This window comes from Sorangium sp. So ce296 (assembly GCF_051529605.1).
GTDB classification, from domain to species: Bacteria; Myxococcota_A; Polyangia; order Polyangiales; family Polyangiaceae; genus Sorangium; species Sorangium cellulosum_D.
Genome location: NZ_CP150325.1, coordinates 8,122,339 through 8,180,009 on the forward strand (window position 1 = coordinate 8,122,339; position 57,671 = coordinate 8,180,009).

34 protein-coding genes (2 of these 34 only partly in view) are annotated in these 57,671 nt (G+C 73.5%); 22 read left to right on the top strand and 12 right to left on the bottom strand.

Annotation, left to right across the window (positions count from 1 at the left end; genetic code table 11):
- Nucleotides 1-2,278: the 5' portion of an ATP-binding protein gene (locus tag WME98_RS30060; RefSeq protein WP_437945165.1), read on the bottom strand. 323 nt of this gene lie to the left of the window's left edge; 2,278 of the gene's 2,601 nt are visible here — the first part of the coding sequence; it begins with the start codon at nucleotides 2,276-2,278; its stop codon lies off the left edge, out of view.
- A 341-nt stretch (nucleotides 2,279-2,619) separates the two neighbouring features.
- On the opposite strand from WME98_RS30060, the gene WME98_RS30065 reads away from it, so the two are divergent.
- The 4 genes from WME98_RS30065 to WME98_RS30080 all read left to right on the top strand — a co-directional run bounded on the left by WME98_RS30065 (nucleotide 2,620) and on the right by WME98_RS30080 (nucleotide 21,540).
- Nucleotides 2,620-3,390 carry an SDR family NAD(P)-dependent oxidoreductase gene (locus WME98_RS30065; protein WP_437945166.1) on the top strand — a complete coding sequence of 257 codons (771 nt, stop codon included), beginning with the start codon at nucleotides 2,620-2,622 and terminating at the stop codon, nucleotides 3,388-3,390.
- A 766-nt stretch (nucleotides 3,391-4,156) separates the two neighbouring features.
- Nucleotides 4,157-5,806, top strand: a complete 1,650-nt coding sequence (locus WME98_RS30070; RefSeq protein ID WP_437336266.1) for a PfaD family polyunsaturated fatty acid/polyketide biosynthesis protein — start codon at nucleotides 4,157-4,159, stop codon at nucleotides 5,804-5,806.
- Between the two features lie 27 nt (nucleotides 5,807-5,833).
- Complete coding sequence (locus tag WME98_RS30075) at nucleotides 5,834-13,642, top strand: SDR family NAD(P)-dependent oxidoreductase (protein ID WP_437945167.1); 7,809 nt, start codon at nucleotides 5,834-5,836, stop codon at nucleotides 13,640-13,642.
- 11 nt (nucleotides 13,643-13,653) lie between these two features.
- The gene (locus WME98_RS30080; RefSeq protein ID WP_437945168.1) at nucleotides 13,654-21,540 is read left to right on the top strand and encodes a beta-ketoacyl synthase N-terminal-like domain-containing protein; all 7,887 of its coding nucleotides are present in this window, start codon (nucleotides 13,654-13,656) and stop codon (nucleotides 21,538-21,540) included.
- A 678-nt stretch (nucleotides 21,541-22,218) separates the two neighbouring features.
- Here WME98_RS30080 and WME98_RS30085 read toward each other — a convergent pair.
- The 3 genes from WME98_RS30085 to WME98_RS30095 all read right to left on the bottom strand — a co-directional run bounded on the left by WME98_RS30085 (nucleotide 22,219) and on the right by WME98_RS30095 (nucleotide 25,868).
- The gene (locus WME98_RS30085; protein ID WP_437945169.1) at nucleotides 22,219-23,637 is read right to left on the bottom strand and encodes an AAA family ATPase; all 1,419 of its coding nucleotides are present in this window, start codon (nucleotides 23,635-23,637) and stop codon (nucleotides 22,219-22,221) included.
- A gap of 231 nt (nucleotides 23,638-23,868) precedes the next feature.
- Nucleotides 23,869-24,900, bottom strand: coding sequence for a PEGA domain-containing protein (locus WME98_RS30090; RefSeq protein ID WP_437945170.1), 1,032 nt, complete (start codon nucleotides 24,898-24,900; stop codon nucleotides 23,869-23,871).
- 26 nt (nucleotides 24,901-24,926) lie between these two features.
- Nucleotides 24,927-25,868, bottom strand: a complete 942-nt coding sequence (locus WME98_RS30095; RefSeq protein ID WP_437945171.1) for a hypothetical protein — start codon at nucleotides 25,866-25,868, stop codon at nucleotides 24,927-24,929.
- A 227-nt stretch (nucleotides 25,869-26,095) separates the two neighbouring features.
- Between WME98_RS30095 and WME98_RS30100 the strand changes: the two genes are divergently transcribed.
- The 5 genes from WME98_RS30100 (at nucleotide 26,096) to WME98_RS30120 (ending at nucleotide 32,332) form a co-directional block, all read left to right on the top strand.
- Nucleotides 26,096-27,508 carry a formylglycine-generating enzyme family protein gene (locus WME98_RS30100; protein ID WP_437954036.1) on the top strand — a complete coding sequence of 471 codons (1,413 nt, stop codon included), beginning with the start codon at nucleotides 26,096-26,098 and terminating at the stop codon, nucleotides 27,506-27,508.
- A complete protein-coding gene (locus WME98_RS30105) occupies nucleotides 27,505-28,893 on the top strand; it encodes a formylglycine-generating enzyme family protein (protein WP_437945172.1) in 1,389 nt (462 codons plus the stop codon). Before WME98_RS30100 ends, WME98_RS30105 begins: the two co-directional genes overlap by 4 nt.
- Nucleotides 28,894-28,988: 95 nt before the next feature.
- Nucleotides 28,989-30,401 carry a serine/threonine-protein kinase gene (locus tag WME98_RS30110; protein WP_437945173.1) on the top strand — a complete coding sequence of 471 codons (1,413 nt, stop codon included), beginning with the start codon at nucleotides 28,989-28,991 and terminating at the stop codon, nucleotides 30,399-30,401.
- Nucleotides 30,402-30,440: 39 nt separating this feature from the next.
- On the top strand, nucleotides 30,441-31,664 hold the full coding sequence (locus WME98_RS30115; RefSeq protein ID WP_437945174.1) for a serine/threonine-protein kinase: 1,224 nt from the start codon (nucleotides 30,441-30,443) through the stop codon (nucleotides 31,662-31,664).
- A 155-nt stretch (nucleotides 31,665-31,819) separates the two neighbouring features.
- The gene (locus WME98_RS30120; protein WP_437945175.1) at nucleotides 31,820-32,332 is read left to right on the top strand and encodes a hypothetical protein; all 513 of its coding nucleotides are present in this window, start codon (nucleotides 31,820-31,822) and stop codon (nucleotides 32,330-32,332) included.
- A gap of 307 nt (nucleotides 32,333-32,639) precedes the next feature.
- On the opposite strand, the gene WME98_RS30125 is transcribed toward WME98_RS30120, so the two are convergent.
- Entirely contained in the window at nucleotides 32,640-32,861 is a 222-nt protein-coding gene (locus WME98_RS30125) for a YdcH family protein (RefSeq protein WP_020733166.1), read from the bottom strand.
- Nucleotides 32,862-33,196: 335 nt separating this feature from the next.
- On the opposite strand from WME98_RS30125, the gene WME98_RS30130 reads away from it, so the two are divergent.
- Nucleotides 33,197-34,369: a tetratricopeptide repeat protein gene (locus WME98_RS30130; protein ID WP_437945176.1), complete on the top strand. Its 1,173-nt coding sequence runs from the start codon at nucleotides 33,197-33,199 to the stop codon at nucleotides 34,367-34,369.
- Between the two features lie 84 nt (nucleotides 34,370-34,453).
- Here the strand turns inward: WME98_RS30130 and WME98_RS30135 are convergent, their stop codons facing one another.
- A complete protein-coding gene (locus tag WME98_RS30135; protein ID WP_437945177.1) occupies nucleotides 34,454-35,587 on the bottom strand; it encodes a vWA domain-containing protein in 1,134 nt (377 codons plus the stop codon).
- A 453-nt stretch (nucleotides 35,588-36,040) separates the two neighbouring features.
- Here WME98_RS30135 and WME98_RS30140 point away from each other — a divergent pair, with 453 nt between their 5' ends.
- On the top strand, nucleotides 36,041-37,594 hold the full coding sequence (locus WME98_RS30140) for a hypothetical protein (RefSeq protein WP_437945178.1): 1,554 nt from the start codon (nucleotides 36,041-36,043) through the stop codon (nucleotides 37,592-37,594).
- 109 nt (nucleotides 37,595-37,703) lie between these two features.
- On the opposite strand, the gene tmk is transcribed toward WME98_RS30140, so the two are convergent.
- Complete coding sequence (gene tmk, locus WME98_RS30145) at nucleotides 37,704-38,408, bottom strand: dTMP kinase (RefSeq protein ID WP_437945179.1); 705 nt, start codon at nucleotides 38,406-38,408, stop codon at nucleotides 37,704-37,706.
- Nucleotides 38,409-39,293: a pantoate--beta-alanine ligase gene (gene panC, locus WME98_RS30150; RefSeq protein ID WP_437945180.1), complete on the bottom strand. Its 885-nt coding sequence runs from the start codon at nucleotides 39,291-39,293 to the stop codon at nucleotides 38,409-38,411.
- A gap of 43 nt (nucleotides 39,294-39,336) precedes the next feature.
- Here panC and ppk1 point away from each other — a divergent pair, with 43 nt between their 5' ends.
- Nucleotides 39,337-41,700, top strand: coding sequence for a polyphosphate kinase 1 (gene ppk1, locus WME98_RS30155; protein WP_437945181.1), 2,364 nt, complete (start codon nucleotides 39,337-39,339; stop codon nucleotides 41,698-41,700).
- A 241-nt stretch (nucleotides 41,701-41,941) separates the two neighbouring features.
- Here ppk1 and WME98_RS30160 read toward each other — a convergent pair whose 3' ends face one another.
- The gene (locus WME98_RS30160) at nucleotides 41,942-42,877 is read right to left on the bottom strand and encodes a hypothetical protein (RefSeq protein WP_437945182.1); all 936 of its coding nucleotides are present in this window, start codon (nucleotides 42,875-42,877) and stop codon (nucleotides 41,942-41,944) included.
- A gap of 98 nt (nucleotides 42,878-42,975) precedes the next feature.
- Between WME98_RS30160 and WME98_RS30165 the strand changes: the two genes are divergently transcribed.
- The 10 genes from WME98_RS30165 to rpsS all read left to right on the top strand — a co-directional run bounded on the left by WME98_RS30165 (nucleotide 42,976) and on the right by rpsS (nucleotide 51,208).
- A complete protein-coding gene (locus tag WME98_RS30165) occupies nucleotides 42,976-43,821 on the top strand; it encodes a hypothetical protein (protein ID WP_437945183.1) in 846 nt (281 codons plus the stop codon).
- Nucleotides 43,822-44,274: 453 nt separating this feature from the next.
- Nucleotides 44,275-44,673: a 30S ribosomal protein S12 gene (gene rpsL / locus WME98_RS30170; RefSeq protein ID WP_012233473.1), complete on the top strand. Its 399-nt coding sequence runs from the start codon at nucleotides 44,275-44,277 to the stop codon at nucleotides 44,671-44,673.
- A 29-nt stretch (nucleotides 44,674-44,702) separates the two neighbouring features.
- On the top strand, nucleotides 44,703-45,173 hold the full coding sequence (rpsG, locus tag WME98_RS30175) for a 30S ribosomal protein S7 (protein ID WP_012233474.1): 471 nt from the start codon (nucleotides 44,703-44,705) through the stop codon (nucleotides 45,171-45,173).
- Nucleotides 45,174-45,490: 317 nt separating this feature from the next.
- The gene (gene fusA, locus WME98_RS30180) at nucleotides 45,491-47,605 is read left to right on the top strand and encodes an elongation factor G (RefSeq protein ID WP_437945184.1); all 2,115 of its coding nucleotides are present in this window, start codon (nucleotides 45,491-45,493) and stop codon (nucleotides 47,603-47,605) included.
- Nucleotides 47,606-47,614: 9 nt separating this feature from the next.
- Nucleotides 47,615-48,805 carry an elongation factor Tu gene (gene tuf, locus WME98_RS30185; RefSeq protein ID WP_437945185.1) on the top strand — a complete coding sequence of 397 codons (1,191 nt, stop codon included), beginning with the start codon at nucleotides 47,615-47,617 and terminating at the stop codon, nucleotides 48,803-48,805.
- Between the two features lie 10 nt (nucleotides 48,806-48,815).
- Complete coding sequence (gene rpsJ / locus WME98_RS30190) at nucleotides 48,816-49,127, top strand: 30S ribosomal protein S10 (protein WP_012233476.1); 312 nt, start codon at nucleotides 48,816-48,818, stop codon at nucleotides 49,125-49,127.
- Nucleotides 49,128-49,140: 13 nt separating this feature from the next.
- Entirely contained in the window at nucleotides 49,141-49,764 is a 624-nt protein-coding gene (rplD, locus tag WME98_RS30195; RefSeq protein WP_061621681.1) for a 50S ribosomal protein L4, read from the top strand.
- A gap of 15 nt (nucleotides 49,765-49,779) precedes the next feature.
- The gene (locus tag WME98_RS30200) at nucleotides 49,780-50,076 is read left to right on the top strand and encodes a 50S ribosomal protein L23 (protein WP_020733177.1); all 297 of its coding nucleotides are present in this window, start codon (nucleotides 49,780-49,782) and stop codon (nucleotides 50,074-50,076) included.
- A 2-nt stretch (nucleotides 50,077-50,078) separates the two neighbouring features.
- Nucleotides 50,079-50,909 carry a 50S ribosomal protein L2 gene (gene rplB / locus WME98_RS30205; protein WP_129573399.1) on the top strand — a complete coding sequence of 277 codons (831 nt, stop codon included), beginning with the start codon at nucleotides 50,079-50,081 and terminating at the stop codon, nucleotides 50,907-50,909.
- Nucleotides 50,910-50,911: 2 nt separating this feature from the next.
- Nucleotides 50,912-51,208 (top strand): 30S ribosomal protein S19, encoded by a 297-nt coding sequence (gene rpsS / locus WME98_RS30210; RefSeq protein ID WP_061621683.1) that lies wholly within the window; start codon nucleotides 50,912-50,914, stop codon nucleotides 51,206-51,208.
- A 96-nt stretch (nucleotides 51,209-51,304) separates the two neighbouring features.
- Here rpsS and WME98_RS30215 read toward each other — a convergent pair whose 3' ends face one another.
- The 3 genes from WME98_RS30215 to WME98_RS30225 form a co-directional block, all read right to left on the bottom strand.
- Entirely contained in the window at nucleotides 51,305-52,348 is a 1,044-nt protein-coding gene (locus tag WME98_RS30215) for a tetratricopeptide repeat protein (protein WP_437945186.1), read from the bottom strand.
- A 5-nt stretch (nucleotides 52,349-52,353) separates the two neighbouring features.
- Nucleotides 52,354-56,628 carry a protein kinase domain-containing protein gene (locus WME98_RS30220; RefSeq protein WP_437945187.1) on the bottom strand — a complete coding sequence of 1,425 codons (4,275 nt, stop codon included), beginning with the start codon at nucleotides 56,626-56,628 and terminating at the stop codon, nucleotides 52,354-52,356.
- A gap of 492 nt (nucleotides 56,629-57,120) precedes the next feature.
- Nucleotides 57,121-57,671: the 3' portion of a tetratricopeptide repeat protein gene (locus WME98_RS30225; protein WP_437945188.1), read on the bottom strand. It continues 70 nt past the right edge of the window; the window shows 551 of its 621 coding nt (coding positions 71-621); its start codon lies off the right edge, out of view; it ends in the stop codon at nucleotides 57,121-57,123.

Below are 57,671 nucleotides of genomic sequence, written 5' to 3' on the forward strand. Positions count from 1 at the left end.
TGAGCAGGGCCGACTCGAGCTGCGACGTGTTGACGAGCACCGGGGGCAGCGCCGACGCGGCGCTGTTCGCCTGGAGGTGGACCCGCCGCTCGCGCGCCCGCGGCGCGGAGAGGTCGACCACGCGGCGGAGCGCCTCGCGCACGTCGCACGCCTGCCGGCCGACCGGCTTGCCGCGCGCGTACTCGAGCAGCGCGGTCACGAGGTCCGAGCAGCGGTTCGCCTGCCGCTCGATGGTGCCGAGCGCCTTCACGATCGCGGCCTCGTCGGGCAGGCCGTGCCCCTTGCGGTGCCGCCGGAGCAGGAGCTGCGCGGTCATCACGATGACCGAGACCGGGTTGTTCATCTCGTGCGACAGCCCCGCGACCAGCGTGCCTATCGCCGCCATCTTGCCCGCCTGGAGGAGCTCCTCCTGCGTCTCCGAGAGCCGCTTGAGCGCGTCCGCGAGCTCGCGGTTCTTCGCCGCGAGCTCCAGGTAGGCGCGGTGCAGCCGCTCGGCCGCGCGGACCCGCGCCTTGAGCTCCAGCGGGTCGAACGGCTTGCTCAGGTACTCGTCGGCGCCGACCTCGAGCCCGCCGACGGCCTCGGCGCGGCTCGCCCTGGCCGTGAGCAGGAGGATCGGGATGTCCCGGAGCCCGGCATCCCCCTTGAGCCGCCGGACCAGCTCGAAGCCGTCCATCTCGGGCATCATCACGTCCGACACGATGACGTCGGGCCTCGTCGCCCCGACCGCCTCGAGCGCCTCCCGGCCGTTCGTCGCGCGCAGGACCTGGTGCTCGGCGGCCAGGATGCCCTCCAGGTAAGACGCCATGTCCGGGTTGTCCTCCACGACGAGCACGCGCGACGCGGGCGCCTCTGCGCGGCCGTCTCCGCGGACCGTCGGCGCGGCCCGAGGCGCGGGCGCCGCGAGGTGGTCCGCGACGCGCGGCCTGGACGCCGCGGGGTCGTCCGCGCCGCCGGGCGGCCCCGACGACCTCGGCGGCTCCGGCGCGCGAGGCGCCCGCGACGCCATCACGCCGTCCGCCGCGCGCGGGAGCCGCACGAAGAAGCGGGAGCCGACCCCGGGCTCGCTCTCCACGCCGACCGTGCCCCCCATGAGCTCCGCGAACTCCTTGGCCAGCGACAGCCCGACCCCGGTCCCCTCGTGCTTGCGCGTGGCCGACGCGTCGATCTGCTGGAACCGCTGGAAGAGCAGGTGTCTCTGGTCCGGCGGGATGCCAGGACCGGTGTCCTCGATCGAGAGCTCGAAGAGCCCGTCCGCCGCCCGCAGCCCGACGTCGACCCGGCCGCCCGCCGGGGTGAACTTCAGCGCGTTGCCCAGCAGGTTGAGCGCGATCTTCTCGAATTTGCGCCGATCGAGGGGGACCGTCCCGAGCGCCGGATCCGCCTCGAGCGACAGCCTCACGCCGCCGCGCTCCGCCGCGGGGCGAGCCTCTTCGACCATGTCCGCGACGAGCTCTGTCACGTCGACCGCCTCCCAGTCGACGTGCATCTTGCCGGCCTCGATCTTCTGGTAGTCGAGGACGTCGTCGACGAGCCGGCGGAGCCGCCGCCCGCTGCGCTGGATGCGCTCGAGATCGGCCTGCACCCGCGCCGAGAGCGGCTCGTCCTGGCTCGACAGGAGCGATTGGAGCGGACCGAGGATGAGCGAGAGCGGCGTCCGGAGCTCGTGGCTCATCACCGTGAGGAACTCCCCCTTGGCGCGGGCGGCGGCATCGGCGGCCTCCTTGGCCTTCTGGAGCTCGACCTCCATCCGCTTGCGCTCGGTGATGTCGGCGTAGATCCCGAGGAGCCCGATGATGTCGCCGCGCTCGTCGCGGATGGGCACCTTGCTGGTGAGCAGGACCCGCCGCTCGCCGTCCGGGCGGAGCAGCGGCTCCTCGATGTCGAGCATCGGTGTGCCGCGCTCGATGACCTCCCGGTCGACGCGCACGAACGACTCAGCGTCTTGCTTCCCCCACACATCGAAGTCGGTCTTGCCGACGAGATTCTCGAGGACCCTCGTGTTCGTGTCGTTGAGGAAGTTCTGATTTCCTCCGAGAAACCGGCCCTCACGATCTTTCCAGAAGATGGCGTGGGGGACGTTGGCGATGACGTACTTGAGGACCGCCTGCTGTCGCTCGAGGCTCGCCTGAGCCTGCTGCTGCGCGGCGATGTCGGCGGCGTGCACCCGCGCCTCGGCCGGTGACGCCGCCCTGGACGCCCGTGACTTTTCGGCGCGCGCTCGACGGGCCTGGAGGAGCTTGCTGACCCTGGCAGAGAGCCGGTAGGGGCGTCGCATCGTTGGCTCGTCGCGACAGCATAAAACGAGCGCGAGCGACCTCAAAGCATCACCGCACCGGAACGTAGCCGAGCACGGGCGACCGGCGGGGAGATCCGGCGAACGAGCGCGGCGGTTCTCGTGTTGCGCCGGCCGGGTGTGCCCTCCATGGAACCGTTCCGTCGCGGTTGGCGAGCCCTGGTTTGCGGCGCGCCCGGCTGCGTCCGCGTGCGTCCGTGTGGAAAGACACCTGGCTCATGGCGGGCGGTGCCGGCGAGAGCGCGTCTCCTCTCTCCGATCCACCCGCCGCGGGACGGAGCGGGTGCACACGGCGGCTTCGCTGTGGTAGAGGGGCTGCGCCTATGTCAGGTCGAGTCGCGCTCGTCACCGGGGCGGCGTCGGGGATCGGCGCGGCCACCGCACGCAGGATTTCGCAAACCGTGGGTGGCCTGGTCCTCGTCGACCGGAACCGCGCGGCGCTCGACGCGCTCGCGGCGGAGCTCCGTGGGCCGGAGCTCTTGGTGCGCGACGGCGACGTGGGGACCGAGGCCCCGTGGGCCGAGATCGAGGAGGCCGTCGAGCGTCGGTTCGGGAGGCTCGACCATGTCGTGGCGAACGCCGGTATCGCCCACGGGGCGCCGCTCGCGGAGACCTCGTTCGAGGACTGGCGGCGCGTGCTCTCGGTGAACCTCGATGGCGCCTTTCTGACGCTGCGGACGGGCCTTCGCCTGCTCAGGAAGTCGGGCGGGGGCGGGACGGCCGTCGTCGTTTCCTCGGTCGCGGCCGTCAAGGCCGAGCCGGGCATCGCCGCGTACGCGGCCTCGAAGGCGGGCGCGGCGCAGCTGGTCCGCGTGGCGGCGAAGGAGGGCGCGCGCGACAAGATCCGCGTGAACGGCGTCCTGCCCGGGGGCGTCGAGACGCCGATCTGGACGCAGACGCCGTTCTTCCAGGAGCTCGTCGCGACCGCCGGGAGCGAGCGCGCCGCGTTCGATCAAATGGCGGCGATGGCCACGCCCCTCGGTCGGTATGCGAGCGCCGACGAGATCGCGGGGCTCATCGCCTTCCTGCTCTCGGACGCGTCGGGCACCATGACGGGGGCGCTCCTCGTCAGCGACGGCGGGTACTCGCTCTAGAGCGGCGGTCACCCGCTTCGGAGACGGGCCCATCTCGACGTTTTCGGTGCTCAGCGCACTGGAGTGCGCTTCCGCGCCGAAAACGCCGAGCTGGACCCGTCTCCTGTGCGGGTGACCGCCGCTCTGTAACGCATGTACCAGAGACGGGCGAAAACCGCTCTAGGACACGGAACGGTCTGAAACCTCGAGGAAATGAACCACAGAGGGCACAGAGGGGAGAGAAATAAAATCCTATTTCTTCTGTGCCCTCTGTGCCTCTGTGGTTCGAATTCTTTTACGGGGACGTAGTTGGGCGAGAGCAAACCGCCTTCCAGAGGGAGAGGGGTTGAACCGCCTGGACGTGAAGAGCGTGAGGAGAACCAGGGAGCACGCCTGTTCTCTTCTCCTGGCGTCCTTGGCGCCTTGGCGGTTCAGTCTCTCTCTCTCTGAGGGCGCGCCGCGCTGGCCGGTAAGGGGTTCATGACGAGACGCTGACAATGCGCGCCGGCCCGCGGCCGGGGCGCCGCGCAGCGCTCGACCCAGCGCCGCGGGGGCGCAAGAAAAAGCAAGCGATTTCGAACCTTTCGGCCCAGGGATCGCCAGGGAAACGGAGGCGCGACGCGTCATGAGGCGCGGGCGCGAACGCGCCGAGGGAAAGCGCTTTCATGGCCCGATCCGGGGGACGGCGCGATCGGGGCGTGCCGTCGTTCCGTGACCGAACCATTACCGCGGGCCGGAGACCACGGATGTTATAGACCGCGAGCTTGTCATTGGGAGGCAGCTCAGCATGATAAAGGAACCGCAGGCCCTCCGCAGCGCCGGCCTCCAGCCGATCGGGATCTGGCGCAGCGGACCGTGGCTCCCCGCGTTCACGTCGACCGATCTGCGGGAGGCCATCTCCTGCGTGCGCGAGCCGGTGCACGTGGTGCGCGAGACGCCGGAGGGGCGCGTCGGCGTCTCGCGCGGCGGCGCCGTCATCCGCGAAGACCAGGTCAACGGGGTCCCCACCTTCCCGCTCCTCGGCACGCTGCCGGCGCTGTATCCGGAGTGGCTCGGGGACCGCTCCTTCCTCGAGGTCCACCGCCTGCGCTTCCCCTACGTGGCCGGCGCGATGGCGAACGGTATCCACACCACGCGGCTCACCATCGAGATGGCCAGGGCGGGGATGATGGGGTTCTTCGGCGCCGCCGGCCTCGGGCTCCACCGGATCGAGCAGGCGGTCGACGAGATCGTCGCCGCGCTCGGCACGGAAGGCCCCACCTGGGGCTGCAACCTCATCCACGCTCCGAACCAGCCGCGGCTGGAGAGCGACACGGTGGAGCTCTACCTGAGAAAGGGAGTGAGGCGGGCCGAGGCCGCGGCCTACATGGGCCTGAACCCGATGGTCGTGCGGTTCGCCTACAGCGGCATCAGGCGCCTGCCCGACGGCCGCATCGACCGGCAGAACCACCTGTTCGCGAAGATCTCGCGCCCGGAGGTCGCCGCGCGCTTCCTGTCGCCCGCGCCGGCCGAGATCCTCGATACGTGCGTTCGCAACGGGTGGCTCACCCGGGAAGAGGCGGAGCTCGCGCGGTCCCTGCCGGTGGCCGAGGACATCACGGTGGAGGCCGACTCCGGCGGGCACACCGACAACCAGCCGCTCGTCGCGCTGTTCCCGGTCATCCTCGGCGTCCGCGACGAGCTCGCGGCCAAGCACGGGTATCAGCGCCCGATCCGCGTCGGCGCCGCCGGCGGCCTCTCCACGCCGTCCACGGTCGCCGCGGCCTTCGCGCTCGGGGCCGCGTACGTGCTCACGGGCTCGGTCAACCAGGCATGCGTCGAGTCGGGCCTGTCCGAGGAGGGCAAGAAGATGCTGGCCCAGGCCGACCTGCCGGACGTGACCATGACGCCGGCCGCCGACATGTTCGAGCTCGGCGTGCAGGTCCAGGTGCTCAAGCGCGGCACGATGTTCGGCGTCCGCGCGCAGCGGCTCTACGACCTGTACGTCGCCCACGCTTCCATCGAGTCGCTGCCCGCCGACGTGCGCGCGCGCGTCGAGCGGGAGCAGTTCCAGATGTCGTGCGACGAGGTGTGGGCCGGCTGCGAGCGGTTCTTCGCCGAGCGCGACCCGGCCGAGCTCGAGCGCGCCGCCCGCGATCCGAAGCACAAGATGGCGCTGATCTTCCGGTGGTATCTCGGCATGTCCAGCAAGTGGGCGATCGCCGGGGACCCGAAGCGCCGCGCCGATTATCAGATCTGGTGTGGCCCGGCCATGGGCGCCTTCAACCGCTGGGTCAAGGGGTCGTTCCTCGAGGACCCCGCGAACCGCACCGTGGTCCAGGTCGCGCGCAACCTGCTCGAGGGCGCGGCCGTCGTCACGCGCGCGCAGCAGCTGCGGACCTACGGCGTCCCGGTGCCGAGCGCCGCCTTCCACTTCACCCCTCGCCCGCTCGCCTGAGCGCCCGAACACCTGCTGAGGTCCGTCATGCACCCTTCGTCCCCGCGTACTCCGGCCATCGCCGTCGTCGGCGTGAGCGCCATCTTCCCCGGCTCGCTCGACGCTCACGGCTTCTGGCGCGACATCCTCGCTGGAACCGACCTCATCACCGACGTTCCGAGCACCCACTGGCTCGTGGAGGACTACTACGATCCCGATCCGTCCGCTCCGGACAAGACGTACGCGAAGCGCGGCGCCTTCCTGAGGGACGTGCCGTTCGATCCGCTGGAGTGGGGCGTCCCGCCGTCGATCGTGCCGGCGACGGACACGACGCAGCTGCTCGCGCTGATCGTGGCGAAGCGCGTGCTGGAGGACGCGGCGCAGGGGCAGTTCGAGGCGATGAACCGCGAGCGGATCAGCGTGATCCTCGGCGTCACCTCGGCGCAGGAGCTCCTCGCCTCGATGGTGAGCCGGATCCAGCGGCCGGTCTGGGCCAACGCGCTCCGGGACCTCGGGTATCCGGAGGACGAGGTGAAGCGCGCCTGCGACCGGATCGCGGGCAGCTACGTGCCCTGGCAGGAGTCGAGCTTCCCGGGCCTGCTCGGCAACGTGGTGGCCGGGCGCATCGCGAACCGGCTCGACCTCGGCGGGACCAACTGCGTGACCGACGCGGCGTGCGCGTCGTCGCTGTCGGCGATGTCGATGGCGATCAACGAGCTCGCGCTCGGCCAGTCCGACCTCGTGATCGCGGGCGGCTGCGACACGATGAACGACGCCTTCATGTACATGTGCTTCAGCAAGACGCCGGCCCTGTCGCGGTCGGGCGACTGCCGCCCGTTCTCGGACAAGGCCGACGGCACGCTGCTCGGCGAGGGCATCGCGATGGTGGCGCTCAAGCGGCTCGACGACGCCGAGCGCGACGGAGACCGGGTGTACGCGGTGATCCGCGGGATCGGGTCGTCGTCGGACGGGCGGAGCAAGAGCGTGTACGCGCCGGTGCCGGAAGGGCAGGCCAAGGCGCTGCGCCGGACCTACGCCGCCGCCGGGTACGGCGCGGAGACCGTGGAGCTGATGGAGGCCCACGGCACCGGGACCAAGGCCGGCGACGCGGCCGAGTTCGAGGGCCTGCGCGCGATGTTCGACGAGTCGGGGCGGCAGGACCGGCAGTGGTGCGCGCTCGGCAGCGTGAAGTCGCAGATCGGCCACACCAAGGCGGCCGCGGGCGCGGCGGGCCTGTTCAAGGCGATCATGGCGCTGCACCACAAGGTGCTGCCGCCGACCATCAAGGTCGACAAGCCGAACCCCAAGCTCGAGATCGAGAAGACCGCGTTCTACCTCAACACCGAGGCGCGGCCGTGGATCCGGCCGGCGGGCCACCCGCGGCGGGCGTCGGTGAGCTCGTTCGGCTTCGGCGGCTCGAACTTCCACGTGGCGCTGGAGGAGTACACGGGCCCGGCGCCGCGGGCGCACCGGGTGCGGTCGGTCCCGGCGGAGCTCGTCCTCCTGTCGGCGGACACGCCGGCGGCGCTGGCGGACCGCGTCCGGGCGACGGCGAAGGCGGCGGAGACCCCGGAGAGCCTGCGCTTCCTCGCGCGGGAGTCGGTGCTCTCGTTCGACGGGTCGCGGCCCGCGCGGCTCGGGCTGTGCGCCACGGACGAGGCGGATCTCCGGAAGAAGCTCGAGCAGGTCGCGGCGCACCTCGGGTCGAAGCCCGAGCAGGCGCTCGCCGCGCCGCTCGTGCATTACGCGAACGGGGAGGCGCCGGGGCAGGTGGCGTTCCTGTTCCCGGGGCAGGGGAGCCAGTACCTCGCGATGGGCGCCGACGTGCTGATGACGTTCGACGCGGCCCGCGAGGCGTGGGACGCGGCGGCGAGCGTCCCGCTCGCGGACGCGGCGCTGCACGAGGTGGTGTTCCCGCGGCCGGTGTTCTCGGACGAGGACCGCGCGGCGCAGGACGCGCGGCTCCGCGAGACGCGGTGGGCGCAGCCGGCGATCGGCGCGACGAGCCTCGCGCACCTCGCGCTGCTCGGGGCGCTCGGGGTGCGGGCCGACGCGTTCGCGGGCCACAGCTTCGGCGAGATCGCGGCGCTGCACGCGGCGGGCGCGCTGTCCGCGGCGGACCTCCTGCGCGTGGCCCGGCGGCGCGGCGAGCTGATGGGCGCGGCGTCGTCCGAGCGGGGCGCGATGATCGCGGTCCCGCGGGCGATCGAGGAGGTGCGGGGGCTCGGGCTCGGCGACGTGGTGGTCGCGAACCACAACGGCCCGAAGCAGGTGGTCCTGTCCGGGTCGGTCGCGGCGATCGAGGCGGCGGAGAAGCGGCTCGCGGGCATGGGGATCCAGGCGCGGCGCCTCGACGTGGCGGCGGCGTTCCACTCGCCGCTCGTGGCGGAGGCGAGCGCGCCGTTCCGCGAGTTCCTGGGGGGCATCGCGGTGCAGGCGCCGGGGGCGCCGGTGTACAGCAACGCGGAGGTCGAGCCGTACCCGGGCGGCGGCGACGCGGTGCGCGACCGGCTGGCGCGCCAGCTGGCCGAGCCGGTGCGGTTCGTGGAGGAGATCGAGCGGATGTACGCGGCCGGGGTGCGCACGTTCGTGGAGGTCGGGCCGGGCTCGGTGCTCACGAACCTGGTCGGCGACATCCTGAGCGGGCGGCCGCACCGCGCCGTGGCGCTCGACCGCAAGGGCAAGCACGGGGTGACGAGCCTGTTCGAGGCGGTGGCGCGGCTCGCCGTGGCGGGGGTCCCGCTCGACGCGCGGGTGCTCTGGGACGGGGTCGCGGCGCCGGCAGATCCGCGGGCGCTGCCGAAGCCGAAGCTGTCGCTGGCGATCAACGGGAGCAATTACGGCAAGCCGTACCCGCCGAAGGGCGGGGCGAAGGAGCTGCCGAAGGCGAGCGCGGCGAGGCCGGCGCCCGAGGCGGCGGCGGCGGTGAGCGCGGCGAGGCCGGTTGCGAGCGCGTCGGCAGGGAGCGCGTCGGCGCCGGTTGCGAGGGCGTCTGCGCCGGCAGGGAGCGCGCCGGCACCCGTGGTGCGCGCGCCAGCGCCGGCAGTGAGCGCGCCAGCGCCGGCAGTGAGCGCGCCAGCGCCGGCAGTGAGCGCGTCTGCGCCGGCAGTGAGCGCGTCTGCGCCGGCCGTGCGCGCGTCTGCGCCGGCCGTGAGCGCATCGTCGGGGGCCGTGAGCGCATCGTCGGGGGCCGTGAGCGCATCGTCGGGGACCGTGAGCGCATCGTCGCCGGTGGTGCGCGCGTCGTCGCCGGCCGTGAGCGCGTCGTCGCCGGCCGTGAGCGCGTCATCGCCGGCGGTGCGCCCGTCGGCGCCGGCAGCGAGCGCGTCGTGGCTCGCTGCCTACCAGGAGGCGCAGCGCGCGACCGCGGAAGCCCACAGCGTGTACCAGCGCACCATGGCCGAGACCCACATCGCCTTCCTGCAGGCGGCCGAGGCCTCGTTCGCAGGGCTCGCAGCGCTCGCGACCGGCGCTCCGTACCCGATCGCTACCGCGGCGATGCCCGAGGCGCGGCCCGGGCTCGCGCTCCTCTCGCCAGTGCATCGAGGGCCGGTCTCGGAGGCGTCGCTGCGGTCCGCAGGGGCGCCGGCGCTGCTCCTCGGCGGCGACAGGAGCAACGCCATCCAGGACGGCCTGAACGGCGCGGGCGGGGAGCCTCACGCGGCGTTCGCAGCGGCGTCTGCGGCGCCTGTCGCGGCAGCGAAGGCGGCGGTCGCGCCGCCCGTGCCGGCGGCGCCCGCCGCGGCAGCGAAGGCCGCGGCGCCGGCGGCTGCGGCGCCCGTCGCGGCAAAGGCCGCGGCGCCGGCGGCTGCGGCGCCCGTCGCGGCAGCGAAGGCGGCGGTCGCACCGCCGCCCACCGCCCCCACCGCGGCAGCGAAGCCGGCCGTCGCGCCGCCTTCGCCCGCCGCGGCAACGCAGGCGGCAGGCGCCGCCGCGCCGGGGGTCGATCTCGAGCGGATGGTCCTCGAGGTGGTCGCGGACAAGACCGGATACCCCGTCCCCATGCTCGGGCTGCAGATGGAGCTGGAGAGCGATCTCGGGATCGACAGCATCAAGCGGGTGGAGATCCTCTCCTCGGTCCGGGATCGGACGCCCGGGCTGTCGGAGGTGGACGCCTCGGCGTTGGCGCAGCTGCGCACGCTCGGCCAGGTGGTCGACCACCTCCGCGCCTCGATGCCCGCCGCCGCGCCGTCGGCCGGCGCAAGGACGGCCGTCGCCGCCCCCGCCGCCGCAGCGGTGCCCGCAGCAGCAGCGCCGGCAAGCGCAGCCGCGGCGGCGCCCGCCGCATCCGCGGAGGTCGAGCGGATCGTGATGGCGGTGGTGGCCGAGACGACGGGGTACCCGGCCGAGATGCTCGGGCTGCAGATGGAGCTGGAGAGCGATCTCGGGATCGACAGCATCAAGCGGGTGGAGATCCTGTCGGCGGTGCGGGACCGGACGCCCGGGCTGTCGGAGGTGGACGCCTCGGCGCTGGCGCAGCTGCGCACGCTCGGCCAGGTGGTCGATCACCTCCGCGCCTCGCTGCCCGCCGCGCCCGCGGCCGCCGTCAGGCCGGCTGCCGCCCCGCCCGCCGCAGCGACGGCGCCCGCCGCTCCTGCTGCGGCCGCACCGGCCGCCGCGGCGGCGTCGCCCGCGGCAGCCGACGTCGAGCGGATCGTGATGGCGGTGGTGGCCGAGACGACGGGCTACCCGGCCGAGATGCTCGGGCTGCAGATGGAGCTGGAGAGCGATCTCGGGATCGACAGCATCAAGCGGGTGGAGATCCTGTCGGCGGTGCGGGACCGGACGCCCGGGCTGTCGGAGGTGGACGCCTCGGCGCTGGCGCAGCTGCGCACGCTCGGCCAGGTGGTCGATCACCTCCGCGCCTCGCTGCCCGCCGCCGCGCCCGCGGCCGCCGTCAGGCCGGCTGCCGCCCCCTCCGCCGCGACGGCGTCCGCCGCGGCCACGCCGGCCGCTCCGGCCGCGCCGGCCGCCGCTCCCGCGGCGGCGTCGCCCGCGGCGTCCGACGTCGAGCGGGTGGTGATGGCCGTGGTGGCCGAGACGACGGGCTACCCGGCCGAGATGCTCGGGTTGCAGATGGAGCTGGAGAGCGACCTCGGGATCGACAGCATCAAGCGGGTGGAGATCCTGTCGGCGGTGCGGGACCGGACGCCCGGGCTGTCGGAGGTGGACGCCTCGGCGCTGGCGCAGCTGCGCACGCTCGGCCAGGTGGTCGACCACCTCCGCGCCTCGCTGCCCGCCCCCGCGCCCGCAAGCGCATCCGCGGCGACGCCCGGCGCCGCCGAGGTCGAGCGGGTGGTGATGGCGGTGGTGGCCGAGACGACGGGGTACCCGGCCGAGATGCTCGGGCTGCAGATGGAGCTGGAGAGCGACCTCGGGATCGACAGCATCAAGCGGGTGGAGATCCTGTCGGCGGTGCGGGACCGGACGCCCGGGCTGTCGGAGGTGGACGCCTCGGCGCTGGCGCAGCTGCGCACGCTCGGCCAGGTGGTCGACCACCTCCGCGCGCGCCTCGGGTCCGCCGCCGGCGACGACGCCCCCGCGAAGCCCGCCGAGGACCCCGCCGCCGCGCACCTCGGCCGGTGGACGCTCGTCGAGGTGCCGGCGCCCGCCGCCGGCATGGCGATGCCCGGCCTCTTCGACGCCGGCGCCGTGGTGGTCACCGGCGACGACGCGGTCGGCCCCGCGCTCGCCGCCGCCCTCGCGGCGCGCGGGATCGCCGCCGAGTACGCCGCCGCCGTGCCCCGCGGGGCCCGCGGCGCCGTGTTCCTCGGCGGCCTGCGCGGCGCCGCCACGGCCGACGAGGCGCTCGCCGTCCACCGCGAGGCGTTCCTCGCGGCCCAGGCGATCGCGGCGCAGCCGGCGCTGTTCGTCACGGTCCAGGACACGGGCGGCGACTTCGGCCTCGCCGGCTCGGACCGCGCCTGGGTGGGCGGGCTGCCGGGCCTCGTGAAGACCGCGGCCCTGGAGTGGGCCGAGGCGTCGTGCCGCGCGATCGACCTCGAGCGGAGCGGCCGGCCCGCCGCCGAGCTCGCCGAGGCCATCGCCGCGGAGCTCCTGTCCGGCGGGGTCGAGCTCGAGATCGGCCTGCGCGCGGACGGCCGCCGCACCACGCTGCGCAGCGTCCGGCAGGACGCGCAGCCCGGGCCGCTCCCCCTCGGGCCGTCCGACGTGGTCGTGGCGAGCGGCGGCGCCCGCGGCGTGACCGCGGCGACGCTGATCGCGCTCGCAAAGGCCAGCCGCGCGAGGTTCGCGCTGCTCGGCCGCTCCGCGCTCGAGGAGGATCCGGCCGCGTGCCGCGGCGTCGGCGGCGAGGCCGCGCTCAAGGCGGCGCTCGTCAAGGCCGCGGCCTCCGCGGGCCACAAGGCGACGCCGGCGGAGATCGGCCGCCAGGTCGCGAAGATCCTCGCGAGCCGCGAGGTCCGCGCGACGCTCGACGCGATCCGCGCGGCCGGCGGCGAGGCCCTCTACGTGCCGGTCGACGTGAACGATCCGCGCGCCGTGGCCGCGGCGCTCGACCAGGTGCGCGGCGCCTTCGGCCCCGTCACCGCGATCGTCCACGGCGCGGGCGTGCTCGCCGACAAGCTCATCGCCGAGAAGACGGTCGAGCAGCTCGAGCGCGTGTTCCGCACGAAGGTCGACGGCCTCCGGGCCCTGCTCGGCGCGACCGAGGGCGACCCGCTCAAGGCGATCGTGCTCTTCAGCTCGATCGCGGCGCGCAGCGGCAACAAGGGGCAGTGCGACTACGCGATGGCGAACGAGGTCCTGAACAAGGTCGCCGCCGCCGAGGCCGCCCGGCGCCCGGGCTGCCGCGTGAGGTCGCTCGGCTGGGGGCCCTGGCAGGGCGGCATGGTGAACGCGGCGCTCGAGGCGCACTTCGCGCAGCTCGGCGTGCCGCTCATCCCGCTCGACGTGGGCGCGAGGATGCTGCTCGACGAGCTCTGCGACGGCTCGGGCGACCGCGGCGCGGGCTCCGCCGCGCCCGGCGCGGTCGAGCTCGTGCTCGGCGCCGAGCCGACGACGCTCGCCGCCCAGGGCCACGGCCGCCGGGTCGCGCTGGCCGTCCGCGCGGACCGCGCGACGCACCCCTACCTCGGCGATCACGCGATCAACGGCGTGCCCGTGGTGCCGGTGGTGATCGCCCTCGAGTGGTTCGCCCGGGCCGCGCGCGCCTGCCGGCCGGATCTCGTCGTGACCGAGCTCCGCGACGTGCGGGTGCTGCGCGGGATCAAGCTCGCGGCGTACGAGTCGGGCGGCGAGGTGTTCCGCGTGGACTGCCGCGAGGTGAGCAACGGCCACGGCGCGGTGCTCGCGGCCGAGCTGCGCGGGCCCCAGGGGGCGCTGCACTACGCGGCGACCATCGAGATGGCGCAGCCCGAGGGGCGCGCGGCCCCGAAGGGCCCGGCCGTGCCGTCGCTGGGCCCGTGGCCCTCCGGCGGCGACCTGTACGACGGCCGCACGCTGTTCCACGGCCGCGACTTCCAGGTGATCCGGCAGCTCGACGGCGTGAGCCGCGACGGGATCGCGGGGACGGTCGTGGGCCTGCGCGAGGCCGGCTGGGTGGCGCAGCCGTGGAAGACCGACCCGGCGGCGCTCGACGGCGGGCTGCAGCTCGCGACGTTGTGGACGCAGCACGTGCTCGGCGGCGCGGCGCTCCCGATGTCCGTGGGCGCGCTGCACACCTTCGCCGAGGGGCCGTCCGACGGCCCGCTGCGCGCGGTGGTGCGCGGGCAGATCGTGGCCCGCGACCGCACGAAGGCGGACATCGCGTTCGTCGACCAGACGGGCGCGCTGGTCGCCGAGCTGCGCGACGTGCAGTACGTGCTCCGCCCCGACACGGCGCGCGGCCAGGCGTGATCGAGGCCAGCGTGTTCGAGCCCATCGCCATCGTCGGCCGCGGGTGCGTCCTGCCCGGCGCGCTCCACCCCGCGGCCCTCTGGGACAACGTGCTCGCGGGCAGGGACCTCCTGTCCGCCGCCCCCGACGGCCGCTGGCGCCTGTCGCGCGAGCGCGCGCTCGCCTCCGGCCAGGGCGACGGGCGCGGCGCGCGCGACGTGCGCGACGCGAAGGACCGCGCGTGGAGCGACCGCGGCGGCTACGTCGCCGGGTTCGACGAGCACTTCCGCCGCGTGCTCGCCCGGGACCCGTTCCCCAAGAGGAGCGGCCCGCCCGAGTCGCTGCTCGCGCTCGACCCGCTCTTCCAGTGGGTGCTCTACGCGGGCCGCGAGGCGCTGCGCGAGGCCGGCCACGAGGGCCGGTCCGACCGCGCGGGCGCGGTGCTCGGCAACCTCTCGTTCCCCTCGTCGGCGATGTCGGCGTGGGCCGAGGCGACGTGGCTCGGCGATCTCGCCGGCGTCGCGCGGCCCGATCCGCGCAACCGGTTCATGTCGGGCCTGCCCGCCCACCTGCTCGCCGACGCGCTCGGCCTCGGGGCCGGGGCGTTCGCGCTCGACGCCGCGTGCGCGTCGTCGCTCTACGCGATCGCGCTCGCCTGCGAGCGCCTGCAGGACCGCGAGGTCGACCGGATGCTCGCCGGCGCGGTGTGCCGGTCGGACGACCTCTTCATGCACATCGGGTTCTGCGCGCTGTCGGCCCTGAGCCGCACCGGGCGCAGCCGCCCGTTCTCGTCGGCGGCCGACGGCCTGGTCCCGGCCGAGGGCGCGGCGTTCGTGGTCCTCGAGCGCCTGTCCGATGCGGAGGCCGCGCAGAGGCCCATCCTCGGCGTGATCCGCGGGATCGGCCTGTCGAACGACGGCCGCGGCCGCGGCCTGCTCGCGCCGGCGGTCGAGGGCCAGCTGCGCGCGATGCGGTCCGCGTACGCCATGGCCGGCGTCGATCCCGGCGAGGTGTCGCTCCTCGAGTGCCACGCGACGGGCACGCCCCTCGGCGACGCGACCGAGATCGCGACCCTCACCGAGGTGTTCGGCCGCCGCGAGGTCCCGCTCGGCTCGCTCAAGTCGAACCTCGGCCACCTCGTCACGACGGCCGGCGCGGCCGGGCTCCTCAAGCTGCTCGGCGCCATGGCGGCGGGGATCCGCCCGCCCACGTTGCACGCCGATCCGCTGAGCGACGCGGTGGCGGCGAGCCCGTTCCAGGTGCTCCAGCGGGCCGAGCCCTGGGAGGGCCGGCGGCTCGCGGGCCTGTCGGCGTTCGGGTTCGGCGGGAACAACGCGCACCTGCTCGTGGAGGCGTACGAGCCCGCCGCGCCGAAGGGCCGCGCCGCGCCCGCCGCGCCGGCCGCCCCGGCGGCGCGCCCCGCCCCGGCGGGCCACCTGGCCGTGGTGGCGATGGGCGTGTGCGTCGGTGAGCTCAGCGGCGTCCGCGCCTTCGCCGAGCCGCTCCTCTCGGGCGGCGGCGCGGATCCCCGCCGCGCGACCGTGGCGCTGCCCGCGGATCGCCTCCGGTTCCCGCCGCGCGATCTGGAGCAGGCGCTCGCCCAGCAGACGCTGCTGCTCGAGGCGGCGATCGAGGCCACCGAGGGGCTCGCGCTGCCGCGCGATCGCACCGCCGTGCTCATCGGCATGGGCGCCGACACCGAGGTGTGCCGGTACATGGCGCGCTGGCGGCTCGCCGAGTCGGCGCCGGCGCGGCTCGGCCCGTCGGTCGACGTCGACGCGCTCAAGGACGCGATCATCGCGCCCCTCCGGGCGGCGGGCGTCGTCGGGAACATGCCCAACATCCCGGCGAACCGGCTGAACAGCCACCTCGACGTCGGCGGGCCGTCGTTCACGATCGCGGCCGAGGAGCTCTCCGGGCCCTGGGCGCTGCGCGTCGCGTCCCGCGCCCTGCGCGCGGGCGCCGTGGACGCGGCGATCGTCGGCGCCGTGGACCTCTCGTGCGAGCCCGCCCACGCGGCCGCGCTCGAGGCGCTCGGCGTCCACCTGCCCCCCGGCGACGCCGCGGTCGTGCTCGTGCTCGAGCGGCTCGACGACGCCGTCCGGGAGCGGCACCCGGTCCTGGCCGTGGTCGTGGACGAGCCGACCGAGCCGGGCCTCGTGCTGTCGGCCACGGACCTCGCGCCGCGGTTCGGCCATGCGCACGCCGCCTCCGGCCTGCTGCACGTCGCCGCCGCGGTGCTCGCCTGCCGTCATGCCCGGAAGCCCGACGGAGCGCCGTGGACCGACGACGTCCGCGTCGCCGAGGTCCGCTGCGCCGGCCTCGGCGGGGGCTCGCTGTCGGTCCGCATCGGGGCCGGCGGTCCGGCCGCGCCGCTCCCGCCGCCGCGACCTTCGGCGGGGCCGGCGCTCACGCTCCCCGCCCACCCGCCGGCGATCGTCGTGCCCGGCGCGGCCCCCCGCTCATCCCCTGGAGACTCGATGGAACCTGCGCCGCCTCTGCCGTCCGCCCTCGACGACCTGCCGCCGCTGTACCCCGGGCCCACGGGGTTCTCTGCCGCCGACGCGGCCTCGCCGCCGTCCTGGGACGAGCCGCCGCCGCTGGCGCCGGCGCTCGTCGAGGCCGCGGCCGAGGGCATCGCGGTCGAGCCGCTGCAGGTCGCGTCGGCGCTCGTCGAGGCCGCGGCGGACACCGCGGTCGAGCCGCCGCCGATGGCGCCGGCGTTCGTCGAGACCGCGGCCGTGGACATCCCCGGCGACGTGATCGCCGGCGCCGCGGCGTTCACCGTGCAGATGGCGCAGATCCACAAGGCGTGGGCGGAGCAGCAGGCCCAGGTCCACCGCCGGTTCCTGCAGATGCGGCAGCGCGCGCTGGACGCGCTCGTCGGGGCGTCGTCCGGCGCGGCTGCGGCGGTGCACGCGGCGCCTTCGGCGCAGGTCGTCCCCGTCGCGCCGTTCCGCGCCGAGTCGCCGCGGCCGTTCGAGGCGCCGCGCCAGATCCGAGCCGAGTCGCCGCGGCCGTTCGAGGCGCCGCGCCCTGTCGAGCCGCCGCGCCCGCCCCGCGCCGAGTCGCCGCGCCCCGTCGAGCCGCCGCGCCCGCCCCGCGCCGAGTCGCCGCGCCCCGTCGAGCCGCCGCGGTCGATCGATCCGCCGCGCCCCCCCGCCGCGTCGCCGCCCCCGCCGCGCGCCTCCGCCGCGGCGCCGCCGCCTCCACCGCGCCCTGCCGCGGCGCCGGACCTCCCCGCGGCGGCTGCCCTCGCGCCGCGCGGTCCCCGGTTCAGCCGCGAGCAGCTCGAGCACCTCGCCTCGGGCCGGATCTCCGACGTGTTCGGCCCGCTCTTCGCCCGGCAGGACGGCTACCGCCGCCAGGTGCGCATGCCCATGCCGCCGCTGCTGCTCGCCGACCGCGTCACCGGGATCGACGCCGAGCCCGGCTCGATGAAGCTCGGCACGATGTGGACCGAGACCGACGTGCGGTGGGACTCCTGGTACCTGCACGACGGCGCGATGCCGGCCGGCATCATGATCGAGAGCGGCCAGGCCGATCTCCTGCTCATCAGCTGGCTCGGCGCGGATTTCGAGAACAAGGGCGAGCGCGTCTACCGGCTGCTCGGCTGCGAGCTCACCTTCTACGGCGGGCTGCCGCGCCCGGGCGACACGCTCGTCTACGACATCCACGTCGACGGGCACGCGAAGCACGGCGACGTCCGCCTCTTCTTCTTCCACTACGACTGCCGCATCGGCGGCGAGCTGCGCCTGAAGACGCGCAAGGGCCAGGCCGGCTTCTTCACCGACGAGGAGCTCGCGAACTCGGGCGGCGTCCTCTGGGACGCGGACACCGCCGAGCACGCGGCGACCGCCCGCCTCGATCCGCCGCGCATCGCCTGCCAGAAATCCGCCTTCGACCGCGCCGATCTCCTCGCGTTCGCGGCCGGCGACGGCGCGGCGGCGTTCGGCCCCGGCTTCGAGCGCCTGAGCACCCACGTCCGGACGCCGCGGATCAGCGCGCCGCCCATGCTGTTCTTCGAGCGCGTCGACGTGTTCGACCCGGCGGGCGGCCCGTGGAAGCGCGGCTACCTCAGGGCCACGCTGCCGATCACGAAGGACGGCTGGTACTTCGAGGGCCACTTCAAGGACGACCCGTGCATGCCGGGCACGCTCATGTTCGAGGGCTGCTTCCAGGCGCTCGCGTTCTACATGGCGGCCATGGGCTTCACGGTGGACGCGGACGGCTTCCGCTTCGAGCCCGTGCCCGAGATCCCCTACCTGCTCCGCTGCCGCGGCCAGGTGGTCCCGCAGAGCCGGCTGCTCACGTACGAGGTCTTCGTCGAGGAGGTCCACGACGGCCCCCAGCCGACCGTGTTCGCCGACTTCCTGTGCACGGTCGACGGCCTCAAGGCGTTCCACGCCCGCCGCGTCGGCCTGCGCCTCCGTCCGGACTGGCCGCTCTCGAGCGCCCCCGAGCTGCTCGACGGCCACGTCGAGCCGAAGCCGGTCGCGCGGGTCCCCTGGTCCGAGCTCGGCGCGCCGCCCGCCGGCGGCGCCGCGGACGCCGGCGGCTTCCCGTTCGACTACAAGAGCCTGCTCTCGTGCGCCTGGGGCAGGCCGTCGGACGCGTTCGGCCCGCTCTACCGCAGGTTCGACGAGGGTCGGCACGTCGCGCGGCTCCCGGGCCCGCCGTACCACTTCATGAGCCGGGTCCTGTCGGTCTCGAGCCCCATGGCGGCGATGAAGGCCGGCGCGAAGGTCGAGGTCGAGTACGACGTCCCGGCGGACGCCTGGTACTTCGACGAGAACGCGAGCCTCACCATGCCGTTCGCGGTGGTGCTCGAGGCCGCGCTCCAGACGTGCGGCTGGCTCGCGAGCTACGCCGGCTGCGCGCTCTCGAGCGAGGGCGCGCTGTACTTCCGCAACCTCGACGGCAAGGGCACGGTGCGCGCCGAGGTGCTGCCGGACGCGGGCGCGCTGCGCACGACGTCGCAGCTCACGAACATCTCGCGGTCGGGCGGCATGATCATCCTGGCGTTCCGGGTCGAGTGCAGCGTCGGCGCCACCCGGGTGTACGACCTCGACACGGTGTTCGGCTTCTTCCCGAAGGCCGCGCTCGCGACGCAGATCGGCATTCCGCCGAAGCCCGAGGAGGTCGCCGCGCTGGACGCGTCGTCCGAGTTCGAGGTCGATCTCCGCGCGCGCCCCGAGCGGTACTGCGGGGGCACGCTCGGGCTCGCGCGGCCGTCGCTGCTGATGATCGACCGCATCGACGGCCTGTGGCAGGGCGGCGGCCGCAAGGGGCTCGGCCGGCTGCGCGCGCGGCGGGACGTCCAGCCGTCGGAGTGGTTCTTCAAGGCCCATTTCCTGGGCGATCCGGTGCAACCCGGCTCGCTCGGCATCGAGGCGATGCTGCAGACGATCCAGTTCTGGATGCTGCACCACGACCTCCACGCGGGCCTCCGCGACCCGCGGTTCGAGCCGGTGATGACGGGGCACGAGCACAGCTGGCGCTACCGCGGCCAGGTGCTGCCGAGCAGCCGGCGGGTGACGGTCGAGACCGACATCCTCGAGGTCGGCCGCGACGATCGCGGGCCGTACGTCGTCGCCGAGTCCTACCTCTGGGTGGACGGCCTCCGCATCTACGGCGCGACGCTCGGCGTGCGCATCGTCGACGGCGCCTCGCCGCCCCGCGCGCGCCGCGACGTCGGCTTCGACCCGCGCGGCGGCGCGCGCCACCTCGCCTCGCTGCCGGGCGCCGTGCTCCGGAGCCAGGGATCCCGCCCGAACGAGCCGGCCGCGGGGCGCGCCGCGCCGCCGGAGGCCGAGGGCGCCGAGGAGGCGCTGGATCCGGGCGGCTGGGTGGCGGACCACTGCCCCACCTGGACGGTCCCGGCGCTCCCGGGGATGAGCATGGTCGACCGGCTGGCCGGCGCCGCCTTGCGGGCGCGCCCGGGGAGCGTGGTCGTGGCCGTGGAGGACGTGGTGGTGCTCCGCTGGCTGACCGTGCCGGGGCCGGTGCGCATCAAGGCCGAGGCCACCGGCACGGGCGATGTCCTCGACGTGCGGCTCCTCGCGTGGCGCGAGGCCTCGAACCCGGCGCTCTCGCGGTTCGAGCCCGTGTGCACCGGCCGCGTGCGCGTGGCCGGCGCGTACCCGCCCGCGCCCGCGCCGGAGCCGGCGCTCGACGCGCCCGAGGCCGACGATCCCTACGCGGCGGGCACGCTGTTCCACGGCCCCGCGTTCCAGTACCTGACCTCGCTCCGGCTCGGCGCGCGCGGCTCCTCGGCGGTGCTCGATCCCGGCAAGGGCTCGGTGCCTCCCGGGACGCTGCACCAGGGCATGCTCGACGCGCTGACCCACACCATCCCGCACGACCGGCTGTTCCTGTGGGATCCGGCGAGCCCGCCTGCGCACATCGCGTTCCCGTCGCGCATCCCGTCGCTGCGCCTCTACGGGCCGATCCCCGAGGCGCCGGTGCGCGTCGAGGTGCGCTACGAGGGCCGCGACGATCGCTTCGTCTCGTTCCGGGTGCAGGCCATCGCGGGCGGCGGGGCGGAGGCCGCCGGCGAGCGCGTCTGGCTGGAGCTCCGCCTCGTCGAGGTGCTGCTCCCGCAGGGGTCGGTGGGCGGCGCGCCGCCCGGGATCCGCCGGGCGTTCCTGCGCGACCGCGCGCCGGTCGACCTCGCCGTCTCGCGGGTCGACGCGGCGTCGGGCGCGGCGCGCTGCAGCCCGGCCGACGTGCGCACGATGGACTGGATGCCGGGCACGGTGGCGCACCTGTACGACGCGTCGGGCGATCTCGTCGAGGCGGTGGCCGTGAAGGATCACGTCGCGCGGCGCGCCGGCGTGCACCCGTCGACGGTCTCGCTCGCCGGGGTCTCCTCGGCGCAGCCGCTGACGCGCTGGCCGTTCGCGGTGGCGCGCGAGGGCTCCGAGGTCGTGGTCCGCGACGCGGGCCCGCCCGCGATCGACATCGCGCCGGTGCGCCGCTACTGGGGCGCGGCCATGGGCCTCGGCCGGTGGCCCGCGGAGGACCTGTATTTCGGCCTCATCGAGCGGTTCATCCGCCGGGTGCACGTCGCCGATCCCGCCGCGTTCCGCGCGGTGAAGGGCCGGAGCCTGCTCTACCTGGGCAACCACCAGGTCGGCGTCGAGTCGCTCTTGTTCGGCATCGCCGTCTCCGGGCTCACGGAGGTCTCCACGGTGACGCTGGCCAAGGCCGAGCACCGGGCGACGTGGCTCGGCACGATGCTCGCGCACTGCTTCGCGTACCCGGGCGCGCGCGATCCGAAGGTGATCACGTACTTCGATCGCGAGGACAAGGCGTCGCTCGGGGGCATCATCGCGGAGCTCGGGGCGGAGATGCAGGGCTCGGGCAAGGGGGTGATGGTGCACGTCGAGGGCACGAGGTCGCTCGAGTGCCGCACGCCGGTGCGGAAGATGAGCGGCGCGTTCATCGACATGGCGCTCGCGGTGGGCGTCCCGGTGGTGCCGGTGCGCTTCGCCGGCGCGCTGCCGCCGGAGCCGCTCGAGAAGCGGCTCGAGTTCCCGCTGGGCATGGGCGTGCAGGACATCTGGATCGGCCGCCCGCTGCTGCCCGAGGAGCTCGCGGGGCTGACCTACAAGGAGCGCAAGGACCTCGTGATCGCCGGCATCAACGGGCTCGGGCCGAGCAACGAGGTCGAGCAGCCGTTCCCCGGCGACCCTGCGTTCGCGGCGTCGGTGGACGCCTGGGTGGCGGAGGCGGGGGTCGGGCACGAGGACGCGACGGTCTTCCGGGTGCTGGAGGCGTGCGCCGACCCGACGCCCGAGACGGCCGCGATCGTGGAGGCCGCGCGCACGGGGCGGCTCGCGCCGCCCGACGCGCGGCGGGCCGACTGGCTGCGGAAGCTGGCGGCGCGGCTCCTGGGGAGGCGGCTCGTGGGGTGAGCCGGGCGGGGATCTATCCCTGCGATCGGATCATCCCGGCCACCCCTGCGCGCGTGCGACGGCGCGGATCGCCTCGACGAGCTCCGTCTCGAAGATCTGGAATGCCGGCAGCGTCCGCAGCGCCGCCAGGCTGACCTCTTCGCCGAACAGGCGGTAGAGGCGCTCGGGCCTTCGTCATCATTCCCCCATCTCTTAAGAGTCGCCCTAGCGTCAGCTTGGGATCGGCCTCGCGTTCCGGCTCGGCGGGGAGCGCTGGCTGCGCTCCGCTCCCGAGCAAGGTCCGGAAGACCTCGACGTCGACCAGCATCCATGCCTCCGTCTCGCGCACTGGAACGCACGGGACCGCCACGACGTTCGGGGACGTGCACCGAGCGGCGTCGACGCCGGGGTCGATACAATGCTGTCGCGCAGATCTCGGATCGCTTGCACCGTCGGCGTGGATGACGAACAGCGTGCATTCCGCCCAGCGGTCGGCGATGGCGGCCGCAATTCTCCCGGCACGCTCGCCTTGCGCCGGGGGCGGCGCGTCGATCCCCAGGCTGTCCTCGACATCGCAAGCGCCGGGAAATAGCGACAAGGCGAGTGAGGACAGCAGACGATCCAGGAGCGGCAAGAGAAAGTCGTAGTCCCTCGGCCCTTCCGCGTAGAGGCCTGCGCGGAGGTAGAGCCGCCGTCTGGTCATTCGGCGGCCTCGCTGGCCGCGGCCTGGAGGAGCGCGTCGACCTCGCGCAGCGATACGATGTGCGCGCCGTCGCCTGGCGCCTTCAGCTCACCCACTGCACGCGCGCGCGTCACCAGCTGGCCGTCACGGCGCACGAGATCCATGAAGCGCAGGTGCTCGGGCCGGTCCCGGAACGCAGCGAGGACGACAGGGGAGTGGCTGGTAAGGAGGAGCTGCGTGGCCGGTTGAGCCGAGCCTGGAGAGGTTTCGTCTTCTGAAGCCGCTGTCTCGCGCAGCAGCGAGAGCAGCGTGCGCAGGCGACCCGGGTAGATGCCGTTCTCCGGCTCCTCGACGCCGACGATGGATGGACGAGGCTCGACGCGGAGCGCTGTGAGCAATGCTAGGCCGCGCAGCGTGCCATCAGAGGCGAGGCGAGCTGGGAGGCGCTCGCCACCGGAGAGCTTGAACTCGATGCGGAAGCTGTCCTCGTCAGGGACGATATCGAAGCCGGCGAGCCCTGGGATGAGCGAAACCAGGTCAGCGCGGATCTCGCCGAGGACCTGCCCGGGTAGATCCGCCAGGATGGTCGGCAGGTTCGAGGCGTCAGGCGCGAGCGCGCCGGATGCGGTGCGCTCGCTCGACTCCCGAAGACGCGCAACATCTAGCTGGAAGGGGCGGAAGTGGGAGAGATCATCGGCGATCGAGGTGATGGCAGCGGACCACCCTTTCACCCGCACGCTCGGTTCGTCGAGCCCGAGCAATTTCGAACCGACCTCGAATGCCCGTTTCGCCGTGGCCTCCCTGTTCGGTAGACCCAGGCGCTCCTTGAACGCGTCGAGCAGCGCGTCGAGCTCCAGCTTGAGATAATATTTCTCGATCCCTGCTCTGTGTGCGGCGAGCCCCGAGTGTGTCCATGGACATGAGAGCTCCTTCTCTTCGTCGGAGTTGAAGTCAGACGCCTGAACCAGGCGTCGATCCTGCTTTGTGGCTCTCACCTGCCGAAAGACGAAGTGCTGCCTGGCCGAGCCGTCGCTCTCCAACATTGGGCGCAGACATTCGTCGGTGACCGCCAGCGTCTCGGCGCCGGACGGGCGTGCCTGTCGCTCGATGACAAGCTCGTACCGATAACGGACCGGCAGCGGTGGCTCACCGTCTTGAAACGGCGCCGGCGCGCTTCGCAGCAACACCTCGACGGCGAACCGGATCGTCCTCCCCGCCTCACCCCCAGAACGGTTGAACTGATCGACAACCCGCCCCCGCCCGAGCTTGAACGCCTCCTCCAGCGACATGGATGCGAGCCGCCCCAGCAGTCCGATCGCCTCCAGCAGGTTCGACTTTCCCGCCCCGTTCGGCCCGACGAACACTGTCAGCGGCTCCAGATCGACCGCGAAATCCCGCAGCGATTTGAAGCCATCGACCTCGAACCGCGTGATCATCGCTCGAGCCTACCATGCCCGCGCTGCCCCGCGGCTTGCCCACCTCCTTGCTCCTCGTGTCTCGGCAGGATCGACCGCGCTGCTCCGCCGCGGGCGGTCGATCGGCGGCGAGGCCCATCAGGAGGCGGCTCGCGGCTTGACCCGCGCTGCTCGGTCGCATGCACGCGACGGCACTCGCGCCGCACGGCGGCCCTACCGGCCCCGCGCCGCGCGGCCGCGAGGCTCTCCTCATCACCGGATCGCCGTCGGCTCCGCGACCCAGTTCAGGCTCCCCCCGTCGTAGGGCGGCGGCGGTCGCGTCAGCGCGTACGTCAGCGCCGCGCCCCCCGCCAGCACGGCCGCCGCGCCCGTCCAGAACCACCACGTCTTCAGCACCGATGGCCGCACCGGGACCAGCTTGGCCGTCAGATCCGCCCGCTGCCCCGCGTGCAGATCGAGCGTCGCCGCGTACGTCTCGAACCCGTCGCGCACCACCTCGATCCGGTACTTCCCCGGCGGCCGCTCGATGTCGATGGGCGCGAGCCCGGCCTCGCGGCCGTCCACGCGGACGAGCGCGTGCGCCGGCTCGGCGCGCACCGCGACGCGCGCGGGCAGGAGGTCCAGCCGGAGGTCGAGCGTGGCCCTCTCCCCGGGCCGGTAGGTCTTCTGGACGAACGCATCCTGGCGCCCCGGCCGCGCCGCCCGGAAGAGGTGGATGCCGGGATCGAGCTCCACCGTGAACGCCTTCTCCGCCGGCGCCTCCGCGCGCCCCGCCGGCGCCGGGAGCGCGACGAAGACCCTGGTTCCGCCTTCGGTGTCCAGGCGGAGCGGGCGCCCGTCCACGGTCAGCGGCGTCCCCGCGGGATCCAGCGTCACCGCCACGCGGACGACGAGCTCGTCCAGCTCGGCGACGAACGCCCTGGCGTCGTCGAGCTGCGCGGGCGCGAGGCCGCCCGCGCTCGCGAGCACGCGGCGGAAGGTGCGGCGCGCCGCGACGTAGCGGCCCAGCGCGCGCTCGCAGAAGCCGATGTTGTACTGCACGATCGGCGCGTCCCGCGCCGCCGCCGCCTCCTCGAAGGCGGCGAGCGCCTCGCCCCACTGCGCGTCCTTCGACCGCTGCACGCCGAGCAGGAACGCCGCCCTGCCGCGCGCGGTGCGCTCGTCCGCCGCCGGCGCCTCCGCCGGAGCCGCGGGCCCGCTCGGCCCCTCGGCGCTCGCGCGCCCCTCGGCCAAGAGCGCGAACCCCGCCACGACCAGGCCACCCAGGATCCATCGCGTCCGCATCGCGCCGCTCTCCGCCGACGGCCTCGTCATTCGGTCCCGCCGCAGGAGGGCAAGCAGTGGGCGAGCGCGCAGCCGAGGCGAGCGTTGTGCGTCTCCACCGCGGTCGGGAACATCTCCTCGCACGCCGTGAGGCAGGCCTGGTCCGCGGATTCGCACTGGACCTGGCAGCTCTCCAGCAACGCGCACTGGAGATCGTGATGGCAAGCCGCCATCTCGTCGGCGCAGTGCGAGATCTGGCATTCGACACAAGGGTGGAGCGGCTCCTCGCCGCAGGCGTCGTCGTCGAAGCAGAAGTGCTCCATGCAGGCGACCCGGTGACCGTAGCGCTCGTAGCCGGCGGCGTGATCCTGGTAGCACTGGCCCTCACAGGGCGGGTAGTCCGCGCCCCCGGGACAAGCCTTGATGCACGCGACGAGATCCTGGCAGTCCTGGTCGTCTTTGCACGCCTGGTAGGTCTCGCAGCAGCGCTCGTCTTCGCACTTGTAACACTCGTTCTCTTCCATCGACGGCGGGCACGTCTGGTTGAAGTCCGGGTCGGTCGCGGCGGGGACCTGGCCGCAGCCGGCGCACCGCGCGCCCGGACCCGAGGCGCGGCAGTCGATGAAGGCCTGCTGCGCGCTCTGGCCAGCGGAGCCGGAGACGGGCGGACATGCCCTCTCGCACGCGACGTCCGCGTCCCCGTTCGGTCCCAGCGGGCACGCGTCGAGGCAGTCGAGGTAGGCGGCGCAGCCCGGATCGGCCGCGCAGGCGTTCACCTGGGACACGCACGCTGTCTCCACGACGCACGCGCCGCACGCGCTCGTCCGGTAGGTGACCTGGCCCCCGCCGGCGCCTCCGCCGGTCCCGGATCCCGTGCTCGCCGACGTCCCCGAGCTCGCGGGTAGGGGGCCCCCGTCGCACGCCGGGGAGAGCGCCGCCGCGAGGGAGAGAGAGAGCACGGCGAGCACGGGCCGGGGTACCCACGACATACAATCTCCTCGCGAGCGGTAGCAGCGTTTGGCGTTCGTCGGTCGGCGAGAGCGGCAATCGATCTTCGTACTCGAGCTTCGTACTCGATCTTCCTTCGATCTTTCTTGGCTCTGCCTCTCCTGGGTGGTAGCAGTGAATGCTACCCCTGGCGCTGGTCGAACGGCAACGAGAAAGGCGGAACGTGGTGGAACCGAGGCGCGCGCTCTCGAGTCTCGCCGTGATCAGCATGGCTGTGCACTCGGGCGCCTGCGGCGGGCGAGAGCGACCGCAGCTCCTCGTCGTCGTGGACACCGACGCGCCGGTCGCCGCGCAGCTCCTCGCCGATCCGTCGATCTCTCCGGAGGCGGTCGTCGATACGGTGCGTATCGACAGGTTCGACGACGCGTGGCGCCCGAGCTGCATCGACGACGTCGACTGCACGGCCAACTTCGTGTTGCCGGATCCGTCGTCCTGGCCGTTCTCCTTCGGGGTGGCCACGCCCGAGGCGGGCAGCGCCGTGCTCCGCCTGCGCATCCGGGCGTTCCGCGGCGCCGTCGCCACGAGAGGCAAGGACGCTGTCGAGGGCAGGGCGTTCTCGACCATCGATCCTCCGCCCGAGGCCGCGATCGACCGGCTGCTCGAGGTCGCGCTCCCCGCGTCCGGCGTGGAGACAGCCGAGCTCGTGCTCTCCGCCGACTGCCTCGGCGTGCCCGTGTCGCTGCGCGATCCGCCGCGCACGTGCCTCGACGGCTCCCGGCGCGCGGCGGTCCCCGCCGAGGGCCTCGTCGTCGGCGCGGCCTCCGCGACGCGGGCCGGCACGTGGCCCCGCGCGCGCGAGGTGCCCTGCGGGGCCGCGCCGCCGGGCGCCGACGCCGTCTGCATCCCGGGCGGGCTCGGCTTCCTCGGCCAGGCCGAGCTCGCCGACGTCGACGAGCAGAGCGACGCCGCCGCCGCGCCCCCGCGGCCGGTCTACGTGAGCCCCTTCTTCATGGATCGAACGGAGTTCACGGTCGGCCGCTTCCGCGATCTGCTGAACGACGGCCTCCTCGGCGCGGCGGGCGAGCTCCCCAGCGGGCCCGATCCGGACAGGGGCGCGCTCGCGGGCTGCCGCTGGCTCGGCGCCGCGGACGGCGCGAACGACGATCACCCCCTCAACTGCCTCTCGTGGAAGCTGGCGCGGGAGGCGTGCAGGGCGAGCGGCGGCGAGCTGCCGACCGAGGCGCAGTGGGAGCACGCCGCGCGAGGTCGAGGGCAGGGGCGCGTCTATCCCTGGGGCGACGCGTCGCCCGCGTGCTGCACGGCGAGCGCTGGGCGCGGGACGCTGTGCCCCGGCGGGACGGGGCCGGAGGAGGTCGGCGCCCATCCGCCGTCGGCGGCGTGCGGCGGCCTCGGCGACGTGTCCAGGGATGGCGTCCTGGATCTCGGCGGGAACCTGAGCGAGCTGTGCGCCGACAGGCTGGTTCCTTACGGAGAGGGCTGCTGGGGCGCTCCCGGGATCTTCGTCGATCCCCGGTGCGACGACGACACCACCAGGTCGCGCGCTGCCCGCGGGGGAGACTGGGCCAGCGGCCCCGCGAACACCCGCGCTGCGTTCCGGAGGGGCGATGTGCTGGACGCGCTTCACGGCTTCCGGTGCGTTTACGCGGGAGGGGCGCCGTGACGGCCCGGCGCTCCCTGGGGGCGCTCGCGGCCGCGGGGCTCCTGCTCTCCGGGTGCGGAGCGGAGCCTCGCCAGTGGCTCGTCAGCGTCTCGACGGACGCGCCGGTGCCCCGGTTCGGCGATCACCTGCTGCTCGAGGTGATGGGCACCGACGCGAGCTGCACCGGGTGCATGCGGCTCATCGGGGTGGACGGGCCGGACAGCCTCCCGGTCAGCTTCGGTGTGGTCCCGCGGAGCGAGGGCGCCGCCGTTCGGGTCCGCGCGCGGCTCTACCGGGCCGAGCAGGCGGGCCCGGACGGCCTGCCCGACGCCGCGGCGCTGATCGACGCCGTCGCCGTGCTCCCGCCGCTGCTCGAGGGCGAGGCGCGCGTGGCCCTCGACCTGTCCATGCGCTGCTTCGGCGTCCCGAGCGCCCCCGGGGAGGGCGCGACCTGCGACCCGGAGACGGGCGCGCTCGCGCCGGAGCCGGTGCTCCCGCTGCTCTCCGACGTCGAGCCCCAGCCCCGGCCCGGCTCCTGGCCGGGCGCGGCCCTGGTGCCCTGCGCGGGGCCGGCGCCCGCCGGCATGGTGTGCGTGCCCGGGGGGGTCTTCCTGCTCGGCGCGCCTCGACCGGGCTTCGCCGTCGACCTCGACGAGCTGAGCCAGCCCGAGCACCTCGTGCAGCTCGGCGCCTTCGCCATCGACGTGGACGAGGTGACCGTGGGCGCGGTCCGGGAGCTCGTGGCGACAGGGCAGCTCCGGTCCGAGCCCGGCGTCCGGGACCTCGACGCGCCTGGGTCCGGCCGGGGCGCGTGCACGTACCTCGGCGCCGAGGTTCGCGACGACGACGCCTTGTCGGTCAACTGCGTCACGCACGCGCAGGCGGAGGAGGTCTGTTCCGCGCTGGGGAAGCGGCTCCCGACCGAGGCCGAGTGGGAATATACGGCCGGCAATCTCGCCGACGAGACCGCCTATCCGTGGGGCAACGCCGGCGATCTCTGCGCGACGGCCCTGCTCGGCAGGGGCCGGCACCCCATGGAAGCCGACGCGGGTGTGTTCGAGAACGCCGGCTGTCGCCCGCTCGGCGGGACGGTGCCCTGGGGGCCGGTCGCCGGAGGCGCGCAGGGCGACGTGACCGCGCTCGGCGTCCGGAACCTCGCGGGCAGCATGTCCGAGTGGGTGGCCGACACCTTCGCCCCCTACACGGCGCCGTGCTGGCGGCCGGGCGGAGCGCTCCTCGTCGATCCGGTGTGCCGCGCGCCGGCGCCCGGCGCGGCGCAGGCCTTCTCCTATCGCGGGAGCTCCTGGGCGGGTTACAAGCTCTCGGCGCAGGCCACCGCGCGCAGCCATGACGGGCCGTCGACGTTCAATCAGGCGACGGGCTTCCGGTGCGCGCAATCCATGTAATCGATGTAACCGATGAGACCGATGTGACCGATGTGACCGATGTGACCGCGCCGCCGAGGATTGGGTCCGGCCGGGAACCACGGTACGCTGCGCTCGTGTCGGACGATCTCCAGGGCTCCTTCCCGGCCGGCAAGGTCGTCGCCGGGCACTTCCGGATCGAGCGCCTCATCGGCCGCGGGGGGATGGGCGAGGTGTACGCGGCCAGGAACCTCGGCACCGGGCGCGACGTGGCGCTCAAGGTCGTCCGCGGCGTCGCCGACGCCGCGCAGACTCGGCGCTTCCTCCGCGAGGCCAGGGCGGCGACCGCGATCCAGCACCCGAACGTGATCGAGGTGCTCGATGTCTTCGAGGACGACGATCACACGCCCGTGATGGTCATGGAGCTGCTCCGCGGCGAGCCGCTCTCCGCGCTGCGCAGGCGGAGGGGCGCCCTGCACCTCCACGAGGCGGCGCGGCTCCTCGCGCCGGTCGCCACCGCGCTCCGCGCCGCGCACGACAAGGGGATCGTCCACCGCGATCTCAAGCCGGACAACATCTTCCTCTCCGAGCCCCAGGCCGGCGGGTGCGTGCCCAAGGTGCTCGACTTCGGGATCGCCAAGGTGCTCGACCCGACCTCCATCAGCGCGGAGACCCATGGAGCCAACACCAGCACTGGCTCGATCCTCGGGACGCCGCATTATATGTCCTTCGAACAGGCGATGAGCGAGAAGGACATCGATCATCGGGCGGACATCTGGGCCATGGGCGTCATCCTCTTCGAGGCGCTCGCCGGTCGGAGGCCGCTCGAGTTCGAGACCCTCGGCGAGATGTACACGGCGTTCCTGCAGCGCGAGGTGCCGTCGGTCCGGTCGGCCGTCCCCGACCTGCCCGCGGACGTCGCCGACGTGCTCGACCGCTGCCTGCGGAAGCGGCGCGAGGATCGGCTCGCCGATCTCGGGCCCCTCGTCGAGGTCCTCGGCCGCCACGCCGACCCGGCGTCGCCGGGCGCGCTCGCGGGCGGCAAGGTGGTCGGCGCGCTCGCGCCGCTCGCCGCGCCCCCGCGCTCCGCCGCGCCCGCCGCCGTCTCGGATCGAGGCGGCCCCGCGAGGTCGCGGAGGCGGGCGGGCGCAGGCGCCGCGCTTCTCGCGGCGATCGGCGTCGCGGCGTTCGCGGCGCTCCGTCGCCCGGCGGCGGACGCGCCCGCCCCGTTGGTCTCCACGCCGGCCGAAGCGGAGCGCGCGCCCGCGCCTCCGGCGTCCACGTCGGCCGAAGCGGCGGGCGCGCGCGCGTCCGTCCCGGCGCCCCCTCCGTCCCCCGCGCCGAGCGCGGCGCCCCCGGCCGCCCTCGCCCGAGACGATCGCGCGGCGGAGGCCGCCGCGCCGTCCGCCGTGCCTCCTGCGAGGCGGCCTTCGCCCAAGGCGCCCTCCGGTACGGCGGCGAAGGCGCCGGCGCCCTCGGCGACGCCGCCTGTGACGCCCCCGGCGCCGAGCCAGCCGGCGAGGGGGATCGTGGACCAACTCCCGTACTGATGACGACCGGCGCGCTCCGCGTTACCGTGAGCGCACGCCATGGAAGGTCAATGTATCGCCGGGAAGTACCGCCTTGCCCGGCTCCTCGGCAAGGGCGGAATGGGCTCGGTGTGGCTGGCAGAGCACCTGTCGCTCCGCACGCCGGTGGCCATCAAGCTCATCGACGTCGAGGTCGCGAAGAACGCGAGCGCCCGCGCGCGGTTCGATCGCGAAGCGCAGCTCGCCGCGCGGATCCGCAGCGCCCATGTGGTCAAGGTGCTCGACCATGGCCTGACCGACCATGGATTGCCCTACATCGCGATGGAGTGCCTCGCGGGCGAGACGCTGCGCGACCGGCTCTCCGCGCGCGGGCGAATCACGCTGTCGGAGACGGCGAAGATCGTATCTCACGTGTGCCGCGCCCTCGCGCGCGCCCACGAGGCCGGGCTCGTGCACCGCGACATCAAGCCCGAGAACATCTTCATGGCGCGCGAGGATGACGGCGAGATCGTCAAGATCCTCGATTTCGGGGTGGCGAAGGCGACGGACGCGCTCTCCATCGCAGGGATGGATCCCACGCGCACCGGCGCGCTCCTCGGGACGCCTTACTACATGAGCCCGGAGCAGGCGAAAGGCCTGAAGAGCGTCGATTACCGGTCTGACCTGTGGTCCCTGGGAATCGTGGTCTTCGAGTGCCTCACCGGCCAGCGCCCCTTCACCGCCCCGGCCCTCGGCCCGCTCATCGCGAAGATCCTGGGGACGCCCGCGCCCGCGCTGTCGGCGGCGGCGCCTTCCGCGCGCATCCCCGCGGAGGTCGAGGCCTGGATGCGCAAGGCGCTCGCCGTCGATCCGGACGCGCGCTTCGCCTCGGCGAGGGAGCTCGCGGAGGCGTTCATGGTGGCGTCGGGCACGGCCGACTCGATGGAGCGCGGCCCCTCGGCGGGCCTCCCGGGCGCGCGGTCGCCGTCGGCCGCGGGCTTCCGGGCCGAGGCGTGGGACGCGGCCGACACCGTCGCCCTGGCCTCGAGCGACGCCGCCCCGCCCGCCGCCGCCGCGACGCTGCCGGCCGCGACGCTGGCGGTCGCCGCCGTGACGCCGCCGGCCGTCGCGCCGTCGGCCTCCGCCGCGCCGCGCGCCCCGGCGGCGCCCCTGGCCTCGGCGGCGGCGCCTGGCGCGGTCGCGGCGGCGCCGCCGGCGGTACGCGGCCTGATCTGGGCGGTCGTCGTGCTCGGGATCGCGCTCCTCGCGGTGGGCGGCGTGCTCGCCGCGACCCTCCTGCGGTGAGCGGCGCCGGCGGTCTCGCGGCGCGCGGGCCGGCCCCCGGACCCTCGGGCGCGGCGCCTCGACGCTCCGCTCCGATCGCGGCCGCCGTCGCCGTATCGCGCGGTGCGCTGCCTTCCCGCTTGATCGCGCCGCGACGCGGGAGATACCCTCCGCGCATGCGCCGCCTGGTCTCGTGCGTCCTTCTCCTCTCGTCGTTCGCCCTCGCGCCGGCTTGCGCGACCTACACGCAGGATCTCGATCGTGCCCGCAGCCACTACGAGGCGAACCGGTTCGAGCAGGCGCTGGCGCTGTTCCGCGTGCTCGAGCACGACATGGACTCGTTCTCGGTCCCGGAGCGGGCGCAGTACGCCTACCTCCGGGGCATGACGGACTACCGCCTGGCCGATCTTGCGCCGCAGGGCACCGGTGTCGCCGATCCGCGCAAGGGCTACCGCGACAACGCGCGCCACTGGCTCGGGCTCGCCGCGGCGATCGAGAAGCAGACCCCCGGCGGCATCACGAGCGAGCAGAAGGGCCGGCTCACCGAGACGCTCGCGGATCTCAACCGCGACGTGTACGGCGGCGCCGAGACGCTGCCGGAGGGCGCCGCACCCGGAGCCGCGCCGCAGCCCGACGCTGCGCCTGCATCGCCCGCCGAATCGCCGGAGCCCGCGGCGCCCACGCTCTGACCGCAGCGCGCCCGCGTCCGCGGTGCTCGCGCCCCTGCGCGTCACCGGCGCCCGCGCGTCTGCGTCGTTCCGCGCTCGCGCATCGTTCCGGGCGCCCGCGTCGTTCCGAGCGCCCGCGTCGTTCCGAGCGCCCGCGTCGTTCCGCGCCCGCGTCGCGCACCGGTACTGCACCGCGCGCTCGTCGTGCGCTTCGTGCGAGCGTCCCACCGTGTGGGCGCGCTGGATGGCCTGGACAGGAACTGCGAGAGGAGACGTAGGGCGGGGCGCCGTGCGCGGCGCTGTGGGATCGCTGGTCAGCCGGGTCGCGCTACGACATCCGCCGGCGCAGCGACTCGATCTCGTCCTTCGCTGCGAGCTTGTGTTTCTTGAGCTGGGCTGCCTCCATCCTCTCCCCCGGTGTTAAGAAGGCCCGTCGACCCAGCTGCCTGAGCCGCGAATCGAGCTCGCGATGACGCGCTTCCGCCATACTCAGCCGCTGCTCCGGGCCGACTGCCGTCACCGCGCGAGGAGAGATGATCTGATGCTTCATGTACCCACCTCCAAGGCCCACAAGAGGGCCGTGATGCCTTCGAGAGCCCACAGCAGAAGCCCTCGTTCCGATCGTCGCTGGAGAGGAGATCGCCGCCGCGAGCTATGAGCGAACAGCGGCCTGTTGAACGAAGCGAGATTACCGCATCATGGCGGCTCGATGCAGGCTTTTTGTCGGGGGGTACCCTCTGTAACATCCCGGATCATCAGCTGAAACCAGGTATTGCCCTACAGGCGCACAGCAGTACACCTTCGTTCCGGACGGCCAGGCTGGCATCTCCGTCTCCGTCCGCGCGAGAGGGACAACCTCGACCGTGGGGCTATTCTTCCCGGGCCATGCCGCTTCCACGCATCGCCCCGCTCGCCGTCCTGACCGCAGTGGTCGCCCTGGTGGGATGCACCTCCCAGGCCACGGCGCCGGCCCCGGCGCGGTCCCCGCAGGCGGCCTCGGCGCGGTCGCCGGTCGAGCTCGCGCCGGTCGTCATCTCGCCCTACTCGGACGCGGAGCTCGCGGCGGAGTTCGAGCGGGCGCGCGCGCTGCTCCTGGCCGACAAGGCGCGCGAGGCGGCGCCCCTGTTCGATCGGCTGGTCCGCCTCGCGCCGGACGGCGAGGTCGCGCCGCCCAGCCTGTTCAACGCCGGGCTCGCGCACGAGGCGCTCGGCGATCGCGCGCTCGCGGCCGAGCGCTACCGCGAGGTCGCGCGGCGCTTCCCGGACCACGCGGTCGCGCGCGGCGCCCTCTTCCGGCTCGCGCGCGCGGCGGCCGCCCTCGAGCGGTGGCCCGAGCTCGTCGAGGTCGCGCGCCGCCTGCTCGGCCTCGGCGATCTGAGCGTCCTCGAGGCGATCGAGGCGCGCGGCGCCCTCGCGCTCGGCCTCGTCGAGCAGGATCTCGTGGATGAGGCGGCGCGTCAGGTCGGGCTCGCGCGCGATCTCATCGAGGCGCACCGGCTGGGCGAGGCGGGCAAGCCGCCGCTCGAGCTCGCGCAGGTGAGCTTCGCGCTCGGCGAGGTGCGGCGGCGCCGGAGCGAGGCGATCACCTTCGCGCCGGTGCCGGCGAACTTCGCCGAGGCGCTGGAGCGGCGCTGCCAGGGGCTGCTCGACGCGCAGAGCGCCTACACCGAGGCCATGCGGAGCCTCGACGCCCACTGGTCGGCGATGGCCGGCTACCGCATCGGGCAGCTCTACAAGGAGCTCCACCGCGACGTGATGCAGGTCCCGCCGCCGCCGAGCGCCGACACCCCGAGGAAGAAGCAGCTCTTCGAGGGGGCGATGCGCCTGCGCTACCGCGTGCTCCTGGAGAAGGGGCAGAAGATGCTGGCAGGCACCGTCCGCCTCGGCGATCGCACCGGGGAGGCGCCTTCGTGGGTGCTCCGGGCCCGCGACGCGCAGCGCGAGATCGAGCTCTCGCTCGCCGACGAGCAGGCGGCCCTGGCGCGGCTCCCGTTCACCGAGGCCGAGCTCCGGGCCGCGCTCGACGCCCTGAAGACCGAGGCGCCGCGGCGGCCGTGATCCCGCGCGGGCGGCGGCCCGAGCGCCGCGCGCGGGCGGCGGCCCTGGGCCATGCGCGGGGGGCGGCGGCCGGGCGCGCGGCGCTCAGTTCAGCGTCGGCTCGCACCCGAAGAGCACGTCGAGCTTCGCATGCACCTCGCCTTGCACCGCCCTGCAGGACGCGGGGCAGAGGACGATCTTCTTCGGGAGCAGCTCGTCGTCGTAATACCACCCTGGCCCCGCGCCGCAGTCGTCCTCGCCGTCCGCCTTCGGGATCTCCAGCGCGCTGGCGCTCGCCGTCGCGAACTTCACCGCGACCCGGCTCGTGTCCAGCGTCGCGCCCGCGGGCGGGGCGGGGATGAGGAGCTCGCACGGCAGCGCCGACGCGCGGATCTCGGCCATCTTCGCCGAGAACGCGGCGACGTCCGCGGTGACGTCGAACGCGCGCGCCGTCCCGCCCGCGGCGGCGATCTGATCCAGGTTGGCCACGGTCGAGCCTTCCACGGCGACGACGTAGGTCTGGACGCCGTTGTAGTTGAGCGCCCGCTGCGCGATCTGCGCGGTGCTCGCGACGGTGTTGTCGGCGCACCCGGAGGGATCGCCGTCGGTCGCGAGCACGACGATGACCTTGTGGGACGGGTTGGCGTCCTTGTAGGCGGTCGCGTTCGAGAGCACCCCCTGGAGGGCCGGGCGCATGGGCGTCCCCCCGCCCGGCGCGGTGCCCTGGATGGAGGCGCAGATCTCCGGCGTGTGCAGCGGCAGCTCGCCGATGGAGACCGCGAGCTCGTCATAAACCGTGTGCTCGCAGTCGTTCGTTCCGTTGTTGCCGCGCGGGAAGTAGGTCAGCCCCACGTTCATCCCGGCGGAGGCGGCGTCGTTCACGAACGTGGAGAGCGCGCTCGTGACGCCCCTCCATTTCTCGCCGAGCATGCTCCCGGAGCGATCGAGCAGAATGAGCATATCGAGCGGCATGAGCGCGGCCGCCGCGCTCGTCTGGGCGCAGGAGGACCCCTCGTCGAAGCCGCCCTCGCCGGTCGCGCCGAACCCTCCCGCGCCGAGCGACGCGCCTCCGCCCGTGGCGCTCGCTCCGAAGGTGCCGCCGCCGCCGTCCCCGCCGTCCTCCGGCGGGTCGACGCGCGCGGGCCTCCTCTCGTCGGTGGCCGCGCAGCCGCCCGATGGCGCGGCCAGCCCGGCGGCGACGAGGAAAGGGGCAAACACCAAATGACGTCGGAAGGACATCTCTGCGCTCCTCTTCAAATTGATGCGATGTGGCTCGCGGTCGCGAGGGCTCCACGCGCGAAGTGGTCTGTCTATCGAGGGGTGGCCGAGCTCCGAGACGATCTCGTCAGCATACTGCAACTCTCGAGGGAGGGGCGATAGGGGCTCTCCGGTTTGTGGGCCTTCTTGGCGACGCGATGTCTTTGCTCTCGTCGCTGTCTTTGCTTTCGTGGCTCCTCACGGCCTCTCGCGGCGCGAGAGGCCTCGTGTGCTCGTCGACGCCGCGCGCTGCTCCCCGCGCGCCGCGCTCCGTGTTCCGCGTTCCGCGTTCGGCGCGCGCCGCGGCCGCCGGTGGCCGCGGCGCGCGCGGACCGTTCCGGGTGCTCGCGCGCCGGAACATCATGTTTCCTTGCGCAGCCGCGAAGGACGCGTAATTCCCACGAGGTGCGTCACGATTGCTCGAGAGAGGCGAACATGACTAGGTGGATTCCATGGGTAATTTCCGCTGTCGCCCTGACGGATCTCGGCTGTTCGACCGCGACGTCCGCTGGCAGCTCGGGCGCGGCGGGTGACGGCGGCGCTGCCGGCGCGGCGGGCGCGAGCGGGGGCGGCGGGGGCGGGGCCGGCGCTCCGTGCGAGATCGACTGTTCGCTCGTCCCGACGCCGCAGTGCATGGCGGCCGTGTGCAACGAGGCGACGCGCAAGTGCGAGCTCGTCCCCAGCGCGGGCGGGGAGCCCTGCGACGACCGGGACGCCTGCACGGTCGGCGAGGCGTGCGCGGACGGCGCCTGTCAGGGCGGCGCGCAGGAGGACTGCGGCATCGAGCCGGACAGCTGTCATGTCGTCACGTGCGTCGACGCGCGCGGCGAGCCCCGTTGCGGGGTGGAGCCGAAGGAGGACGGGGCGCCGTGCGCGACGGAAGATCGCTGCGTCCTCAACGCCGCGTGCGCGGACGGCGCGTGCGTCGGGACCCAGCGGGATTGCTTCTTCTTCCAAGTGCCGGACTCCTGTCATGTGGGCGAGTGCAACCCGGCCACCGGTGCGTGCGAGGCGGTCCCCGGGAACGAGGGCGCGCCGTGCGCGGACTCCGGCGACCTGTGCATGGTCGGCAAGACCTGCCAGAGCGGCCGCTGCGAGGGAGGCGTCCCCAAGGACTGCAGCGCGCTGAGCGCGGGGTGCAACGATGGCGCCTGTGATCCGGGCTCTGGCAATTGCTATGCTGAGCCGATCGCGCCGGGCGGCGCCTGCCTCTCCGGGACCGACGAGTGCAATCGTGGCGTCTGCGACGAGCACGGCGCCTGTATTTCCATGCCTACCCCCGGGGCGTCGTGCTCTTCACAGACGGTCGGCTGCACGCGCGGCGTCTGCAGCGACGCCGGGGTGTGCACGGCGCGCTCGGTCCCCGACGGGGGCGTCTGCGTCGACAGCGACTGGTGCACCGTGGGGGAGTCCTGCCTGGCCGGCGTCTGCCAGGGCGGCGGCGCCGCGGCGACGCCGGCCGTCTATTTCCGCGATACGTTCGAGAGCAACGCGGCCGGGTGGGAGCTCGGTCCGACCTGGCAGATCGGCCCGGCGGCGGCGTCCACCGGGCAGACCTACGGGCACGCCGATCCGGCGGTCGATCATACGGAGACGCCGGACAACGGGGTGGCCGGCGTGGTCATCGGAGGGAACGCGCCTCCCGGCGTTCACCCGTATTTCTATCTGACGAGCCCGGTGATCGACGCCGATGTCGAGGGCGGCGTGTATCTGACGTTCTGGCGCCTCCTGAACAGCGATGAGGCGCCCCACATGACGAACCGGGTCGAGGTCTACGACGGCGTCCGGTGGCATGTGCTCTTCGAGTCGGGGACCTACCCAGGCGTCCGCGACCCGGCCTGGACGAAGATCCGTTACGACCTGACCCCCCACAAGAGCGCGCGCCTGCGGATCCGGTTCGGCTACGAGATCGGGCGGGACTCCTTCGTCGACACCGTATCGAGCTGGAATATCGACGACGTGGAGATCGCGAATGCGGCTTGCCCGTAGCGCGCGACTCGGAGGCTCGGGCCAGCGAGGCGCGGAGGGCGCGCGGCGGCACAGGGGCGCTGCGCGCTCCGCGGCTCCTCGCGGCGGATCGAGGAGCCGCCGCCCCGGCTCACCGCTCCACGACCGGCGCGAGCGCGGCGGCGATCGCGCGGGAGACCTCCTCGACCGCGCCACCCCCGTCGATGTGGATGACGCGGTCCCCCGGCACGAGCTCCTCCGCCCGGCGGTAGGCCTCCGCGAGCCGCGCCTGCAGCTCGGTCTTCTCGAACAGCTCCTCCGCCCCCCCGCGGCGGCGGCGCCGCTGCTCGGCGATCTCCGGCGCGACGTCGATCACCACCGTGGCGTCGGGCCGCCGTGCGTAACGGTTCAGCGTCCGGATCCATTCGAGGATATCCCCGGGCTCCCCGCCGCCGGCCGCCGTCGTGGACTGGTAGGCGAGGCTCGAGAGGTCGTAGCGATCCGAGATCACGACGTACCCGTCGCGGAGGAGCGGCTCGACCTCCGCGCCGAGGTGATCGAGGCGGTCGGCCGAGAAGAGCAGCGCCATCACCTCGGCCTGGCGGGCGCTGGGCAGCGAGATCCGGTGGGTGAGCACCTGCCGGAGCAGCGCGCCCACCGGCCCGGCGCTCGGCTCGCGGGTGACGTGGACGAGGCGCCGCGCGGCCCTGAGGTGCGCCGCGTAGCGCTCGGACTGCGTGCTCGTGCCGGCGCCGTCGATGCCCTCGAAGACGAGGAAGACACCGCGGCCGGCCTGTCCGGCCGGGCGCGGGGACGGGGCGGGGCCCTCCTGCTCGGCGCTCGTCCTCGCCATCATCTACCCGATCTCCTCGGCCGCGACGGGCGGCGCGTCCTCCCCGAGGACGACGTTATCGATGAGGCGCGCCGTCCCGAGGCGGACGGCGACCGCGAGCAGCGCCCGGTCGCCGACCGCGGCCTCCTCGCTCCGGATCGCGAGGGACTCCGGGTCGGCGAGGTCGACGTAATCGATGCTCGTCGCCACGGCCGCGAGGCGCGCGCGCGCCGGCCCGAGGAGCGCGGCGGGGCGCCGCTCGCCGCGGGAGAAGGCGCGGCACGCCTCGGCCAGCGCGCGCGGGATGGCGCGCGCCGCGCTCCGCTGCTCGGGCGAGAGGTAGGCGTTGCGCGACGACATGGCGAGGCCGTCGGGCTCGCGCACCGTCGTCGACCCCACGACCTCGACGGGCAGGAACAGGTCGGCGACGAGCCGCCGGATCACCTGGAGCTGCTGGTAGTCCTTCCGGCCGAAGACGGCGACGCACGGGCCGGCGAGCGCGAGCAGCTTCGCGACCACGGTGGCGACGCCCTCGAAGTGCCCGGGTCGATGGACGCCGCAGAGCGGGGCCGCCGTCGCGCCGACGCGCACGCGCGTCTCCTCGCCGGGCGGGTACATCGCGTCGACGTCCGGCGCGAACACGCCGGCGGCGCCGGCCTCGGTGCAGGCGGAACGGTCGCGCTCGAGCGTCCGCGGGTAGCGCGCGAGGTCCTCGCCCGCGCCGAACTGCGTCGGGTTGACGAAGATGGTCACCGCCACGAAGTCCGCTCTCCGCCGCGCTTCGGCGATCAGCGCGAGGTGGCCTGCGTGGAGCGCGCCCATCGTCGGAACGAGGCCGACGCGGCGCCCCGCCGCGCGCGCCCGCTCGCAAGCGCGCCTCAGCTCGTCCGGATGTCGCCAGAATTCCATGGGCGGACCCTACCAGACCTGGGCTAAATTCGGAGCTTCGACCATGATCGACCTGCCCTCTTCCAGCGACACCACCTTCGCCTCCGGCCCAGGCGGCGACTCGGACACCGCTCAGGCCGACCGGCCCGCCGCGGGCTCCGGCGACTCGGCCGGCGCGAGGTCGGGGTCGAGCGCCGCCCCGGCGAGCGGCCCGGTGTCGATCCCTGCCGCGTCGGGGCCGATCCCGATCGAGGGGGACCCGAATCATTACTTGAACCGGGAGCTCTCGTGGCTCGAGTTCAACGCGCGGGTGCTGGCGGAGGCGAGATCGCACGAGGTGCCGCTGTTCGAGCGCCTCAAGTTCCTGAGCATCTTCTTCTCCAACCTCGACGAGTTCTTCATGGTGCGCGTCGCCGGCCTCCAGGCGCAGACGCAGCGCACGATCGCGGAGGTCCCGCCGGACGGGCTCACGCCGCACGAGCAGCTCGTGGCGATCGGCGCGCGGGTCCACGCGCTCGTCGACGACGCCTACCAGCTGTGGAACTCGGACCTCATCCCGTCGCTCCAGCGCGCCGGCATCGTGATCGTCAAGCCGGACGAGCTCGGCCCGACCGAGCTCAGCGCGCTCGACGATCGGTTCCGCACGGACATCTTCCCGATCCTGACGCCGATCGCGATCGACCCGGGGCACCCGTTCCCGCACCTGCGCAACAAGATGATCAACCTCGGGATCATGTTCTCCCGGGAGCACGAGGCGCAGGAGCCCGGCTTCGCGGTCATCCAGGTGCCGCCGATGCTGAGCCGGCTGATGAAGGTCCGCGTGGAGGGCACGACGCGCGCCTTCGTCCTGCTCGAGGACGTGATCGCCCGCCACGTGAAGGATTTCTTCCCCTCCGGCAGGCTGCGCGGCACGTACCCCTTCCGCGTCACCCGGAACTGGGACCTCGAGATCGACGAGGAGGAGGGCGAGGACCTCCTCGAGACCATCCAGGCCGAGCTCCGCCGGCGCGACCGCGGCAACGCCGTGCGGCTGGAGATCGGCATCGGCGAGGGCGCCGGCACCTCGGTCCAGCGGCTCTGCCGCGCCCTCAAGGTCGACGCGTCGCTCGCCGTCTACCGGGTGCCTGGGCCGCTCCACATCGCCGATCTCATGGGCATCGTCGCGGACGACGAGCGCCGCGAGTACCGCGACGAGCCGTTCTCGCCGCAGGTCCCGCCGCTCTTCCGCGACGTCGAGGACATCTTCGCCGTCATCCGGGAGCAGGACGTGCTCCTGCACCACCCGTACGAGTCGTTCGATCCGATCGCCGAGTTCGTCTCCCGCGCAGCGGACGATCCGAACGTCCTCGCGATCAAGCAGACGCTCTACCGGACCGGCGGCGACTCGCCGATCTTGAAGGCGCTCGCGCGCGCGGCCGAGAGCGGCAAGCAGGTGACGGCCATCGTCGAGCTGAAGGCGCGCTTCGACGAGGCGAGCAACATCCAGTGGGCGAGGACGCTCGAGCAGAGCGGCGTGCAGGTGATCTACGGCCTGCTCGGGCTGAAGACGCACGCGAAGGCGCTGCTCGTCGTGCGGCGCGAGAAGGACAAGCTGCGCCGCTACGTGCACCTGTCGACGGGCAACTACAACCCGCAGACCGCGCGGCTCTACACCGACATCGGCCTGTTCACCGCGAACCGGGAGATCGGCGAGGACATGACGTCGCTCTTCAACCTGCTGACCGGCTACAGCGCGCCGCCCAAGTGGAACCGCCTCATCGTGGCGCCGCTCGGCCTGCACGAGGCGGTGCTGGGGCTCATCGCGCGCGAGGCGGCGCACGCGCGGGCCGGGCGCAGGGCGGAGATCGTGGCGCAGATGAACGCGCTCGTGGACGTCGACGTCATCGACGCGCTCTACGCGGCGTCGCAGGCCGGGGTCGACATCAAGCTCGCGGTGCGCGGCATCTGCTGCCTTCGGCCGGGGATCCCGGGCCTCTCGGAGCGGATCCAGGTGCGCGCGATCGTCGATCGCTTCCTCGAGCACAAGCGGCTGTTCCGGTTCGCGAACGGCGGCAACGAGGAGGTCTACATGTCGAGCGCCGACTGGATGCCGCGCAATTTCCACCGCCGGGTGGAGCTGATGGTCCCGATCATCGAGCCGGCCATCCGCTCGCGCGTCGACGACATGCTGAACACCGTGACCTCGGACACGGCGAAGACCTGGGAGCTCGCGAGCGACGGCAGCTACCACAAGCTCCAGCTGCCCGGCGGCGCCCCGCCGCTGCGGTCGCAGCAGCGCTTCATCGAGCTCGCGCGCGAGCGGGTGAAGCTCAGCGATCCGCTGGCGCGCGGCGGAGGGCGCTTCCACATCCTCCGCATGCCCGCGAGCGCGCCGGACGGGGAGTCGCGGCACCGCAAGGGCGGCAAGAAGAAGAAGGGCCTGTCCTGAGCGACGGCGCGCCCAGGCGGGCAGTGCTCAAAATTGAACATGAAGGCGGGAAGGCGGGAAGAAAAGATCAATGATCTTCCTGCCTTCCCGCCTTCATGTGAACTCTCTCCGGGCAAATTTGAGCACTACCCGGGTGCGAGCGAGGGAGCGGTGTCAGAACCGCGGTGCGCGGGCCGGGTGCGGGCGAGCGAGCGGCGTCAGAACCGCGGTGCGCGGGCCGGGCGCGGGCGAGGGAGCGGCGTCAGAACCGCGTCCGCAGCGCGGCGGAGCCCGGGCCGAACGAGAGCGTCGTCTGGGCGGGCTCCTCGGGCGCCTCGGCGTTGGCCGGCACCTTCTTGCCGCCGATGACCCAGAGCGGGATGCCCACGGCGAGCATGATGCCGCCTCCGATCGCGACGAGCGCGCCGGCGACCTGGCGGGGGCCGTCGGTGCGCGTGTTGCAGATGCCGATGAAGCCGTCGCGATCGCAATAGATCTCGTAACGCTCGCTCGCCGAGGCGAGCAGGCCGGTGCCGGCGAAGAACGCGATCGTGCCGCCGGCGGTGAGCGCGATGCCGCCCAGCATCAAGCCCGGGCTGTTCCGGCGCATCGGGACCGGCGGCGGCGCAGGCGGCATGTCCTCGGCGCGCGACGGGTAGCCCGGCGGGAGCGGCGGGTAGGCGCCGCCGTAGGGCGCGTAGCCGCCGGGGTAGCCGGGCGGCGGGTAGCCGGGCGGCGGGTAGCCGGGCGATGCTCCCGGCGCGGGCGGAGGGACCTGCTGCTGCGGCGGCGCGGGGTATGGCGCCGCGGGGTACGGGGCCGCAGGGGAGGGCGGCGCGGCGCCGGGCGGCGCGCCGCCGCCGGGCGCAACGGGAGCCGGCGTCGCAGCGTCCGTCGCCGCGGGGGGAGCGCTGCCGGGCTGCGGCGCAACGGGCGACGCAGCGGCCGGCGGCGCCGCGCCCGGCTGCGCCGTGACCGGCGGCGCAGCGGCCGCGCCGGGCTGCCGTGGAGCGGCCCCTGGATGGGCCGGCCGCGCCCCAAGAGGCTGCCGTTGCGGCGCCGGTTGCGCGGCCGAGGTCGTCGCGATGAGGAGGCCGGACAGCGCGACGCCGAGCGGCACGGCGAGCGTCCGCCCGCAGGAGTGCGGCGATCGGCGCGGCGTTCGGGAGGCGTCGGGCGAAGCATTCAAGCGAAGCATCTCGGGCGTCCTTTCATCGCAGCGGTTTCGGTCAATCGTACGGAGCGTCGGCGGGCCTCGGCGCTGGCTCCGGTCGCGGCGTGGCTCCGGCCGGCGGCGTGGCTCCGGCCGGCGGCGTGGCTCCGGCCGGCGGCGTGGCTCCGGCCGGCGGCGTGGCTCCGGCCGGCGGCGTGGCTCCGGCCGGCGGCGTGGCTCCGGCCGGCGGCGTGGCTCCGGCCGGCGGCGTGGCTCCGGCCGGCGCCGTCGTGCCCGCTGCCTGCGTTGCCGAGGCCTGCGGCGTGGCTCCGGCCGGCACGGCGGCTGGCTTCGCCGCGCTCGCGCGTTTCTTCGGCGGCGCTGCCGCCGCCGACGCCGCGCCCACCGTTTCCGCCGGCGGGGCGGCGCTGGTCGCAGCGCGCTGCGAGGCTGCAGCGCTCGCCGGCGCCGCTGCGGTCGCTTCGGCCGTCACGATGGTCGGCGGCGACGAGTCGACGGGAGGCCGCGCCGGCGGCTCGCTCGCCTCCGCCGGCGCAGCAGGAGGCGCGCTGGAGGCCTCCGGCGCAGCGGGCTCCTGCGGCGGGCGAGCGGCGTTCGCGGGCTCTGCCCTGGCGCGCTCCGGCGCGCGGGGCGACTGCGCGGCGAACACGATCACCGCGGCGAGCGCCACGATGCCCAGGAAGACGAGGAGCACGCGATCTCTCCCCGCCTTCGAGCGCGCCCCGCCGCCGCGGGCTCGCGCGGGCTCCGCGGCCTTCGCGGCGGCGGCGCCGCGCGCTCGCGTGCGGAGCGCGTCGTCGCCCGCGCGTCCCTCGCGGCCCGTCGCGGGATCGGCCCGTGCTCGATCCGCCGCGCCGTCGACCGGGTCGCTGCGCGACGGCGGTCCCGCGATCCTCGCGTCCACGCGGGACGCAGCCCCTGACGCGGCGCCGCTCTGCGGCGCCCTCCGCCGGCTTTCTTTACGCTGAGCGCGTGAAAGCTTTTTCGCCACGCAGCGACCGTACCGAACAGCAGCCGGGCCGCCAAGAGCCGCGGGCGCGTCGGCGTCCGCTTCGTGCCGCGCGCCAGCGCCCTGCGCAGCGCTCCTCCCGAGCGCGCCGCGCCCCCAGAGCGCGCGGGTCGTGCGCCGGTCAACCAGAGCGCGCGGGTCGCGCGCCGGTCAACCAGAGCGCGCGGGTCGCGCGCCGCGCCCCCAGAGCGCGCGGGTCGTGCGCCGGTCAACCAGAGCGCGCGGGTCGCGTGCCGGTCAACCGCGTCGAGGACGCGCCCGCGCACCGCACCCACGCCGAAGAAGCGCCAAAGATCCGCCGAAAATCAGCGCGCAGACGCATCCAGCAGGAACGGGCGTCGTACCGCTTGACATGGTTCGGCTCCTGGGTATCCTGCGCGTCCCCATCCCTCAGGTGGAAATCCGCGTCTCTATGCCGACCATCAGCCAGCTCATCCGCCAAGGCCGCGAGGCCGCCCGCTACAAGACGGCCTCTCCTGCGCTCAAGTCCTGCCCGCAGCGGCGAGGCGTGTGCGTACGTGTTTATACCACGACGCCGAAGAAGCCCAACTCGGCGCTCCGCAAGGTCTGCCGTGTCAGGCTGAGCAACCAGATGGAAGTGACGAGCTACATCCCGGGCGAAGGCCACAACCTGCAGGAGCACTCGGTCGTCCTCATCCGTGGCGGCCGCGTGAAGGACCTGCCGGGCGTGCGCTACCATGTCGTCCGCGGCACGCTCGACGCGTCCGGCGCCGCCGGGCCGAGCTCCACCAACAAAGCCACCCGCAACCGCAAGCGCTCGAAGTACGGCGTGAAGCGCCCGAAGGCCTGACCGGGCGATAGCCGAGCAGAGGAACGAAGATGCCCCGTCGTCGCGAAGTCCCGAAGCGGAAGATCATTCCGGACCCGAAGTACAAGGACAAGCTCGTCGCCAAGTTCACGAACTCCCTGATGCAGTCGGGCAAGAAGGCGACGGCCGAGGGGATCCTCTACGGCGCGTTCGACATCGTGCGCGACCGCTTCAAGGAGGAGCCGATCGACGTCTTCCGGAAGGCGCTCGACAACGTGAAGCCGAAGCTCGAGGTCAAGAGCCGGCGCGTCGGCGGCGCGACCTACCAGGTCCCCGTCGAGGTCCGCCCGGAGCGGCGCGTCGCGCTGGCGATGCGGTGGCTCGTGACCTACTCCCGCGGCCGCGGCGAGAAGACGATGCGCGAGCGGCTCGCCGCCGAGCTCGTCGACGCGGCGCAGAACCGCGGCAACGCGGTCAAGAAGCGGGACGACACGCACAAGATGGCGGAGGCCAACAAGGCGTTCGCCCACTACCGGTGGTAGGTCACCGAGGCGGCCAGCGCGGATCCCGGATCTGCGCTGGTTCGCCGTTTGACGATTCGTCACGTCGCATTCCCAGGCGAGGAGACGCGTAGAGCGAGATGGCACAGTCGACATAAGGATCGGGTTACAGAGCCGGTCTTCTCGAGGGAGCGCGACAGCGCTCGCCGTCCGGAGACCTAGAAAAGCTGCTGCTGTACCCCGACACCCTCTCCAGGTTCAAGTGCCCGCCACAACGGAGGCGGGACGGGCTGGAGAGGGTGTTTTGCATCCTGAGTCCGGAACCCTCACCCCACGCATCACACGACGGAGAAGGAAAAGTGGCACGCGAGTACAGCCTGGAACGGACGCGCAACATCGGGATCATGGCCCACATCGACGCGGGCAAGACGACGGTCACCGAGCGCATCCTTTATTACTCGGGTGTCAACTACAAGATCGGCGAGGTCCACGAGGGCGCCGCCACGATGGACTGGATGGTCCAGGAGCAGGAGCGCGGCATCACCATCACGTCCGCCGCGACGAACTGCTTCTGGTCGCCGGAGCAGGGGCCCCAGAAGGGCGTCTCTCACCGGATCAACATCATCGACACCCCAGGTCACGTCGACTTCACGATCGAGGTCGAGCGCAGCCTCCGCGTGCTCGACGGCGCGGTCGCGGTGTTCGACGGCGGCAACGGCGTCGAGCCGCAGAGCGAGACCGTCTGGCGGCAGGCGGACAAGTACGGCGTCCCCCGCATCGCGTTCATCAACAAGATGGACAAGGTCGGCGCCGACTTCGAGATGTGCGTCGACTCGATCCGCGAGCGCCTCGGCGCGACCCCGGTGGCGATCCACTACCCGCTCGGCGCGGAGGACTCGTTCCGCGGCGTCATCGACCTCGTGACCCTCCGGGCCGCCGTCTTCGACGAGGAGACGAAGGGCCAGCGCTACGAGTGGCGGGAGATCCCGGCCGACCTCTTGCCGCGGTGCAAGGAGCTCCGGGAGAAGCTCATCGAGGCGTGCGCCGACGCGAGCGACAAGGTGATGGAGAAGTTCATCGCCGGCGACTTCGACCAGATCACCGAGGAGGAGATCCACGCGGCGCTCCGCGCGGGCACCCTCAGCTTCAAGTTCGTCCCGGTCCTGTGCGGCTCGGCGTTCAAGAACAAGGGCGTTCAGCTGCTGCTCGACGGCGTGGTGAACTACCTGCCGTCGCCGGTCGACATCCCGGCCGTCGAGGGGACGCTGCCCGACAAGAAGGACAAGGTCGTCGCGCGCAAGGCGGGCGACGACGAGCCGTTCGCCGCCCTGGCGTTCAAGATCATGAACGACCAGTTCGGCAACCTCACCTTCTTCCGCGTCTACTCCGGCACGACGAAGAGCGGCGTCAGCGTGCTCAACTCGACCCGCGGCAAGCGGGAGCGGTTCGGGCGCATCCTCCGGATGCACGCGAACAAGCGCGAGGAGATCGACGTCTGCTACGCCGGCAACATCTACGCCGCCGTCGGGCTGCGCGACACCCGCACCGGGGACACGCTCTGCGACGAGAAGCACCCGATCGTGCTGGAGCGGATGGAGTTCCCCGACCCGGTGATCTCGATCGCCATCGAGCCGAAGACCAAGGTCGATCTCGACAAGCTCGGGCTCAGCCTGCAGAAGCTCGCGTATGAAGATCCCTCGTTCCGCACCTACACGAACGAGGACACGGGGCAGACGATCATCGCCGGGATGGGCGAGCTCCACCTGGAGATCATCGTCGACCGCCTGAAGCGCGAGTTCAAGGTCGACGCCAACGTCGGCAAGCCCGAGGTCGCCTACCGCGAGACCATCTCGAAGAAGGCGACGGACGTCGAGGGGCGCTTCGTCCGGCAGTCGGGCGGGCACGGCCAGTTCGGCCACGTGCGGATCGACATCGAGCCGGCCGAGCGCGGCGCGGGCTTCGTGTTCGAGAACGCCATCGTCGGCGGCATCATCCCGAAGGAGTTCATCCCCTCGATCGAGAAGGGCATCCGGGACGCGATGGGCCGCGGCGTGCTCGCGGGCTACCCGGTCGTCGACATCAAGGTGCGGCTCCACTTCGGCAGCTACCACGAGGTCGACTCCTCGGGGCCTGCGTTTGAGGTCGCCGCGTCGATGGCCTTCCAGGACGGCGCGAAGAGGGCGGGCCTCGTCCTCCTCGAGCCGATGATGGCCGTCGAGGTCGTGTCTCCCGAGAACTACCTCGGGGACGTCATCGGCGACCTCAACTCGCGACGTGGCCGCATCATCGATATGGGGCAACGCGCGAACACCCGGGTGATCCGCGCGGAGGTCCCGCTCGCCACCATGTTCGGTTACGCGACCGACGTCCGTTCCAAGACGCAGGGCCGCGCGACTCATTCGATGCAGTTCTCTCATTACGCACCGGTTCCGGCCGCGATCCAGGAAGAGATCGTCGCCAAGCAGCGAGGTTAAGAAGACGCCATGGCCAAGGAGAAATTCACTCGTACGAAGCCGCACGTGAACGTGGGCACCATCGGTCACATCGACCACGGCAAGACCACGCTCACGGCCGCGCTCGTCAAGGTGCAGTCGAAGCGCCAGCTGGCGAAGGCGATCTCGTACGCCGACATCGCGAAGGGCGGGACGGTCCGTGACGAGACCAAGACGGTGACCATCGCGGCGGCGCACGTCGAGTACGAGTCCGAGAAGCGCCACTACGCGCACGTCGACTGCCCCGGGCACGCCGACTACATCAAGAACATGATCACGGGCGCGGCGCAGATGGACGGGGCGATCCTCGTCGTGTCGTCGCTCGACAGCGTGATGCCGCAGACGCGCGAGCACGTGCTGCTCGCCCGGCAGGTCGGCCTGAACCACATCGTCGTGTTCCTGAACAAGTGCGACGCCGTGGACGACCCGGAGATGCTGGACCTGGTCGAGATGGAGGTCCGCGAGCTCCTCTCGAAGTACAAGTTCGACGGCGACAACGCGCCGGTCGTCCGGGGCGCGTCGCTGCCGGCGCTGCAGGGCGACCCGAAGTGGGAGGAGACGATCCAGCAGCTGCTGAGCGCGCTCGACAGCTACATCCCCGAGCCGGTGCGCGACATCGACAAGCCGTTCCTGATGGCGATCGAGGACGTGTTCTCGATCAAGGGCCGCGGCACGGTGGCCACGGGCCGCATCGAGCGCGGCGTGATCAAGGTCGGCGACGAGGTGCAGATCATCGGCTTCAAGGACACGAAGAAGTCGGTCGTGACCGGCGTCGAGATGTTCCGGAAGCTGCTCGATCAGGGGCAGGCGGGCGACAACGTCGGGTGTCTGCTCCGCGGCGTGGAGAAGGAAGAGATCGAGCGCGGCCAGGTGCTCGCGAAGCCCGGGTCGATCACGCCGCACACGAAGTTCACCGGTGAGGTGTACGTCCTCAAGAAGGAGGAGGGCGGGCGCCACACGCCGTTCTTCACCAACTACCGGCCGCAGTTCTACATCCGGACGACGGACGTGACCGGCACGGTGAACCTCCCCGAGGGGGTGAAGATGGTGATGCCGGGCGACAACATCACGATGACGATCGAGCTCATCGCCCCGGTCGCGCTGGAGGAGCAGATGCGCTTCGCCATCCGCGAGGGCGGCAAGACGGTGGGCGCCGGCGTCGTCACGAAGATCCTCGCGTAGGAAGAGCACCATGGCTGATACAACGAAGATCCGGATTCGCCTCAAAGCGTTCGACCACCAGCTGCTCGACAAGTCGACGAGCGATATCGTCGAGACGGCGAAGCGGACCGGCGCGCACGTCGCGGGACCCATCCCGCTGCCCACCGAGATCCGCCGCTACACGGTGCTCCGGGGGCCCCACGTCGACAAGAAGTCGCGCGAGCAGTTCGAGATCCGGACGCACAAGCGGCTTCTCGACATCATCGAGCCGACTCAACAGACCCTCGACGCGCTGATGAAGCTCGACCTTTCGGCCGGCGTCGACGTCGAGATCAAGAGCTAGGAGTCCAGGTACCATGAAGGTTACCGTCTACAACCTCAAGCGGGAGCAGGTCGGCGAGCTCGACCTCTCGGACGAGGTCTTCGGGACCGAGGTGAAGGAGCACCTCTTCTACGAGGTCGTGAAGGCGCAGCTCGCCTCTCGCCGCTCGGGCACCAAGGCCACCAAGGAGCGGAGCGCGGTCGCCGGCTCCACGAAGAAGCTCTACCGCCAGAAGGGCACCGGCCGCGCTCGCCAGGGCTCGATCCGCGCGCCGCACCACGCGGGCGGCGGCATGGCGCACGCCCTGGAGCCGAAGGACTGGTCGTACCGTCCGCCCCGCAAGGTGCGCATCGGCGCCCTGAAGAGCGCGCTCTCCCTCTTCGCGAAGGAGGGCCGGCTCATCGTGCTCGACAGCCTGGAGGTCCCCGAGGTCAAGACCAAGGCGATCGCGGCCACGCTCACGACGCTGCAGGCGGACAAGAAGTCGCTGGTCGTCGACACGGCCGGGAACGAGAAGCTGGTGAAGAGCCTCCGCAACCTGGAGAACCACCAGTATCTGCCGCCGGAGGGGGTCAACGTCTACGACCTCCTCAGGCACGACCACCTCATCGTCTCGAGGGACGCCGCCAAGGCGCTCGAGGCGCGTTGCCTTCGCTAGTCAGGGGAGTCCGCCATGCAGCCCGAGCAGATCATCCGCCGGCCCATCATCCTCACGGAGAAGTCGAGCCGGCTCCGCGACCAAGGCAACAAGGTCATCTTTGAGGTCCGCCGCGAGGCGAACAAGATCCAGATCAAGGACGCCATCCAGACGCTCTTCAAGGTGGGCGTGGTGGACGTCAACACCATGATCATGCGCGGCAAGGAAAAGCGCATGGGGCGCGGCTATGCGAAGCTGCGCAATTGGAAGAAGGCGATCGTCACCCTCAAAGAGGGCGACGAGATCCAGTTCTTCGACGAGAAGGCGGAATAGCCATGGGAATCAGATCCTTCAAGCCGACCTCGCCGGCGCGGCGCTACTACTCGGTCAGCGACTTCAAGGACATCACGAAGGTCGAGCCCGAGCGGTCGTTGCTCGAGCAGCAGACGTCCACCGGCGGTCGGAACAACAACGGCCGCATCACGTCGCGGTTCCGCGGCGGCGGTCACAAGCAGCGCTACCGGATCATCGATTTCCGGCGCGACAAGATCGGCGTCCCGGCGAAGGTCGCCGCCATCGAGTACGACCCGAACCGGACGGCGCGCATCGCGCTCCTGCACTACGTGGACGGCGAGAAGCGCTACATCCTGGCGCCCGACGGCCTCGCGGTCGGGGCGACGCTGCTCGCGAGCCGGAACGCGGACATCAAGCCGGGCAACAGCCTGACGCTCCGCTTCATCCCGCCCGGCACCTCCATCCACAACGTGGAGGTCAAGAAGGGCAAGGGCGGCCAGCTCGTCCGCTCGGCCGGCGTCGCCGCGCAGCTCATGGCGAAGGACGGCGATTACGCGCAGGTCCGCCTCCCGAGCGGCGAGATCCGCAAGGTGCACCTCGACTGCCGCGCCACGATCGGGCAGGTGTCGAACGCCGAGCACGCGAACATCAGCCTCGGCAAGGCGGGGCGCTCCCGCTGGCTGGGTCGCCGGCCGCACAACCGCGGCGTGACGATGAACCCCGTCGATCATCCGATGGGCGGCGGTGAGGGCCGGACGAGCGGCGGGCGCCACCCGTGCTCGCCGTGGGGTCAGCTCGCCAAGGGCCTCAAGACGCGGAACAACAAGCGCACCGACACGATGATCGTCCGTCGGCGCGGGACCAAGGGTTAGTCATGCCGAGGAGCATCAAGAAAGGGCCCTTCATCGACGGTCACCTGCTGGAGAAGATCCAGGCGGCCCAGGCGACCAACGCCAAGAAGGTGATCAAGACGTGGTCGCGCCGCTCGACGATCCTGCCCGAGTCGGTCGGCCTGACCTTCGCCGTGCACAACGGGAGGAAGTTCGTCCCCGTGTTCGTGACGGAGAACATGGTCGGCCACAAGCTGGGCGAGTTCGCGCCGACGCGCACGTTCCACGGCCACTCCGGGGACAAGAAGGCCAAGGTCGCCAAGGGCGGTGGCGGTCGCTGATCGCTCGGCGGTAACGAGAGCGATCGACGGCAGGCGGGCGGGGTCGCGGCAGCGATCCCGCCCGTTCGTTTTGCAGCCGAGCTCGGGCGGGCGGAGCTAGAACGTGCCGCGCACGCCGGCGAAGCCGGGCCCGACGAGCAGCTGCGTCGAGGCGGTGTTGCGCTGCGGCTCGCCGGCGCTGCCGCCCGTGAAGCTCAGGACCAGCAGCGTGGTGCCCGCGACGAGCCCGATCGCGCCGACCACGACCCCGACGTTCGCGACCGTCTGCTGGGCCTTGCCCGCGTCGACGTCGTCCTTCCGCTCGGCGGGGCAGGGGCCCCGGCAGCTCTCGGCGAGATCGCTGTAGGTGCTGTTCGCCATCAAGCCGGCGACCGTGAACACCGCGAGCCCGGCCACGCCCACGCCGCCGGCGGCATAGGCGTAAGGGCGCAGGTACGCCCGCGCCGAGGGCACCTCCTCGGGCAAGCTCGGCCCCTCGTCGAGGAGCGCCGGACCGCCGTCCGCAGCGCCGGCCTGGCCGGGCTCCTCCGGGTCGAGCTTGACGGTCTTCGCTTCACCCGCCGAGAGATCCAGGGTCTGCGGGATCGCGGTGGTCCTCGTGCGCAGGACGACCTCGGTCTTGCCGGGCTTGACCGGGAACGGCTTGCCCCACCGCTCGCGCGGGACCTCCTTGCCGGCGATCGAGACGGAGATCGCGGCGTCCGGGCGCGCCACCGAGACCGTCACGAGCGCGATCTTGCGCGCGATCTCGTCGCGCTCGAGCTGCGCCGTCTGCTCTGTCTGGGCGTAGCGCGCCTCGGTCGCCGCGCGGGCCGCGGCCTCCGCCGCGACCTGGTCGAACTCGAGGTACGCCTCGGTGTGCTCGCCGAGGTCCGCGAGGCAGCGCGCGATGTAGAGGCGTGAGTTCGGGCTCGCCACCGCGGCGTACGAGGCCCGGAACTGCTCCAGCGCGAGCGCGTAGCGCTTGCTCTCGTAGAGGGCCGCGCCCTTCTTGAACAGGCTCTGCGCCTTCTCCACCGCGTCCGGCGACGGCGTGGCCGCAGGGGCGTCCGCGCCCGCTGCGGGCGCGGGGAGCGTGCACAGGCAGAGGCAAGAGGCCGCACCGAAGAGCAGCGCACGGAGCCAGGGTCGAGGTCGCACGGTGGTCAGATACCCGAGGGGTTGTACTTCTTTTTGGTGGTCGATTTGGCCGTCGATGCCGGCTTGGGCGCAGGCTTCGTCGAGGTGGACGTCGGCCGAGGCCGCGCGGTCGACGTGGGGCGCGCGGTCGACGTGGGGCGCGCGGCCTGCGTCGCCGCGGGCGCCGGCGTCGGCGCCGGGGGCGCCTTGGCCGCCGGTGCCGGCGCCTCGTCCGGAGATGCGGCGGCAGGCGCCGGCGGCTCGTCAGGAGGCGCGGCTGCAGGGGCCGGCGCCTCCTCGGGAGGCGGCGGCGCTGCCTGCGGAGGCTCCGCGGTCGCGGGCGGCGCGGCCGGCACGGCCTCCGCCGCGCTCGTGGTCGCGCCCGCGGGCGCGGCGGAAGCCGTGGTCTCGGGCGCGGGCAGCGCGTCGACGCGCGCCTTGCCGCTCTCCGAGGTCGTGCGCTCGTCGCCGCCGCGCACGACCAGCGCCACGGCGCCGATCGCCACGCAGAACAGCGCCGCGCCGGCGACGATGAGCTGGAGCCGCTTGCGTCGCTGCCCGGTCTCGAACGACCGGTCGACGGCCGTGACCTCGCCGACGTCGTTGGCCAGGCTGCGGGAGCCGCCCCTCGTGAAGCGCGCGCCGAGCGCCGCCGCCCTGGAGGCGGGCGGGTCCGCCGCCGCGAGCACCTTCGTGGCGGGCATGCCGGCCGCCGGGAGGACCCGCGGCACGGACGAGCCGAGCGGCTTGCCGTCGCGCGAGGAGGGCCGCGGGCTCGACGGCTCGGCCGGCTCGGCGGGCGAGATGTCGGCCTGCAGCGCGGGCGCGATGATGAGCCGCGGCGGGGCCTCGGCGGGCTTCGCCGGCGCGGCGATCTCCTCGAACGAGATCGGCTCCAGGCTGACGGGGCTCTCCTCTTCCTGCGCTGCAGCCGGGGGTGCCGCCGCGGCGCTCGAGGCCGCGTCGGCGCCGGCCGGCGCCGCCGTCGCGAGGGCCGCCGCGCCGGCGGCGGCCGCGCCCTCGCGCGCGCCGGGGCCCGGGTCGGGCGGGGCGGCGTGGAGATCCGGCGATGCGTTGGAGCGCGGCTCCGAGTTCAGGGCCGCGCCGGCGTCGACGGCGGCGATCGCGTCGCGGAGCTCCTGCGCGCGCTTCGACTGGATCTCGCCGATCGCCTGCCGCACGAAGGCCGCGACGTCCTCGTCGGTCGTGGGCTCGCCGAGCGTCGACGCCACCTGATCGATCGCCCGCTGCATCTCGGCGCACGTCGAGAAGCGGTTCTCGCGATCCTTCTCGAGCGCCTTGAGGATGATCCGCTCGAGCTCGGGGTGGATCGCGCCGTTCAGCTCGCGCGGGGGGAGCGGGTTCTTGATCGTGATGTTCTCGACGGTCGAGAGCTCGGTCTCGGCGCGGAACGGGTGCAGGCCCGTCGTGAGCACGTACAGCAGCGCGCCGAGCGAGAAGATGTCGCTCCGGCGATCGATGGGGAGCCCGCCGAGCTGCTCGGGCGACAGGTACGGCGTCTTCCCCTTGATGATGCCGCCGGCGCGCGTGACGTGCAGGCGCCCCTTCGACTTCGCCACGCCGAAGTCGACGATCTTCACGAAGCCGGCGGTCGAGATGAGCACGTTCGCCGGCGAGATGTCGCGGTGGACCAGGTCGAGCAGCGCGCCGCTGTCGTCGCGGAGCTCGTGCGCGTTGTGGAGGCCCGCGCAGATCTGGGAGGCGATGCGGAGCACGATGCGCTGCGGGATGCCGCCGAGCCGCTTGGCGGCCTTCTGCAGCGTGCCGGCCGTCTCGCCGTCGACCCACTCCATGACGATGTAGAGGACGTCGTCCTCCTCGCCGAGGTCGAGGATCTCGACCACGTTGGGGTGCCGGATGCGCGCCGCGACCCGCGCCTCGTCGAGGAACATCGACTCGAAGTCGGGGTCGTCGGAGACGTCGGGCAGCATCGTCTTGATCGCGACGATCTTCCGGAAGCCGCGCGTGCCCTGCAGGCGCGCGGCCCAGACGGCCGCCATGCCTCCCTTGGCGACCGGCATGAGGATCTCGTACCGGCCGAGGGTGCTCCCCGGCCCGAGGCGGTCGACCGCCGACGCGGCGCGACCCCACAGCTTCGTCGGGCCCTGGGCTCCCGTCGGCGTGTGGAGCGTCCTGCCGGAGGTCGGCGCCGGCTCGCCGACGATCGCGATCTCCTGCGCCGCTGCCGCCGGCGCAGCCGCGCCGCCGCCTGGCGGGGCGAACACCGGCGCGGGCGGAGCCTTCAGCGCGGCAGGGCTGGCCGGCGAGGTGGACGACGCCGGCCCAGGAGCGGGCGGCGCCTGGAGAGGCGCAGACGGCGCGGCGGGCGCGGGGGTCGCCGGCGCGGCGGCCGCCGCGGCGGGCGCGGGCGCGGCGGGGGACCGCGGCATGATCGGCGCCACGGGCACCGCGGGCACCACCGGCGCGCGCGGCGTGGCCGGCGCCGGCGATGCTGCGGGCGCGCCGGCGGCGCGCGGCGCCGGCGGCACGGCGGGCACCACCGGGACGCGCGGCGCGGCAGGAGCCGGCGGCGCCGCGGGCGGCACGGGCACGCGCGGCGTCACCGGGCTCGCCGCGGTCGCAGGCCCGGCGGCCCCGGGCGCCGCAGCGCCGGAAGCCACGGGAGGCGACGGCATCCCTCGCGGGGCCGGCGGGCGCGGCGGCCTCGCGAGCGGCGCGGCCGGAACGGGCGTCGGCCGCTTCGGCACCGTGCCCTCGGCCGGCGTCGGCGTCATCCGCGCCGCAACGAGGCCGTCGCCCGGATCGCCGGGCCGCGGCACGCCCAGCCGCGCAGGCGGCTGCTCCTTCCGCGCGGCCGTCGGCGCGGGGACCTCGGGCCTCGCCACGGCGGCGTCGCGGCTCTCCGTCCTCTCGCTCGACAGCTCGATCCGCGGCAGCGTCGCCGCGGGGGGCCGCGGCGCGGGCGAGCCGCGGCCGGCGACGTCGTCCGGCGAGCCCCAGTCGACGTCCACGTCCACGTCGGCGTGCGCCGCCGGCCCGGCGCCGTTCGACGCGCCGGCCCCTGCCTTGGCCACGAGGCCGTTCTTCAGCGCCGCGGCCTCCTTCGGCGCGGTCGCGCCGCCCGACGGGCGGAGCTGGCTCGCGGCGACCGCGGCGCCCGCGACCGGCGGCGGGCCTGGCGTCCCACGCGGGCGCGGAGACGGCGCGGTGATCGCGTGACGCGGGCCATCGCCGCGCGGGGAGAGCGCGCTCTCGACGCCGGGGATCGCCACGCCTACCAGCGTCGCGCCGCGCGCGCGCGGCGGCGGCGACAGCGGCGATCCGATCGCGCCGGCGGCGCCGGCCATCGCCGCCGCGATCATCGTCCTGCGCGGCTCGATCGTCTTGCCGGCCAGCCGGCTCACCGTCGCGACGACGTCCTCCGCCGCGGCGATCCGCCCCGCGCCCGCGGCCTCCAGCGCCGCGAGCATCGCCGACGCGCTCTCGAACCGGCGCGCCGGATCGCGCTCGAGCGCGGTCCGGACGACCTCGGCGACCTCGGCCGGGACGGCGCCGGCCGCGAGCGGCGGGATGGGCGCGTTCTGCACCTTCTGGATGACCGCGGACTCCAGCTTCGACGAGAACAGCCGCTGCCGCGCGAGCAGCTCCCAGAGGATCACGCCGACCGAGAAGAGATCGGCGGGCGGATCGAGCGGGGCCTCCGCGTGCGCCGCCATCGCCTTGACCCGCTCCGGCGCGGCATAGGCCAGGCGATCGGGGTTCCTCGTCCCCATGGGCGCGAGCCCGGCGATGGCCCGCGCGACGCCGAGCCCGCTCACCCGCGCGACCCCGTCGATGCCGACGGTGACGTGGGTCGGGTTCAGCTCGCCATGCACGAGCGGCGCCGGCTCGGTCGCGTGCGCGGACGCGAGCGCGCGCAGCACGTCGACCCCGATCCGGAGCGCGACCGGGAGCGGCAGCCCCTCGGCGCCGGCCGCCGAGACGAGCGCGCCGAGCGGCTCGCCCTCCACGTACTCCGAGACGATGAAGACCTCGCCGTCGGCGACGCGCGCGTCGACCACCGAGAGCACGTTGGGGAAGCGGACCTGCTGCGCCATCCCGGCCTCGCGGAGGATGCCGTCCGCGGTCTCGGGCTTCTTCGTGAGGTGCCGGTAGATGCGCAGGATCGTGACCGGCGAGGCGCTCGTCGCCCCACCGTCATCGGACGCCGCCCGCGCGAGCCACGTGGACCCGATCCCGCCGCCGGAGAGCTCTTTCAGCAGCTCATAATTGCCGAGTCGCGAAGCAGAGCCCGCACCGGGCGGCCTGTCGAGCGCCATGGGACTTGCATGCTATCAGGACGTCAGAAGCTGGATCCAGCGTTCATGGCCGAGGACTTGGCGAGCTTGGCCGTGTCCGGAGCTCCCTGTCAGGCGCACCTAGAGCGCGGTCCGCGCGGGCGCCGGGCGCCGCTGGCCAGCGCCGCGCGCGCCGCGAAAAGCCTTCAAATCGGCGCGTCTCGACGGCGCGCCGCCGCCGCGCTCGCGGCTTGACATGACCGCGACGAGCGCTAAGCCGCGCGACGCGATCGCTCTTGCTGCGAGCGTGGCCGCGGCGCGCCTGCGCTCGCGGCGAGGGGTGCGGCACCTCCGGGCGCACACAAGTGCTCGGGTGTGGGGGGCCCGGCGCGGGCCGTCCCGGTCGGCGCCGTGCGAGGCGGAGCGCGGCGCGCCGGCGATCGTCCGGCGAGGCGCGCGGCGCGCCGCGCGCGCTCCACGCGGCAGAGAGCCCGCCTGGGCGCGCGGGCGAGCGAGGCCGGCGGCCCGGCCAGCTCAGGGGCGCGGCGCGCCGATCGCGACGGGGTGAACGGTCAGCGTCACGAACCGCGTGCGGCGCTCGTGGCTCGAGAACGCGCTCGCGGCGACGGGGATCCCGTGCCGCAGCGCCACGGCCACGTGCGGGCCCGGATCGACCCGGACCGCGCGCGATGGCTGCGCCACCTCGCCGTCGAGCAGCAGCGTCACGCCCTCGGTCGCGCCGGCGAGGTTCAGCACGATGCGGGGCATCCGCCCCTCGAGGTCCTGGAGGCGCGCGTCGATCTCGGCGAGCACCGCGGGCGCCGCGGCCTGCGCGGTGGCGCGCGCGTCCTGGTACGTCCGCTCGGCCGTCCGCAGCCGGCCGAGCCGCTCGTGGCAGAGGCCGATGTGGAACGCCACGTTCGCCGTGGGCCGATGGCGGGCGATCGCCTCGAACCGAGCGAGCGCGTCGGCCCAGCGTCCGGCGCCCTCGAGCGTCAGCCCCTGCGCGAACTGGAGCCGCAGCGCGCGCGTCGCGCCGTCGTCCTGGGCGCGGACCCAGGGCGCCGAGAGCAACGCCCAGGCGG

Bases quoted from the DNA above. Each gene is read 5' to 3' on its own strand.
- tuf (WP_437945185.1), top strand. From the start codon at position 47,615: ATGGCCAAGGAGAAATTCACTCGTACGAAGCCGCACGTGAACGTGGGC.
- tmk (WP_437945179.1), bottom strand. From the start codon at position 38,408: ATGATGGCGAGGACGAGCGCCGAGCAGGAGGGCCCCGCCCCGTCCCCG.
- WME98_RS30070 (WP_437336266.1), top strand. From the start codon at position 4,157: ATGATAAAGGAACCGCAGGCCCTCCGCAGCGCCGGCCTCCAGCCGATC.
- rplB (WP_129573399.1), top strand. From the start codon at position 50,079: ATGGGAATCAGATCCTTCAAGCCGACCTCGCCGGCGCGGCGCTACTAC.
- panC (WP_437945180.1), bottom strand. From the start codon at position 39,293: ATGGAATTCTGGCGACATCCGGACGAGCTGAGGCGCGCTTGCGAGCGG.
- WME98_RS30100 (WP_437954036.1), top strand. From the start codon at position 26,096: ATGGCTGTGCACTCGGGCGCCTGCGGCGGGCGAGAGCGACCGCAGCTC.
- WME98_RS30065 (WP_437945166.1), top strand. From the start codon at position 2,620: ATGTCAGGTCGAGTCGCGCTCGTCACCGGGGCGGCGTCGGGGATCGGC.
- WME98_RS30090 (WP_437945170.1), bottom strand. From the start codon at position 24,900: ATGCGGACGCGATGGATCCTGGGTGGCCTGGTCGTGGCGGGGTTCGCG.
- WME98_RS30085 (WP_437945169.1), bottom strand. From the start codon at position 23,637: ATGATCACGCGGTTCGAGGTCGATGGCTTCAAATCGCTGCGGGATTTC.
- rpsL (WP_012233473.1), top strand. From the start codon at position 44,275: ATGCCGACCATCAGCCAGCTCATCCGCCAAGGCCGCGAGGCCGCCCGC.
- WME98_RS30125 (WP_020733166.1), bottom strand. From the start codon at position 32,861: ATGAAGCATCAGATCATCTCTCCTCGCGCGGTGACGGCAGTCGGCCCG.
- WME98_RS30135 (WP_437945177.1), bottom strand. From the start codon at position 35,587: ATGTCCTTCCGACGTCATTTGGTGTTTGCCCCTTTCCTCGTCGCCGCC.
- WME98_RS30120 (WP_437945175.1), top strand. From the start codon at position 31,820: ATGCGCCGCCTGGTCTCGTGCGTCCTTCTCCTCTCGTCGTTCGCCCTC.
- WME98_RS30140 (WP_437945178.1), top strand. From the start codon at position 36,041: ATGACTAGGTGGATTCCATGGGTAATTTCCGCTGTCGCCCTGACGGAT.
- rpsG (WP_012233474.1), top strand. From the start codon at position 44,703: ATGCCCCGTCGTCGCGAAGTCCCGAAGCGGAAGATCATTCCGGACCCG.
- WME98_RS30130 (WP_437945176.1), top strand. From the start codon at position 33,197: ATGCCGCTTCCACGCATCGCCCCGCTCGCCGTCCTGACCGCAGTGGTC.
- rpsS (WP_061621683.1), top strand. From the start codon at position 50,912: ATGCCGAGGAGCATCAAGAAAGGGCCCTTCATCGACGGTCACCTGCTG.
- WME98_RS30075 (WP_437945167.1), top strand. From the start codon at position 5,834: ATGCACCCTTCGTCCCCGCGTACTCCGGCCATCGCCGTCGTCGGCGTG.
- WME98_RS30160 (WP_437945182.1), bottom strand. From the start codon at position 42,877: ATGCTTCGCTTGAATGCTTCGCCCGACGCCTCCCGAACGCCGCGCCGA.
- WME98_RS30200 (WP_020733177.1), top strand. From the start codon at position 49,780: ATGCAGCCCGAGCAGATCATCCGCCGGCCCATCATCCTCACGGAGAAG.
- WME98_RS30220 (WP_437945187.1), bottom strand. From the start codon at position 56,628: ATGGCGCTCGACAGGCCGCCCGGTGCGGGCTCTGCTTCGCGACTCGGC.
- rpsJ (WP_012233476.1), top strand. From the start codon at position 48,816: ATGGCTGATACAACGAAGATCCGGATTCGCCTCAAAGCGTTCGACCAC.
- WME98_RS30115 (WP_437945174.1), top strand. From the start codon at position 30,441: ATGGAAGGTCAATGTATCGCCGGGAAGTACCGCCTTGCCCGGCTCCTC.
- rplD (WP_061621681.1), top strand. From the start codon at position 49,141: ATGAAGGTTACCGTCTACAACCTCAAGCGGGAGCAGGTCGGCGAGCTC.
- WME98_RS30095 (WP_437945171.1), bottom strand. From the start codon at position 25,868: ATGTCGTGGGTACCCCGGCCCGTGCTCGCCGTGCTCTCTCTCTCCCTC.
- ppk1 (WP_437945181.1), top strand. From the start codon at position 39,337: ATGATCGACCTGCCCTCTTCCAGCGACACCACCTTCGCCTCCGGCCCA.